Source organism: Pseudothauera nasutitermitis, assembly GCF_004801295.1.
In the GTDB taxonomy this organism is placed as follows: domain Bacteria; phylum Pseudomonadota; class Gammaproteobacteria; order Burkholderiales; family Rhodocyclaceae; genus Pseudothauera; species Pseudothauera nasutitermitis.
In genome coordinates this window covers 1-56,153 of the sequence record NZ_SSOC01000011.1, presented here as the reverse complement: position 1 = coordinate 56,153, position 56,153 = coordinate 1, and the positions used below count along the sequence as shown (strand labels likewise).

General features: G+C 68.1%; 54 protein-coding genes and 1 riboswitch (1 of these 55 running past the window's edge). Of the genes, 29 read left to right on the top strand and 25 right to left on the bottom strand.

Annotation, left to right across the window (positions count from 1 at the left end; all coding sequences use genetic code 11):
* The 3 genes from metH to bamE all read right to left on the bottom strand — a co-directional run.
* On the bottom strand, positions 1-2,538 hold the 5' portion of the coding sequence (gene metH / locus E6C76_RS21680) for a methionine synthase (protein ID WP_136350354.1). Its footprint begins 1,164 nt before the window's first position; the window shows 2,538 of its 3,702 coding nt (coding positions 1-2,538); it begins with the start codon at positions 2,536-2,538; its stop codon lies off the left edge, out of view.
* Between the two features lie 77 nt (positions 2,539-2,615).
* A riboswitch (S-adenosyl-L-homocysteine riboswitch) is annotated at positions 2,616-2,684 on the bottom strand.
* A gap of 50 nt (positions 2,685-2,734) precedes the next feature.
* Complete coding sequence (locus tag E6C76_RS21675) at positions 2,735-3,358, bottom strand: outer membrane protein assembly factor BamE (RefSeq protein WP_136350353.1); 624 nt, start codon at positions 3,356-3,358, stop codon at positions 2,735-2,737.
* A 2-nt stretch (positions 3,359-3,360) separates the two neighbouring features.
* Complete coding sequence (bamE, locus tag E6C76_RS21670) at positions 3,361-3,849, bottom strand: outer membrane protein assembly factor BamE domain-containing protein (RefSeq protein WP_136350352.1); 489 nt, start codon at positions 3,847-3,849, stop codon at positions 3,361-3,363.
* Positions 3,850-3,947: 98 nt separating this feature from the next.
* Here bamE and E6C76_RS21665 point away from each other — a divergent pair, with 98 nt between their 5' ends.
* The 3 genes from E6C76_RS21665 (at position 3,948) to E6C76_RS21655 (ending at position 5,954) form a co-directional block, all read left to right on the top strand.
* Entirely contained in the window at positions 3,948-4,772 is an 825-nt protein-coding gene (locus tag E6C76_RS21665) for an ABC transporter ATP-binding protein (RefSeq protein ID WP_230976362.1), read from the top strand.
* Positions 4,762-5,493 carry an ABC transporter ATP-binding protein gene (locus E6C76_RS21660; protein WP_136350351.1) on the top strand — a complete coding sequence of 244 codons (732 nt, stop codon included), beginning with the start codon at positions 4,762-4,764 and terminating at the stop codon, positions 5,491-5,493. Before E6C76_RS21665 ends, E6C76_RS21660 begins: the two co-directional genes overlap by 11 nt.
* A 68-nt stretch (positions 5,494-5,561) precedes the next feature.
* A complete protein-coding gene (locus E6C76_RS21655; RefSeq protein ID WP_136350350.1) occupies positions 5,562-5,954 on the top strand; it encodes a rhodanese-like domain-containing protein in 393 nt (130 codons plus the stop codon).
* A 19-nt stretch (positions 5,955-5,973) separates the two neighbouring features.
* Here E6C76_RS21655 and E6C76_RS21650 read toward each other — a convergent pair whose 3' ends face one another.
* The 3 genes from E6C76_RS21650 to E6C76_RS21640 form a co-directional block, all read right to left on the bottom strand.
* Positions 5,974-7,164, bottom strand: coding sequence for a multidrug effflux MFS transporter (locus E6C76_RS21650; RefSeq protein ID WP_136350349.1), 1,191 nt, complete (start codon positions 7,162-7,164; stop codon positions 5,974-5,976).
* 75 nt (positions 7,165-7,239) lie between these two features.
* A complete protein-coding gene (locus E6C76_RS21645) occupies positions 7,240-8,742 on the bottom strand; it encodes a YifB family Mg chelatase-like AAA ATPase (protein WP_136350348.1) in 1,503 nt (500 codons plus the stop codon).
* An 80-nt stretch (positions 8,743-8,822) separates the two neighbouring features.
* A complete protein-coding gene (locus tag E6C76_RS21640) occupies positions 8,823-9,077 on the bottom strand; it encodes an accessory factor UbiK family protein (protein ID WP_136350347.1) in 255 nt (84 codons plus the stop codon).
* A gap of 281 nt (positions 9,078-9,358) precedes the next feature.
* Between E6C76_RS21640 and glnK (E6C76_RS21635) the strand changes: the two genes are divergently transcribed.
* The 8 genes from glnK (E6C76_RS21635) (at position 9,359) to E6C76_RS21600 (ending at position 18,259) form a co-directional block, all read left to right on the top strand.
* The gene (glnK, locus tag E6C76_RS21635; RefSeq protein WP_136350346.1) at positions 9,359-9,697 is read left to right on the top strand and encodes a P-II family nitrogen regulator; all 339 of its coding nucleotides are present in this window, start codon (positions 9,359-9,361) and stop codon (positions 9,695-9,697) included.
* Positions 9,698-9,711: 14 nt separating this feature from the next.
* Positions 9,712-11,058 carry an ammonium transporter gene (locus E6C76_RS21630; protein ID WP_136350345.1) on the top strand — a complete coding sequence of 449 codons (1,347 nt, stop codon included), beginning with the start codon at positions 9,712-9,714 and terminating at the stop codon, positions 11,056-11,058.
* A gap of 275 nt (positions 11,059-11,333) precedes the next feature.
* A complete protein-coding gene (locus E6C76_RS21625; protein ID WP_136350344.1) occupies positions 11,334-12,065 on the top strand; it encodes a TorF family putative porin in 732 nt (243 codons plus the stop codon).
* A gap of 53 nt (positions 12,066-12,118) precedes the next feature.
* Positions 12,119-12,457 (top strand): P-II family nitrogen regulator, encoded by a 339-nt coding sequence (gene glnK, locus E6C76_RS21620; protein WP_136350343.1) that lies wholly within the window; start codon positions 12,119-12,121, stop codon positions 12,455-12,457.
* An 18-nt stretch (positions 12,458-12,475) separates the two neighbouring features.
* A complete protein-coding gene (gene amt / locus E6C76_RS21615; RefSeq protein WP_136350342.1) occupies positions 12,476-13,861 on the top strand; it encodes an ammonium transporter in 1,386 nt (461 codons plus the stop codon).
* A 220-nt stretch (positions 13,862-14,081) separates the two neighbouring features.
* The gene (locus tag E6C76_RS21610) at positions 14,082-14,630 is read left to right on the top strand and encodes a sigma-70 family RNA polymerase sigma factor (protein ID WP_136350341.1); all 549 of its coding nucleotides are present in this window, start codon (positions 14,082-14,084) and stop codon (positions 14,628-14,630) included.
* Entirely contained in the window at positions 14,627-15,643 is a 1,017-nt protein-coding gene (locus E6C76_RS21605; protein ID WP_136350340.1) for a FecR domain-containing protein, read from the top strand. Before E6C76_RS21610 ends, E6C76_RS21605 begins: the two co-directional genes overlap by 4 nt.
* Before the next feature lie 135 nt (positions 15,644-15,778).
* Positions 15,779-18,259, top strand: coding sequence for a TonB-dependent siderophore receptor (locus E6C76_RS21600; RefSeq protein ID WP_136350339.1), 2,481 nt, complete (start codon positions 15,779-15,781; stop codon positions 18,257-18,259).
* Between the two features lie 51 nt (positions 18,260-18,310).
* Here E6C76_RS21600 and E6C76_RS21595 read toward each other — a convergent pair whose 3' ends face one another.
* The 8 genes from E6C76_RS21595 to E6C76_RS21560 all read right to left on the bottom strand — a co-directional run bounded on the left by E6C76_RS21595 (position 18,311) and on the right by E6C76_RS21560 (position 24,533).
* A complete protein-coding gene (locus tag E6C76_RS21595) occupies positions 18,311-18,673 on the bottom strand; it encodes a HepT-like ribonuclease domain-containing protein (protein ID WP_136350338.1) in 363 nt (120 codons plus the stop codon).
* The gene (locus tag E6C76_RS21590) at positions 18,666-18,956 is read right to left on the bottom strand and encodes a nucleotidyltransferase family protein (protein WP_136350337.1); all 291 of its coding nucleotides are present in this window, start codon (positions 18,954-18,956) and stop codon (positions 18,666-18,668) included. The genes E6C76_RS21595 and E6C76_RS21590 overlap by 8 nt, the downstream gene beginning before the upstream one ends.
* Before the next feature lie 72 nt (positions 18,957-19,028).
* Positions 19,029-19,904 (bottom strand): formyltetrahydrofolate deformylase, encoded by an 876-nt coding sequence (gene purU, locus E6C76_RS21585; protein WP_136350336.1) that lies wholly within the window; start codon positions 19,902-19,904, stop codon positions 19,029-19,031.
* 68 nt (positions 19,905-19,972) lie between these two features.
* Positions 19,973-20,584, bottom strand: coding sequence for a bifunctional phosphoserine phosphatase/homoserine phosphotransferase ThrH (gene thrH / locus E6C76_RS21580; RefSeq protein ID WP_136350365.1), 612 nt, complete (start codon positions 20,582-20,584; stop codon positions 19,973-19,975).
* Between the two features lie 99 nt (positions 20,585-20,683).
* Positions 20,684-21,352 (bottom strand): DUF799 domain-containing protein, encoded by a 669-nt coding sequence (locus E6C76_RS21575; protein ID WP_136350335.1) that lies wholly within the window; start codon positions 21,350-21,352, stop codon positions 20,684-20,686.
* A gap of 5 nt (positions 21,353-21,357) precedes the next feature.
* Positions 21,358-21,702 (bottom strand): DUF4810 domain-containing protein, encoded by a 345-nt coding sequence (locus E6C76_RS21570; protein WP_136350334.1) that lies wholly within the window; start codon positions 21,700-21,702, stop codon positions 21,358-21,360.
* Between the two features lie 14 nt (positions 21,703-21,716).
* On the bottom strand, positions 21,717-22,397 hold the full coding sequence (locus tag E6C76_RS21565; protein WP_136350333.1) for a CsgG/HfaB family protein: 681 nt from the start codon (positions 22,395-22,397) through the stop codon (positions 21,717-21,719).
* A gap of 180 nt (positions 22,398-22,577) precedes the next feature.
* Entirely contained in the window at positions 22,578-24,533 is a 1,956-nt protein-coding gene (locus E6C76_RS21560) for an ATP-binding cassette domain-containing protein (protein ID WP_136350332.1), read from the bottom strand.
* Positions 24,534-24,596: 63 nt separating this feature from the next.
* On the opposite strand from E6C76_RS21560, the gene E6C76_RS21555 reads away from it, so the two are divergent.
* Positions 24,597-25,196 carry a hypothetical protein gene (locus E6C76_RS21555; RefSeq protein ID WP_136350331.1) on the top strand — a complete coding sequence of 200 codons (600 nt, stop codon included), beginning with the start codon at positions 24,597-24,599 and terminating at the stop codon, positions 25,194-25,196.
* Positions 25,197-25,203: 7 nt separating this feature from the next.
* On the opposite strand, the gene E6C76_RS21550 is transcribed toward E6C76_RS21555, so the two are convergent.
* The gene (locus tag E6C76_RS21550) at positions 25,204-25,860 is read right to left on the bottom strand and encodes a 2-hydroxychromene-2-carboxylate isomerase (RefSeq protein ID WP_136350330.1); all 657 of its coding nucleotides are present in this window, start codon (positions 25,858-25,860) and stop codon (positions 25,204-25,206) included.
* Positions 25,861-25,890: 30 nt separating this feature from the next.
* Positions 25,891-26,247 carry a DUF2917 domain-containing protein gene (locus tag E6C76_RS21545; protein WP_136350329.1) on the bottom strand — a complete coding sequence of 119 codons (357 nt, stop codon included), beginning with the start codon at positions 26,245-26,247 and terminating at the stop codon, positions 25,891-25,893.
* 114 nt (positions 26,248-26,361) lie between these two features.
* Here E6C76_RS21545 and E6C76_RS21540 point away from each other — a divergent pair, with 114 nt between their 5' ends.
* Positions 26,362-27,270: a LysR substrate-binding domain-containing protein gene (locus E6C76_RS21540; RefSeq protein WP_136350328.1), complete on the top strand. Its 909-nt coding sequence runs from the start codon at positions 26,362-26,364 to the stop codon at positions 27,268-27,270.
* Positions 27,271-27,273: 3 nt separating this feature from the next.
* On the opposite strand, the gene E6C76_RS21535 is transcribed toward E6C76_RS21540, so the two are convergent.
* The 4 genes from E6C76_RS21535 to gshA are packed head-to-tail and all read right to left on the bottom strand — an operon-like array spanning position 27,274 to position 31,521.
* Positions 27,274-28,167, bottom strand: a complete 894-nt coding sequence (locus tag E6C76_RS21535; protein ID WP_136350327.1) for a DMT family transporter — start codon at positions 28,165-28,167, stop codon at positions 27,274-27,276.
* 39 nt (positions 28,168-28,206) lie between these two features.
* Positions 28,207-29,256, bottom strand: coding sequence for an FAD:protein FMN transferase (locus E6C76_RS21530; RefSeq protein WP_230976361.1), 1,050 nt, complete (start codon positions 29,254-29,256; stop codon positions 28,207-28,209).
* Positions 29,253-30,209, bottom strand: a complete 957-nt coding sequence (gshB, locus tag E6C76_RS21525; RefSeq protein ID WP_136350326.1) for a glutathione synthase — start codon at positions 30,207-30,209, stop codon at positions 29,253-29,255. The genes E6C76_RS21530 and gshB overlap by 4 nt, the downstream gene beginning before the upstream one ends.
* A 4-nt stretch (positions 30,210-30,213) precedes the next feature.
* On the bottom strand, positions 30,214-31,521 hold the full coding sequence (gene gshA / locus E6C76_RS21520; RefSeq protein WP_136350325.1) for a glutamate--cysteine ligase: 1,308 nt from the start codon (positions 31,519-31,521) through the stop codon (positions 30,214-30,216).
* 188 nt (positions 31,522-31,709) lie between these two features.
* Here gshA and E6C76_RS21515 point away from each other — a divergent pair, with 188 nt between their 5' ends.
* From E6C76_RS21515 to E6C76_RS21485, 7 genes are all read left to right on the top strand, one after another.
* The gene (locus E6C76_RS21515) at positions 31,710-32,285 is read left to right on the top strand and encodes a DUF5610 domain-containing protein (RefSeq protein ID WP_136350324.1); all 576 of its coding nucleotides are present in this window, start codon (positions 31,710-31,712) and stop codon (positions 32,283-32,285) included.
* A 59-nt stretch (positions 32,286-32,344) separates the two neighbouring features.
* Positions 32,345-32,773, top strand: a complete 429-nt coding sequence (locus E6C76_RS21510; RefSeq protein WP_136350323.1) for an acyl-CoA thioesterase — start codon at positions 32,345-32,347, stop codon at positions 32,771-32,773.
* Between the two features lie 72 nt (positions 32,774-32,845).
* Positions 32,846-34,234 (top strand): prephenate-dependent tRNA uridine(34) hydroxylase TrhP, encoded by a 1,389-nt coding sequence (gene trhP / locus E6C76_RS21505; protein ID WP_136350322.1) that lies wholly within the window; start codon positions 32,846-32,848, stop codon positions 34,232-34,234.
* 9 nt (positions 34,235-34,243) lie between these two features.
* Positions 34,244-35,332 (top strand): tRNA (uridine(54)-C5)-methyltransferase TrmA, encoded by a 1,089-nt coding sequence (gene trmA, locus E6C76_RS21500; protein WP_136350321.1) that lies wholly within the window; start codon positions 34,244-34,246, stop codon positions 35,330-35,332.
* Positions 35,333-35,482: 150 nt separating this feature from the next.
* Positions 35,483-36,859, top strand: a complete 1,377-nt coding sequence (locus E6C76_RS21495; RefSeq protein WP_136350320.1) for a diguanylate cyclase — start codon at positions 35,483-35,485, stop codon at positions 36,857-36,859.
* Positions 36,852-37,352 carry a GNAT family N-acetyltransferase gene (locus tag E6C76_RS21490; protein ID WP_136350319.1) on the top strand — a complete coding sequence of 167 codons (501 nt, stop codon included), beginning with the start codon at positions 36,852-36,854 and terminating at the stop codon, positions 37,350-37,352. Before E6C76_RS21495 ends, E6C76_RS21490 begins: the two co-directional genes overlap by 8 nt.
* 102 nt (positions 37,353-37,454) lie before the next feature.
* Positions 37,455-39,080 (top strand): ABC-F family ATPase, encoded by a 1,626-nt coding sequence (locus E6C76_RS21485; RefSeq protein ID WP_136350318.1) that lies wholly within the window; start codon positions 37,455-37,457, stop codon positions 39,078-39,080.
* Between the two features lie 15 nt (positions 39,081-39,095).
* On the opposite strand, the gene E6C76_RS21480 is transcribed toward E6C76_RS21485, so the two are convergent.
* Genes E6C76_RS21480 through E6C76_RS21470 form a run of 3 tightly spaced genes read right to left on the bottom strand, consistent with a single transcriptional unit; the run spans position 39,096 to position 43,441 of the window.
* The gene (locus E6C76_RS21480; RefSeq protein ID WP_136350317.1) at positions 39,096-39,869 is read right to left on the bottom strand and encodes a 3'-5' exonuclease; all 774 of its coding nucleotides are present in this window, start codon (positions 39,867-39,869) and stop codon (positions 39,096-39,098) included.
* A gap of 13 nt (positions 39,870-39,882) precedes the next feature.
* Entirely contained in the window at positions 39,883-41,790 is a 1,908-nt protein-coding gene (locus E6C76_RS21475; RefSeq protein ID WP_136350316.1) for a DUF294 nucleotidyltransferase-like domain-containing protein, read from the bottom strand.
* 19 nt (positions 41,791-41,809) lie between these two features.
* Complete coding sequence (locus E6C76_RS21470; protein WP_136350315.1) at positions 41,810-43,441, bottom strand: BCCT family transporter; 1,632 nt, start codon at positions 43,439-43,441, stop codon at positions 41,810-41,812.
* Between the two features lie 558 nt (positions 43,442-43,999).
* Here E6C76_RS21470 and E6C76_RS21465 point away from each other — a divergent pair.
* The 5 genes from E6C76_RS21465 (at position 44,000) to metW (ending at position 48,289) form a co-directional block, all read left to right on the top strand.
* On the top strand, positions 44,000-44,383 hold the full coding sequence (locus E6C76_RS21465; protein WP_136350314.1) for a PTS sugar transporter subunit IIA: 384 nt from the start codon (positions 44,000-44,002) through the stop codon (positions 44,381-44,383).
* Between the two features lie 11 nt (positions 44,384-44,394).
* A complete protein-coding gene (locus E6C76_RS21460) occupies positions 44,395-44,664 on the top strand; it encodes an HPr family phosphocarrier protein (protein WP_136350313.1) in 270 nt (89 codons plus the stop codon).
* 3 nt (positions 44,665-44,667) lie between these two features.
* Positions 44,668-46,395, top strand: coding sequence for a phosphoenolpyruvate--protein phosphotransferase (ptsP, locus tag E6C76_RS21455; RefSeq protein WP_136350312.1), 1,728 nt, complete (start codon positions 44,668-44,670; stop codon positions 46,393-46,395).
* Positions 46,396-46,574: 179 nt separating this feature from the next.
* Positions 46,575-47,705 carry a homoserine O-succinyltransferase MetX gene (metX, locus tag E6C76_RS21450; protein ID WP_136350311.1) on the top strand — a complete coding sequence of 377 codons (1,131 nt, stop codon included), beginning with the start codon at positions 46,575-46,577 and terminating at the stop codon, positions 47,703-47,705.
* On the top strand, positions 47,702-48,289 hold the full coding sequence (gene metW, locus E6C76_RS21445; RefSeq protein ID WP_136350363.1) for a methionine biosynthesis protein MetW: 588 nt from the start codon (positions 47,702-47,704) through the stop codon (positions 48,287-48,289). The genes metX and metW overlap by 4 nt, the downstream gene beginning before the upstream one ends.
* Positions 48,290-48,321: 32 nt before the next feature.
* Here the strand turns inward: metW and E6C76_RS21440 are convergent, their stop codons facing one another.
* Entirely contained in the window at positions 48,322-48,639 is a 318-nt protein-coding gene (locus E6C76_RS21440) for a hypothetical protein (RefSeq protein ID WP_136350310.1), read from the bottom strand.
* Between the two features lie 209 nt (positions 48,640-48,848).
* Here E6C76_RS21440 and E6C76_RS21435 point away from each other — a divergent pair, with 209 nt between their 5' ends.
* From E6C76_RS21435 to E6C76_RS21420, 4 genes are all read left to right on the top strand, one after another.
* Positions 48,849-51,956, top strand: a complete 3,108-nt coding sequence (locus tag E6C76_RS21435; protein WP_211090313.1) for a putative bifunctional diguanylate cyclase/phosphodiesterase — start codon at positions 48,849-48,851, stop codon at positions 51,954-51,956.
* A 30-nt stretch (positions 51,957-51,986) separates the two neighbouring features.
* Positions 51,987-52,703: a uracil-DNA glycosylase family protein gene (locus tag E6C76_RS21430; protein ID WP_136350309.1), complete on the top strand. Its 717-nt coding sequence runs from the start codon at positions 51,987-51,989 to the stop codon at positions 52,701-52,703.
* A gap of 135 nt (positions 52,704-52,838) precedes the next feature.
* The gene (gene can, locus E6C76_RS21425) at positions 52,839-53,492 is read left to right on the top strand and encodes a carbonate dehydratase (RefSeq protein ID WP_136350308.1); all 654 of its coding nucleotides are present in this window, start codon (positions 52,839-52,841) and stop codon (positions 53,490-53,492) included.
* Between the two features lie 16 nt (positions 53,493-53,508).
* The gene (locus tag E6C76_RS21420; protein WP_136350307.1) at positions 53,509-54,411 is read left to right on the top strand and encodes an ROK family protein; all 903 of its coding nucleotides are present in this window, start codon (positions 53,509-53,511) and stop codon (positions 54,409-54,411) included.
* Between the two features lie 7 nt (positions 54,412-54,418).
* On the opposite strand, the gene E6C76_RS21415 is transcribed toward E6C76_RS21420, so the two are convergent.
* The coding region (locus E6C76_RS21415; RefSeq protein WP_136350306.1) for a primosomal protein N' at positions 54,419-56,153 on the bottom strand (1,735 nt) is incomplete at its 5' end.

Below are 56,153 nucleotides of genomic sequence, written 5' to 3'. Positions count from 1 at the left end.
GGTGGCGCCGCCGATGAGCAGCGGCACGTCGAAGCCCTGGCGCTGCATTTCGGCGGCAACGTGGCTCATTTCCTCCAGCGAGGGCGTAATCAGCCCGGACAGACCGATGGCCTGGGCGCCGTGTTCCTTGGCGGCGTTGAGGATCTTGTCCGCCGGCACCATGACGCCGAGGTCGATCACCTCGTAGCCGTTGCAGCCCAGCACCACGCCGACGATGTTCTTGCCGATGTCGTGCACGTCGCCCTTCACCGTGGCGATGACGATGCGGCCCTTGCTGGCGGCGCCGGTGCGCAGCTTCTCGGCCTCGATGTAGGGAATCAGGTGGGCCACCGCCTGCTTCATGACACGGGCGGATTTCACCACCTGGGGCAGGAACATCTTGCCCGCGCCGAAGAGGTCGCCGACCACGTCCATGCCGGCCATCAGCGGGCCTTCGATGACCGACAGCGGCGGCTTGCCGGCGGCCTCCAGGCTGGCGCGCACCTCCTCGGTGTCGGCGACGACGAATTCGGTGATGCCCTTCACCAGCGCATGCTTGAGGCGCTCTTCCACCGGCCAGGCACGCCAGGCGAGGTCGGGGCCGGTGTCCTTGGCCTTGCCTTCCTTCACCGTCTGCGCCAGTTCCACCAGGGCATCGCCGGCCCCCGGACGGCGATTCAGCACGACGTCTTCCACGGTGGCGCGCAGCACCGGCTCCAGGTCGTCGTAGACGCCCAGCATGCCGGCGTTGACGATGCCCATGGTCATGCCGGCCTTCACCGCGTGGTAGAGGAACACGGTGTGGATGGCCTCGCGCACCGGCTCGTTGCCGCGGAAGCTGAAGCTGACGTTGGAGACGCCGCCGGAGATCTTGGCGTAGGGCAGGTGCTGGCGGATCCAGGCCACGCTCTGGATGAAGTCCACCGCGTAATTGTCGTGTTCCTCGATGCCGGTGGCGATGGCGAAGATGTTGGGGTCGAAGATGATGTCTTCCGGCGGGAAGCCGATGCCGGTGAGCAGCTCGTAGGCGCGGCCGCAGATTTCGATCTTGCGCGCGTAGGTGTCGGCCTGGCCCTTTTCGTCGAAGGCCATGACGATCACCGCCGCGCCGTAGCGCCGGGCCAGCCGCGCCTCGTGCAGGAACTTGGCCTCGCCCTCCTTCATCGAGATGGAGTTGACGATGCCCTTGCCCTGGATGCACTTCAGCCCAGCCTCGATCACCTCCCATTTGGAAGAGTCGATCATGATGGGCACGCGGGAGATGTCGGGCTCGGAGGCGATGAGCTTGAGGAAGCGCTCCATCGCCGCCACGGAGTCCAGCATCGCCTCGTCCATGTTGATGTCGATGATCTGGGCGCCGTTCTCCACCTGCTGGCGGGCGACCGCCAAGGCGTCGTCGAAGCGGCCTTCCAGGATCATGCGGGCGAAGGCGCGCGAGCCGGTGACGTTGGTGCGCTCGCCGACGTTCACATAGAGGCTGTCCGCCCCGATGTTGAAGGGCTCCAGGCCGGACAGGCGCAGCTTCTTGTCGATTTCCGGCACCTGGCGCGGCGGCACCGCAGCCACCGCCTGGGCAATGGCGGCGATGTGGGCCGGCGTGGTACCGCAACAGCCGCCGAGGATGTTCACCAGGCCGGACTGTGCCCACTCCACCACCGCCCCGGCCAGTTGCTCCGGCGTTTCGTCATAGCCGGTGGGCGCCAGCGGGTTGGGCAGACCGGCATTCGGGTGGGCGGAAACATGGGTGTCGCAGACCCGCGCCAGTTCTTCCACGTAGGGCCGCAGTTCCTTGGCGCCCAGGGCGCAGTTGAGGCCGAAGGAAATCGGCCGCGCATGCGACAGGGAGTTCCAGAAGGCGTCGGCAGTCTGGCCCGAGAGCGTGCGGCCGGAGGCGTCGGTGATGGTGCCGGAGATCATCACCGGCAGGCGATGGGCGCCGTTGCGCTCGAAGTCGTCGAACAGCTTCTCGATGGCGAACACCGCTGCCTTGGCGTTCAGGGTGTCGAACACCGTTTCGATCAGCAGCAGGTCGGCGCCGCCTTCCACCAGGCCGCGGGCGGCATCGTAGTAGTCGTCCACCAACGCGTCGAACTCGATGTTGCGGTAGCCGGGGTCGTTCACGTCCGGCGAGATGGACAGGGTGCGCGAGGTCGGCCCCAGCACGCCGGCACAGTAACGCGGCTTGTCCGGGTTCTTCGCGGTGTATTCGTCGCACAGCTCGCGCACCAGACGGGCGCCGGCCACGTTGAGCTCGTAGGCCAGTTCCTCCAGGCCGTACTCGGCCTGCGACACCCGGGTGCCGTTGAAGGTATTGGTCTCGATGATGTCGGCGCCGGCCTCGAGGTAGGCGCGGTGGATCTCGCCGACCACGTCCGGCCGCGTCAGCACCAGCAGGTCATTGTTGCCCTTGAGGTCGCGCGGATGGTTGAGGAAGCGTGTGCCGCGGTAGTCCGCCTCGCCCAGCTTGTACTGCTGGATCATGGTGCCCATGGCGCCATCCAGGATCAGGATGCGGCGGGCGAGGTGCTGGCGGAGTTCGTGGCTGCGGTCAGGCTGCATCGGCAGGGGCTCTCGTGTCGGGTTCACGTCCAACGGCACGGCCGCGCCAAAAGAAAACGGCGCGGCGAAACCGGAAGGGTTCGCGAGCGCCGTTGTTCGGTTGCCGAGCCTGGCCCGTCGTCAGGGTCGCAGCGCTCCTCGGCAAGGCCCGGATTTTACGGCCGGGCACCCCGAACTGTCGAGCCGGTGGTGGTGCCTACCAGCCCCACCACGGGTGCCAGTACGGGTAGCCGCCCCACGGGTAGCCCCACCTGTGCCCCCAGCCCATGCCCCAGTACGGCGAGCCACGCCCCACGCCGACGCCGAACATCCAGCGGTCGCGCGGGTATTCGTAGCTCTGGCTGGTACGCACCACCTTGCTGTCGACGAAATGCACGTTGAAGCGCAGGGCCACCACGTCGTAGTAGTCCTTGGGCACGTTCCAGTCCCACACCTCTTCGCCGGAATTGGCGAAGCGCTGGATGGAGCGGTACTGGCCAAGCAGGCGGCGCACTTCGTCCTGGGTCATGCCCACCTTCACGCGCGCGAGGTTCTCGGCGGCCAGCGCGTCCCACTGGCGCAGCACCACGCCCGTGGCATCCACCTCCACCATCAGGCAGGTGGTGCCGTAGGGCTGGGTGGCGAACTCCAGCACGGTGCTGCCGTCTTCGTTGGGCCAGCGTGCCGTGGGTTCGCCGCGCGCGGCGAGCGCCTCGGCCTCGGTGGTGAACGGCCGGGGCGGCGCAAACGCGGCGCAGCCGCTCAGCGCGGCCACCAGCAGCAGCAAGGCCAGGCGGGCCGGCCAGCGGAACAGGGAGGAGGTGATCGGCAGGGTATTCATGATCAGTTCTTCGGAATCACGTTGCGGCCGGTTCCCGTGACCTGCCCGGCGCGGTCGAAGGAGACGGTGAAGTAGGTCCGGTCGGTGACGACGGTGCTGCGTTCGATCAGCCACGACCACATCGCCTCGCCCTTCAGCTCGAAGAACTGGCGGGTGGCCGGACGGCCGAGCAGGCGCAGCACTTCGTCACCACTCATGCCGGGTTGGACGCGCGCGAAGCCGGCTTCGTTCAATACCTGCTCCACGCCGCGCAGGATGCCGTCAGTACCCAGCGTGATCATGTAGCATTCCACGCCTTCCGGCTGGCGGGAATACTCCCAGGTGACCGAGCCGTCGGCATTCGGCCATTCCACCTGCGGCGGGCCGAGGCGCTCACGCACCTCGGCGGCGGTGCTCACGCCGGGCTGCAATGCGCGCAGATTGTATGCGTCGCAGGCGGGCAGCCCCAGGGCGGTCAGCAGCGCGCACCACAGACTGAGCAATCGGGACATGGACAAAGCTCGTCAAAACGGTACGCTAGAATCGCATCGCGCCCGGCGCCGCGCAATCGCTGCCGGGTGAGCTTTTGCAACATCTCCGGAGCCCTCGTTTGCCGGCCACGCAGCAATCCCTGCCCTTCGAATCCGCACGCACGCCCGACGCCGTTCCACTGCTGCAGGCGCGCGGCGTCAGCAAGTCCTTCGACGGGCTGCGGGCCCTCGACGACGTCGAGCTGGACATCCACCACGGCGAGATCTTCGGGCTGATCGGCCCCAACGGCGCGGGCAAGACCACCTTCTTCGACATTCTTACCGGTTTCTGCACGCCGGACGCCGGGGGCATCGTCTTCGACCGCGTGGTGCTGCCGCGCGGCGAGCCGCGCCGGGTGGCCGAGCGCGGCATCGCGCGCAGCTTCCAGAACGCGCGCCTGTTCGACGACCTGAGCGCGCTGGAAAACGTGCTGATCGGCGCGCACCGCCGCTTCCGCAACGGTCTGTGGCGCACCCTGGCGCGCCTGCCCGGCCTGCGCGTGGCCGAGCGCCTGGCCCACGAGGAAGCCCGCGCCCTGCTCGACTATGTCGGCCTTGGCGGCCACGCCGACACCCTGGCCGGCACGCTGCCGCACGGCGACCGCCGCCGCCTGGAAATCGCCCGCGCGCTGGCCGCCCACCCCACCCTGCTGGCGCTCGACGAACCGGCCGCCGGCATGAACGCCACCGAAACCGACGACCTCGCCCGGCTGCTCCGGCGCATCCGCGCCGACGGCACCACGGTGTTGCTGATCGAGCACGACATGGCGCTGGTGATGGAACTGTGCGACCGCGTGGCGGTGCTCGACGCCGGCCGCAAGATCGCCGAGGACACGCCGGCCGCCGTGCAGGGCGACCCGACGGTCATCGAGGCCTATCTGGGCGGCCCGCGGCATGCCGGCTGAGCGCCTCTCCCGCCTGCTGCGCCTGTCCGGCGTGGCCGTGGATCACGGCTCGCTGCATGCGGTGCGCGGCCTCGACCTGGAGGTGTGCGAAGGCGAGGTGGTCGCGCTGATCGGCGCCAACGGCGCGGGCAAGAGCACCACGCTGAACGCCATCGCCGGCCTGCTGCCGCTGGCGGCCGGCGAGATCCACTACCTCGGCAGTGCGCTGGGCGGCATGCCGGCCCACGAGCGCGTGCGCCAGGGCATCGCCCTGGTCCCCGAGGGACGCGGCCTGTTCACCCGCCTGACGGTCGCCGAAAACCTGCGCCTGGGCGCCTACACGCGCATGGAAGGCCCCATGCTGCGCAACGACCTGGAACGCGTCTGCACCCTGCTGCCGCGCATCCGTGAACGCCTCGACCAGCGCGCCGGCACACTGTCCGGCGGCGAGCAGCAGATGCTCGCACTGGCCCGCGCCCTGCTCGCCCGCCCCCGCCTGCTGCTGCTCGATGAACCCTCCACCGGCCTCGCCCCCCGGCTGGTGGAAACGCTGTTCGACACCATCGCGGCCATCGCGCGCGGCGGAGTGAGCATCCTGCTGGTCGAGCAGAACGCCGCATTGGCGCTGGAACTGGCCTCGCGCGCCTACGCCATGGCCAACGGCCGCGTGGTGCTGGAAGGCGAGGCCGCTGCGCTGCGCGCCGACCCCGCGGTGCGCGCCGCCTATCTGGGCGGACGCTGAGCCGTGCCGGCCGCGCGGATGATGCGCGTATACTCCGCCCTTCCGTCATCCCTCCACCCAGCCCTGCCATGAACGAGCTGACTCCCCGGCAAGCCCACGACTACCTGCGCGAGCATCCCGAGGCCCTGCTGATCGACGTGCGCAGCGAGATCGAACACCTGTTCGTCGGCCGTCCGCCGGGCGCCATCCACGTCGCCTGGAGCGAGCCGCCGGAATGGGAGATCAACCCAAATTTCGCCGAGGAAGTCCGCCGCCTGGCCGAGGACGATCTGCACCGCCCGACGCTGGTGATCTGCCGCAGCGGCAACCGCTCCCAGCCGGCCTGTCAGACGCTTGAACAGGCCGGCTTCACCCGGGTGTTCAACGTGGTGCACGGCTTCGAAGGCGATCTGGACGCCAACCAGCACCGCAACACCCTCAACGGCTGGCGCCACGACGGCCTGCCATGGCAGCAGTGCTGAACACGCCCCGGCAACGCTCCTAGCAACGCCCCTCGCCGCGCGCGCGCCAGCCCAGGAAGCACAGCAGGCCGAGGGTCACGAAGGCGCTCATGCCCAGGCCCAGGGTCAGCGGCGTGGTCCACAGCAGCGGCGCCACGGTACCCGCGCACAGGGCATTCACGCCTACCTGCACGAAGCTCTGGCAGCTCGCCGCCATGCCCCGGCGATCCGGAAAATAGTCCAGCGCCAGCAAGGTGAGGCTGGGCATGGCCAGCGCCATGCCGAAATTGTAGATGCCCACCGGCAGCACCGAGGCCGGCAGGGCGGGCGCGAACAGCGCCGCGTAGGCCACGTTGAGCACCCCGGCGGCGAGCATCACCGCGAAGCCGGCGCCGATGGCGCGCCGCTGGCTCCAGCGCCCGGCCACCCGGCCGGACATCCACGAGCCGCCCATCATGCCGATCACCGCCGGCACGAACAGCCAGGCGAAGCCCAGCTCTCCCAGGCCCAGGTGCTGCATGATGAACACCGGCGCCGACATCACGTACAGGAAGAAGCCGTTGAAGTTGAAGCCCACGGCCACCACCAGCAAGGCGAAACCCACGCAGGAGAACACGCGCACATAGGCGCGCCCCAGGGCCACCGGTTCGAGCGGCTGGCGGGCGGCCTGCGGCAGCGTCTCCGGCAGGAAGCGCCAGGTCATCCACGCCAGCACGCCGCCGAACAGCGCCAGGAAGAAGAACACCGCGCGCCAGCCGGCGAGCGACAGCAGCACCCCGCCGACCAGCGGCGCGACCGCCGGCGCGGCGGCGAAGATCAGCATCACGCGCGCCATCAGGCGCTGCGCCTGGGCGCCGTCGTACAGATCGCGGATCACCGCGCGCCCCACCACCATGCCGGCCCCGGCGGAGGCGCCCTGCAGCGCCCGCCCGGCCCACAGCCATTCGATGGACGGCGCCAGTGCGCACACCAGCGAGGCGAACACGAACAGCAGCGTCGATACGACGATCACCGCGCGCCGGCCGCAGCGGTCCGACAGCGCGCCGTGCCACAGCGCCATGAAGGCGAAGGTGGCCATGTAGGCGGTCAGCGTCTGCTGGATCTGCAGCGAGGTGGCGCCCAGCGCCTGCGCCATGGCAGGAAAGGCGGGCAGGTAGGCATCGATGGAAAACGGGCCGATGGCGGCCAGCGCGGCCAACAGCGCCGGCAGCCGGGAGGAAGAAGCGGGCATGGGTAACCTTGCGGGGCGACGCCCGCTTGGAGAGCGCGGACGCGTGTAAGTTGCCGGGCGGCGGGCGCGGCGCCTTCAGCCTTCGTCGAATCCCCGACGGTACTGGATCGCCTCGGCCAGATGCGCGGCGCCGACGCGCGGCGCTCCGGCCAGGTCGGCCACCGTGCGCGCCACCCTGAGGACGCGATGATACGCCCTGGCGGACAGCCTGAGGCGCTCGGTCGCCGCCGACAGCAGCGCGGCGCCGGCCGGGTCCGGCGTGCAATGCGCGTCCACCCCAGCCGCGTCCAGCCGGGCGTTGACCACCCCCTGGCGGGCCTGCTGGCGTTCGCGCGCGGCCAGCACGCGCTCGCGCACCACGGCCGAGGATTCACCGGCCGGACGGGCCCGCAGGGTGTCTTCTTCCAGCGCGGGCACTTCCACCAGCAGATCGAGCCGGTCCAGCAGCGGGCCGGACAGCCGGCCCCGATAGCGCGCCACCTGATCCGGCGTGCACCGGCAGGCGCGGCGGGGATGCCCGGCATAGCCGCAGGGGCAGGGATTCATCGCCGCCACCAGTTGGAAGGCGGCCGGGTAGCTGACCCGCCGGTTGGCCCGGGCGATGGTCACCGAACCGGTTTCCAGCGGTTCGCGCAGCGCTTCCAGCGTACGGCGGTTGAACTCCGGCAATTCATCGAGGAACAGCGTGCCGAAATGCGCCAGGGAGATTTCGCCGGGCAGGATGTTGCCCGCCCCGCCGCCGATCAGCGCGGCCGTGGAAGCGGAGTGGTGGGGCGCCCGCACGGGCCGGCGCCGCCAGTTTGCCGGATCGAAGCCGCCGTGCAGGGATTGCAACGCGGCGCAGGCCAGCGCCTCCTCCTCGTCGAGCGGCGGCAGCAGGCCGGGCAGGCGCTGGGCGAGCATGGACTTGCCGGTGCCCGGCGGGCCGAACATCAGCAGCGCGTGCCCGCCTGCTGCCGCCACTTCCAGCACGCGGCGGGCCTGCTGCTGGCCCTTGACGTCGGCCAGATCGGGCAGCGCTTCGGCGGGCGGACCGGACAACCCGCCCCGCCAGGGCTCGATGGGCTGGTGGCCGTTGAGATGGGCGCACACGGCGAGCAGATCGTTAGCCGGCAGGACCCGCGTCGCGCGCGCCAGCGCCGCCTCGTCCGCGTTGGCGGCCGGCACCACCAGTGCGCGCCCCATCCGCCCGGCGTGCAGGGCAGCGGCAAGCACGCCGCGCACCGGGCGCAGTTCGCCGCCGAGCGAAAGCTCGCCGAGGAATTCGCAGCCCTCGAGCGCGGCCGCGTCGACCTGGCCGGAGGCGGCGAGCACGCCGATGGCGATGGGCAGGTCGAAACGCCCGCCTTCCTTGGGCAGATCGGCCGGCGCCAGGTTGACGGTGATGCGGCGCTGGGGAAATTCGAATTGTGCGGTGGCGATGGCGGCGCGCACGCGGTCGCGCGCCTCGCGCACTTCGGCGTCGGGCAGGCCGACCAGGTTGAAGGCCGGCAGGCCGTTGGCCAGGTGCACCTCGACGACGACCGGCGGGGCATCCATGCCGTCGACCGCGCGCGCATGAACGAGGGCGAGCGACATGCCCGGACTCCGTGACGGGGAAACCCGCAGTCTAGCGCATTGTCATGAAATCCGCCGCATGCGACGGGCGGATGAAGGGCTCAGTCGTTGCGTTCGCGACCTTCGAGGCGGGCTTCCAGCTCGCCGACGCGCTGCTCCAGCTGGGCGAGGCGCTGGCGGGCCTGGGCGAGCACTTCGCGCTGCACCTCGAATTCCTCGCGGGTGACCAGATCGAGACGGCCGAAGGCGCTGCCGAGCAGCGCGCGCACGTTCTTCTCGATGTCGCGCGCCGGACTGGCGGCGGCGATCTCGGAAAGCTTGGCGCCGATTTCGTCGAGGATGCGTGGAGTGCTCATGGCCGGTTCCGCAGGCAGGTGACAGACGGCCGCGAGTGTAGCACGGCCGCCCGGGGTGGCGCGGAGAGCGCACCAAATCGGTGCATTTGCACCCAAATGGTCCGATTTGTCATTGCTGCGCAGCAACATTCCACCGAATCATCGTCCTGAACCCTCCTTTTGACGGGATTCAGCCGTTCTGGCATGGAATCCGCTAGGGAGCGGCCGCCATGTAGCAAACCGGGAGACCCACCCATGTGCATGCTCGCCATCCCACCCACGCAGGCATAAGGAGCGCCTCAATGAAATTCATCACCGCGATCATCAAGCCGTTCAAGCTGGACGAAGTGCGCGAGGCCCTGTCGGCCATCGGCGTGCAGGGCATCACCGTCACCGAGGTCAAGGGCTTCGGCCGCCAGAAAGGCCACACCGAGCTGTATCGGGGCGCCGAGTACGTCGTCGACTTCCTGCCCAAGGTGAAGGTCGAGGCGGCCATCCGCGCCGACGTCCTCGACCAGGCCATCGAAGCCATCGAGAAAGCCGCCTCCACCGGGAAGATCGGCGACGGCAAGATCTTCGTCTTCGATCTGGAACAGGCCATCCGCATCCGCACCGGCGAGACCGGCGGCGACGCGCTGTGAAGGAGAGCACCCGCATGAAAAAGATCCTCACCCCCCTGCTGGCGGCCGCGGCCGCCGGTTTCACCGCGCCGGCGCTGGCCGATGAGGCCGCCGTGCTGAACAACGTGTATCACCTGCAGTACGCGCTGGATACTTTCTACTTCCTGATCTGCGGCGCGCTGGTGATGTGGATGGCGGCCGGCTTCGCCATGCTGGAATCCGGCCTGGTACGCAGCAAGAGCACGGTCGAGATCCTCACCAAGAACGTCGGCATGTTCGCCATCGCCTGCATCATGTACCTGGTGTGCGGCTATGCCATCATGTACGGCGGCGGCGTGTTCCTGTCGGGCATCGACGGCGGCGAGGGCCTGGTCGATGAGGCGCTGTCGGCCTTCGCCGAGCGCGACGGCTTCGACGGCGATTCGGTGTATTCCGGCGCGTCCGACTTCTACTTCCAGGTAGTGTTCGTGGCCACCGCGGTGTCCATCGTCTCCGGCGCGGTCGCCGAGCGCATGAAGCTGTGGCCGTTCTTCGCCTTCGTGGTGGTGATGACCGGCTTCATCTACCCGATGGAAGGCGCGTGGACCTGGAACGGCGACGACGTGTTCGGCCTGTACAACCTGGGCGACCTGGGCTTCTCCGACTTCGCCGGTTCCGGCATCGTGCATATGGCCGGCGCCGCCGCCGCGCTGGCGGGCGTGATCCTGCTCGGGCCCCGCAAGGGCAAGTACGCCGCGGACGGCTCGATCCACCCGATTCCGGGCGCCAACCTGCCGCTGGCCACGCTGGGCACCTTCATCCTGTGGATGGGCTGGTTCGGCTTCAACGGCGGCTCGGTGCTGAAGCTGGGCGACATCGCCAACGCCAACGCGGTGGCCATGGTGTTCCTCAACACCAATACCGCCGCCGCCGGGGGCGCCATCGCCGCACTGATCGTCTCCCGCCTGCTGTTCGGCAAGGCCGACCTGACCATGCTGCTCAACGGCGCGCTGGCCGGTCTGGTGACCATCACCGCCGAGCCCTCCACCCCCACCCCGCTGCTCGCCACCCTGTTCGGCGCGGCCGGCGGCGTGCTGGTGGTGCTGTCGATCACCTTCCTGGACAAGCTGAAGATCGACGACCCGGTGGGCGCCATCTCGGTGCACGGCACCTGCGGCATCCTCGGCCTGCTGCTGGTGCCGCTGACCAACAGCGATTCCACCTTCCTGGGGCAGATCGTCGGCGGCCTGACCATCTTCGTCTGGGTGTTCGGCCTGAGCCTGATCGTCTGGGCCATCCTGAAGGCGGTGTTCGGCATCCGCATCTCCGAGGAAGAGGAATACGAAGGCGCCGACCTGACCGAATGCGGCCAGGAAGCCTATCCGGAGTTCGTCAGCAAGTAAGCGCGCCGGCACGGCCCGCTGCGCGGCGGGCCGATCGCGCGAAAGGGGGCCCCGGCCCCCTTTTTCATTGTCCAAGCTGCTTTTGGTGCCGGGCCCTGGCCGGCATGCACCATTGTCGTGCATGGCGGTGAGGCGCACACCCCGCACATGCTTGCCGGAAGCATGGAACCAGGCAGGAATGTTGTGCTGCAACAAGCACTTTGGCGGGTTTCCTACAATCTGGCACGGAGAATGCATTGGATGCCGCGCACAGCCCTTTTCCCAAGGAGAAAACCATGCATCAACGCATTCTCGCCCCCATCGCCGTCGCGACGCTGCTCGCCTCCGGCGCCGCCATGGCCGAAGACAGCCCGTTCTCCGCAAACGTGAGCATCGTCTCGGACTACACCTTCCGCGGCATCAGCCAGACCGATCAGCGCCCCGCCCTGCAGGGTGGCTTCGACTACGCGCACGACAGCGGCTTCTACGTCGGTTTCTGGGCTTCCAACGTGTCCTGGCTGCGCGACATGGAGAAGGGCACGGGCGTGAGCTCCAGCAGCAGCCTGGAAACCAACATCTACGCCGGCTACGCCACCGAGATCGGTCCGCTGGGCGTCGATGTGGGCCTGCTGCAGTACTACTATCCCGGTGACTTCGACTCCGCCTGGAAGGCTGCCACCGGCTCGAAGAATCCGAACACCCTGGAAGCCTACGTCGGCCTGTCCTGGGAGTTCCTCTCCTTCACCTATTCGCACACCCTGTCGTCCAACCAGTTCGGTGTCGAAGACGCCAAGAACAGCGGCTACTACGACCTGTCGGTCTCCTACCCGATCTACGACGCCCTGACCCTGGACGCCCACTACGGCTATTCGGATACCCGCAACGCCGACAACTACGAAGACTGGAAGCTCGGTGCCACCTACTCCTACGGCGGCTTCGACTTCGGCCTGCACTACGTCGATACCGACATCAAGAACTCGCGCGTCGCCGACGACCGCGTGGTGCTGTCGGTGAGCCGTTCCTTCTAAGCCTCGCCCGCGCGCCGGGGCAGCCCGCCCCGGCCGGGTGACCGGAGACCACCATGAAGTTCATTACCGCGATCATCAAGCCGTTCAAGCTGGACGAAGTGCGCGAGGCCCTCTCGGCCATCGGCGTGCAGGGCATCACCGTCACCGAGGTCAAGGGTTTCGGCCGCCAGAAGGGCCACACCGAGCTCTACCGCGGCGCCGAATACGTCGTCGACTTCCTGCCCAAGATCAAGATCGAGGCGGCCATTCGCGCCGATCTGCTCGACCAGGCCATCGAGGCCATCGAGAAAGCCGCCTCCACCGGGAAGATCGGCGACGGCAAGATCTTCGTCTTCGATCTGGAGCAGGCCATCCGCATCCGTACCGGCGAAACCGGTGCCGACGCCCTGTAAGCAAGGGAGCCATAGAAAATGAGAAAGCTGATTGCAGTACTGTGGGCGGCCCTGGCCGTCAGTTTTGCGGGCGGCGCGTTCGCCCAGGACACGGCGGCCCCGCTCGTCGAGGCGGCGACCGAGGCGGTCAGCGCCGTCGTGGCCACCGCCGAAGCGGTCGCGGAGGCGGTCACCGAGGCCGAGCCGACGCTCGATAGCGGCGACACCGCGTGGATGCTGACCTCCACCATGCTGGTCATCCTGATGACCATCCCCGGCCTGGCGCTGTTCTACGGCGGCCTGGCGCGCAGCAAGAACATGCTGTCGGTGCTCATGCAGGTGTTCGTGATCTTCTCGACGATCACCGTGCTGTGGGCCATCTACGGCTTCAGCCTGACCTTCGGGGGTGAAGGCACGTTCTACGGCAGCTTCGACTACGTGTTCCTCAAGGGCATCACCCCGGACACGCTGTCCGCCGCGCTGCCGACGATTCCCGAATTCGTCTTCGTGGCCTTCCAGTCCACCTTCGCCGCCATCACTTGCGCGCTGATCGTCGGCGCCTTCGCCGAGCGGGTGAAATTCTCCGCCGTGCTGCTGTTCGCCGTGCTGTGGTTCACCTTCAGCTACATCCCGATGGCCCACATGGTGTGGGGCGGCGGCCTGCTGGCCGAGGACGGCGCGCTGGACTTCGCCGGCGGCACCGTGGTGCACATCAACGCCGGGATCGCCGGCCTGGTGGGCGCCTACCTGGTGGGCAAGCGCATCGGCTACGGCCGTGAGGCCCTCACCCCGCACTCGCTGACCCTGACCATGGTCGGCGCCTCGCTGCTGTGGGTGGGCTGGTTCGGCTTCAACGCCGGCTCCGCCGGCGCGGCCGACGGCATCGCCGGCCTGGCCTTCATCAACACCATCCTGGCCACCGGCACGGCCACTGTGGCGTGGATCGTCGGCGAAGCGCTGTTCAAGGGCAAGCCTTCCATGCTGGGCGCGGCTTCCGGCGCGGTGGGCGGCCTGGTCGCGGTGACCCCGGCGGCCGGCTTCATCGGCCCGATGGGCTCCATCGTCCTCGGCCTGATCGCCGGCTTCGCTTGCCTGTGGGGCGTGAGCGGCCTGAAGCGCCTGCTGGGCGCGGATGACGCGTTCGACGTGTTCGGCGTGCATGGCGTGGGCGGCATCGTCGGCGCCATCCTCACCGGCGTGTTCGCGGCCCCGTGGCTGGGCGGCACCGGTGCGGACGACTTCTCCATCGCTGCCCAGGTGTGGGTACAGGTGAAGAGCGTCATCGTCACCATCGTGTGGTGCGGCGTGGTCTCGTTGATCGCCTACAAGATCGTCGATGTGCTGATCGGCCTGCGCGTCTCCGAGGAAGAAGAGCGCGAAGGGCTGGACATCACTTCGCACGGCGAAACGGCCTACCACCACTGAGCCGATCGATCCTCCCCGGCCGACCGTCCTCTCCTCCGGTCCGGCCTCGACGGCGCCCTTCGGGGCGCCGTTTTTTTTGCACGCGTCCGGCCCCGCCCCGAGCTTGCCTTTGCAGAAATCCAGCCAGGAAATAGAATGAAAACCATTCTTGTTTATTTGCAGCCCAGGCTGGCTTCCAGGAAGGTGCGGAAGATCACCAGCAACAATCCCGGGGCCCGGTATGCCGAAACACCTGCTGCGGCAAAAGCAACTGGAAACGCTCTACCTCGATCACCACCACTGGCTGTTCGGCTGGCTGCGCCGCAAGCTGGACGATGGACATGGCGCGGCCGACTTGATGCACGACACCTTCGTCAAGGTCATGGGCAAGACCGAGCAACTGGATCAGATCCGCGAGCCACGCGCCTGGCTGACCACGATTTCCCGCGGCGTGCTGATCGATCATCTGCGCCGGCGCGAACTGGAACGCGCCTATGCGGATGCCGTTGCCTTGCTGCCGGAAGAACAGGCCCCCAGCCCGGAAGACCAGATGCGGATGATGTCGGTGCTGATGCGCATCGATGCGCTGCTGGCCGAACTGCCATCCAATGCGCGCATCTGCTTCCTGATGTCGCGCCTGGAAGGCCTGCCCTACACCGAAATCGCCCGGCGCCAGGGCATCTCCCTGTCGTCGGTGGAAAAGCACATGGCGCAGGCCATCCGCCACTGCCACCGGATGCGCCTGCAGCTTGCACGCGAAGAACTCCTGCGGGGCGGGCACGCCGGATGAGCACTGCACCGGGGCAGCCCGCGACACTGCATGACGACCTCCCGCCGGCGGTGCTGGAGGCGGCCATCGGCTGGATGGTGAAACTCGAATCCGCTGCCACGGATAGCGGACTGCGGGCCGCCTGTGAACGCTGGCGTGCCGCCGACCCACTGCACGAACAGGCATGGCGGCAGTTGCACTGGGCGGAAGAGGACTTCCATCTGCTTCCCGCCTCCAGCGCGTCGCTGGCAGGTGACACGCTGGCCAGGCTCGAAACGCAGCGCCGCAGCCAGCGGGGCCGCCGCCAGGCACTCAAGGCGCTGGTGCTCGGCGGCACGGCGCTCGGGCTGGGCTGGCAGCTCGGGCGGCAGGGCAACCCGCTGCCCGCGCTCACCGCCGATCTGCGCAGCTCCACCGGAGAGCGCAGGCAAATCACCCTGGAAGACGGCACCCGCCTCGTTCTCAACACCCACACCGCCGTCGATCTGCGCTTCAGCACGCAGGAACGCCTGCTGGTGCTGCTGCGCGGGGAAATCTTCCTCGACAGTGGCGCCGATGCGGCACACGGCGGCAAGCGCCCACTGCGGATACGCACGGCGCAGGGCGTGTTCCAGGCGCTCGGCACACGTTTCCACGTACGGCAGGACGAGGCCGCCACCTGGCTCAGCGTGACCGAGGGCGCCGTGGCCCTGCCCTCGGCCTCCGCCGAGGCAGCACGCATCGCCCATGCGGGCGAGGTCTGGCATGTCGGCGCGGAGGGTGCCTCGCCCGTGCGCGATACCCCGCTCGACCTCACCGCCTGGACCGAAGGCGTGCTGGTGGCCCGCCAGATGCGGCTGGAAGATTTCCTCGCCGAACTGGGCCGCTACCGCAGCGGCTGGCTGCGCTGCGATCCCGCCGTGGCCGAGCTGCGCATTTCCGGCGTGTTCCAGCTGCACGACACCGATCTGGTGCTGACTGCACTGACGCAGACGCTACCGGTCAGGGTGAAGCAGCGCAGCCGCTACTGGATCATGGTGGAAAACGCGCGTTGAGGAAAAGGCCGGGGTATTCGGCACTGCCCCGGCCCTGTGGCGTTGCTCGCGCAAAAAAATGAGCATCCTTTACGGGTTTTGCGTCCCTCGTTCGGCAGGTAGAGGTCGTTCAACATCTACCGAGGAAAAGCCGACATGACGCATCCCCCGCGCCCCCAGCGCAAACCGCTCGCCATGCTGCTGCACGCCGCCTTCGCCGGCAGCCTGCTGCTCGCCGTTCCGCTGCTGACCAGTCCCCTAGCCCATGCCCAGAGCGCCGAACAACGGCACTACGAAGTGCCCGCCGGCCCGCTGGAAGACGCCCTCAACCGCTTCTCCCGCCAGGCCGGCATCACCTTGTCCTTCGACCCCACGCTGACGCACGGCCTGAATTCCCCCGGCCTGCGCGGCCAGTACGATCTGCAGGGCGGCCTCGACACGCTGACCGCGGGACAGGGCGTGCGCGCCGTACAGGGAAGCAGCGGCAACTGGACGCTGATGCAGCTGCCGCGCCCCGCGGGTGGCGACGCCAGGCTGGCGCCGGTGACGGTGACCGCGAAGGCCGAGCGCACTGGCATCACCGAAAACACCGGCAGCTACACCACGCGCAACATGCAGACCGCCACCAAGCTGCCCTTGTCCATCCGGGAAACACCGCAGGCGGTCACCGTGGTCACCCGCCAGCAGATGGACGACCAGAAGGTGGAAATCCTTGAAAACGTGCTGGCGGCCACCCCCGGCATTTCCATGACCAAGGACGGCCCCCACCGTGTGGCCTTCTATTCGCGCGGCTTCGCCGTTGACAGCCTGATGACCGACGGCCTGCCCAGCGAGCTTTCCCACTACATCAGCCGCGAGATGAACGCCACGCCCGACATGGCCATCTACGACCGGGTGGAGATCGTGCGCGGCGCCACCGGCATGATGCAGGGCGCCGGCAACCCCTCGGCCGCCATCAACATGGTGCGCAAGCGCCCGACCGCCACGCCGCAGCTTTCCGTCACCGCCAGTGCCGGCAGCTGGGACAACTACCGGGTCGAGGTCGACGCCGCGAATGCGCTCAACGAGGCCGGCACCCTGCGCGGCCGGGTGGTGGCGACCTATCAGAACAAGAACAGCTTCCAGAACGTGGCCGACACCGAGCGCTCCGTGCTCTACGCCATCGCCGAAGCCGACCTCGGCAAGCAAACCTTGCTGACCGCGGGTTTTTCGCACCAGAACGCCAACCACACCAGCAGTTGGGGCGGGCTGCCGGTCGCCATGGACGGAAGCAACCTGGGGCTGTCGCGCTCCACCTACCTGGGCAATAACTGGGATTACTGGGACCAGGACAACACCACGCTGTTCACCCAGCTTGAACATCGCTTCGGCAACGACTGGAAACTGCACTTGTCGGCCAGCCACACCTGGTCCGATCTGGACATGCTGGGTTCACAACTGGAACGGACCTACTGGGTGGATGCCCGCCAGTTCGGCCAGTACGTCGGCCAGTACAAATACACCGACCGGCAAAGCAGCTATGACGCCTTCGCCTCCGGCCCCTTCCGGCTTCTCGGGCGCAGCCACGAACTGGTGGTCGGCGCCAGCCTGCGCGACCTCGATTTCGACGGCAAAGGGAATTCCCGCAGCGACGAACTCGACCTGGACATCCACAACTGGGACCCGGGCAGCGTCGCACCGCAAGCCATGGACCTGAACTACTGGCACCAGGATCGCACCACGCGCCAGAAGGGTTTCTACACCACCGCGCGCTTCAACGTTTCCGACACGCTGAAGTTCATCGTCGGCGGCCGCTACGACTGGTTCGACTACGACGCGAAAACCCGCAACGGCACCCGCACGACCCGCTCCAGGTACGCCGTCGACCGGCACTTCACCGCTTACGCCGGCGTGATCTACGACCTCGATGCGCGGCATTCCCTCTACGCCAGCTATACCGACATCTTCAAGCCGCAATCGGCGCTGAACGCTTCGGGCAAGACGCTCAAGCCCATCGTCGGCAAGAACTACGAAATCGGCCTCAAGGGCGAATATTTCGGCGGCGGGCTGAATGCCAGCGTGGCGCTCTTCCGCATCGATCAGGAAAACCGCGCCAAGGCCCTCACCCGCGACCAGTGCTCCGACCTGGTGCCGAGTTGCAGCGAAGCGGCCGGTGAAGTCCGCAGCGAAGGGATCGAACTGGAACTCAATGGCCGCCTGACGCCGGGTTGGCAACTGGCGGCCGGCTACACCTTCGCCGAGGCCAAATACCGCAAGGACGCGGACCCGGCCAAGGTCGGCCGGTTGTTCGCCACGGATCTGCCGCGGCACATGTTCAAGCTATTCACGAGCTATCAAATGCCTGGAGAACTGAATCGCTGGAAAATCGGTGGCGGCGTGTCGTGGCAAAGCGATATCTACAACAAGGGCACGAACTTCTACGATGCCGGCACGCCATTCCGCATCGAGCAAAAGGCTTACGCCCTGGCCAACCTGTTCGTCGGATACCGTGCCTCGAAAAATCTCGACGTCCGTCTCAATATCGACAATCTGTTCGACAAGACCTACTGGCGGGCGATCGGGAGCAATACGGCTTACGCGGTCAACCAATATGGCGAACCCCGCAAATTCACCCTGACGGGGCATTATCAATTCTAGGCCAGTGCCGGGCACAACGGCCGAAGGGCGTTGTGCCTCATGCTTCCCGATTCAGGCCCTTCCGTCACCCGTATCCAGAATGGCGCGCAGCTTCGGCAGAAGCGCCGGGACATCGTCCCGCACCATGCTCCACAGCGTATCGTTGTCGATACCCAGATAGCCGTGAATGAGCCGGTTGCGCGCGGCAATGATCATCCGCCATGAAATCTCGGGATGACTGTCCCTGATTTCCGCTGGAATGCGGGTTGCCGCCTCGCCCATCAGTTCCAGCCTGCGGATGGTCGCGTCGAAGTGCAGGTCATTGGCGACGAAGGTTTCGAGCGTCATGCCCTGCGTATAGGCGACCACCTTCTCGCCGAAATCGATCATGTCCTGGATGTAGAAGCGCCACTCCCGTTTTGGCGCTTCAGACATGCAGCGCCTCGCGCTCGATGTACGGACGCAGTTCCTTGCGCAGGGCCTTGTCCGTGACCAGATCTACAGGGGCGCCGAGGAGGTCTTCGAGAAAGAATTGCACACCGAAATAACGCTGCGAACTGGCCGGCCCGTCGAAACGTACCAGCACGTCCACGTCGCTGTCCGGCCGAGCCCTGCCGTGAAGGGTGGAGCCGAAGAGCGCGAGGCCGATGACACCGAAACGTTCGCGCAGCAGGGGTTTGCTCTGCGCCAGCAGGGCCAGTGCGCGCTCGCGGTCCATGCCGTTCTCCCGAAGTCGACTATAGCCCCGATCTTAGGCCTTGCCGTTCGCCGGTCAAGCCCTGCGGGACATTCAGCGGAACACGATGGTCTTGTTGCCGTGCAGCAGCACGCGGTCTTCCAGATGGTAGCGCAGGCCGCGCGCGAGCACGGTCTTCTCGATGTCCTTGCCGTAGCGCACCATGTCCTCGACCGCGTCGGAGTGGTCGATGCGGATCACGTCCTGCTCGATGATCGGCCCCTGGTCCAGGTCCGCGGTGACGTAGTGGCAGGTGGCGCCGATCAGCTTCACGCCCTTGGTCCACGCCTGGTGGTAGGGCTTGGCGCCGACGAAGCTGGGCAGGAAGCTGTGGTGGATGTTGAGGATGCGCCCCGGATAGGCGGCACACAGTTCCGGCGAAAGGATCTGCATGTAGCGCGCCAGCACCATGGTGTCGCCGCGCACTTCCTCGAAGATGCGCTGAACTTCGGCATAGGCGGAGGCCTTGTTGTCCGCGGTGACCGGCACGTGATGGAAGGCGATGCCGTGCCATTCGACGAAGCCACGCAGATCGTCGTGGTTGGAGATCACGCAGGGGATCTCGATGTCCAGTTCCTTCGACTGCCAGCGCGCCAGCAGGTCGTACAGGCAGTGCTCCTGCCTGCTCACCAGCACCACCACGCGCTTCTTCACCGCCGAATCGGTGATCTTCCAGTCCATTTCCAGCTCTTCGGCCAGCGGGCGGAAGCGTTCGCGGAATTCGGCGAGATGGAAAGGCAGGGAATCGGCACGGATTTCCACGCGCATGAAGTAGCGCCCCACCGCCTCGCCGTCGCGCGGCGGCTCGGCGTGCAGCGCGGTCTCCAGAATCCAGCCCTGGTGCTCGGCGATGAAGCCGGAAACCTTGGCGACGATGCCCACGCGGTCGGGGCAGGAGGCGGAAAGCGTGTAGAAGCGGGTGCGATGCATGGCTTGTGCCTGGAAAAACCGCGCCCCCGGATGGGGGCGGCGGGAAAAAACGGTATGAAACTGCGTGATCAGCCGGCGCGGGCGAAAGCCTTGTCGATTTCCACGCGCAGCGCAGCGTAGTCGCGCACCACCGGGTACTGCGGGAATTCGCGCACCACGTTTTCCGGCGGATGGAACAGGATGCCGCCGTGGGCCTCGCCGAGCATCGCGGTGTCGTTGTAGGAATCGCCGGCGGCCACCACCTTGAGCTTGAGTTCCTTGAAACGTTTCACCGCTTCCTGCTTCTGGTTGGGCATGCGTAGATGGTAGTTCACCAGCACGCCGTTGGCGTCCGCTTCCAGGCTGTGGCAGAACAGCGTGGGCCAGCCGAGCTGGCGCATCAGCGGATGGGCGAATTCGTAGAAGGTGTCGGACAGGATGACCACTTGGTAACGCTCGCGCAGGCTGTCGAGGAACTCGCGCGCACCGGCCATCGGCCCCATGTCGGCGATCACTTCCTGGATGTCCGGCAGGCCCAGCTTGTGCCGCGCCAGGATGTCCAGGCGGTACTTCATCAGCGTGTCGTAGTTGGGCTCGTCGCGGGTGGTGCGACGCAGCTCCGCGATGCCGGTGCGCTCGGCGAATTCGATCCAGATTTCCGGAACCAGCACGCCTTCGAGGTCGAGACAGACGATCTGCACGGTAGGGCCTTTCAAGGGTGGCAAACGGCCGGCGATTCTAACATCAGCCCTATGCAGCCACGAGCCGAGATGACCATGCAAGTCACCTCGGCCCGTCAATCAATCGGTGCGATAGCGGGGAGAGCGCGGTCCATACAGAATTCCGTTTGACCAACCTGCGGTCAACAGGCGCATGCTGGTAACGCCCGCAACCGTATGGCTGTGGTCAGTCACCGTCTCGGCGATCTGATGGACAATCGCCTGGACCAGCAATCCGATCAACCCGCCCGAATTGCTGCGCCCCTCGGCGCTGGAGGCCGTGGCAGTCCCTTGCCACAACTGGGCACCCGAATGCAGGTCGACCATGACCGCCTGGGCGGTCACTCGCGATTCGCTGCTGATCACGCTATAGGACGTTCCATACTGTGATATGCGTATGTAAACTGCCGCGTCCGCACCGAAAATTTCCTTCAGCTTGGCCGGTGCAACATCGTGCATTTGTCCAGGATCGGTTACGCCATTCTCCCGGAACATCTCGTCAACCAGGGTGACCGGCAACACGTAATAGCCGGACTCGGCCAACGGCAGCGTAACGTGCGAAAGGAAGCTATAGCTGGCATCCACTTCGGGCGAGTCATTGAGCGGCGGAAGAACCAAGAGGGTACTGGGCCTGCTCTCGCGGAAGGCACTGTAATCGAATGATTTCTGCGGCGTTGCGCAGGCGGTCGCCAACAGTACCAACGTGGATATCAAAATGCTACGGCTGTATGAGAAGAAAGGCTTCTGCATTCCGGTCACCTGAATTTGGCCAACAAACGATCCATGAACATGGCTGATTCCGGAAAGCGCGTCTTTTCCGCCTCGAATGCCTTGCCCATTTCCTCATGCCGGCCAGCCTTGCCATACAGAAGTCCGAGGTGGGCGCTATACCCCGGTGGAAGCGCCTCTCCTTCGGCGGCTGCCTTCTGCGCCCCTTCCTCAAGCTGAACGATCAGTTCATCGGGAGAACTCTGTGCGCGGAAGTATGCGTGGACGCTGGGCTGGTAGTTGCCCCAGTAGTAGAGACTCTTCGACTGTTGTGTTGCGCAGCCTGCAAGCACAGCGCCAAGGAACAAGGCGAGCAATGATCTTGAATACATTCACGCAGTCCCTTTCAATCGGCAGAGGGGTGCCACGCACCGGATTCCATGCCCGCAACGAGTCCGGCAACCGCTTCCTGAATGGCAAGATCCAACACTTTTCCGTTCAGTGTCGAGTCATAGCCGGCGGTACCACCGAAACCGATCACCTCGCGGGCAGCCAGGGTGTACTCACCCGCCCCTTGGGTGGAATACACCACCTCGGACGTCTCGACGTTGACCACGTTGAGGCTCACCTTGGCATAGGCAATCTGGGATTTGCCACGACCTAGGATGCCAAACAGCTGACGGTCACCGACCTCCTTTCGTCCGAATTCGGTCACATCACCCGTCACGACATGATCGGCGCCTTTTAGATTCTGGTTTTTCTGCTTGATCGATGCTTCTTGAGCGATCTCGCTCATGTTGTCACGGTCGAGAACGGTAAACCGGCCTGTTTGCTGAAGATGCGTGATCAGGATCGTCTTGGCTTGCCCACCGAGCCGGTCAACGCCATCCGAAAATACGCCACGCATGAAATTGGAACGATTGTCGAACTTGCCAACGGAAATGGGACTACGAACTCCCTGCCGAATTGGTTCGGAAACCACACTCCGAGGCACTTCTATGACGCGAGACGTTTCGGTGGCACATCCGCCCACGAACATTGTGGAGAGGCCAAGCAAGAGCATGAGGGAGCAATTGAGAACACGCATGATGGTTGTCCGAGGAGTAAAAAGTAGCCAGTAGCTCACATAACCAGATGATTGAATTCAAAATTTCATAGCAGGACTATGCCAAGAGATGCAGAAATCCAGTTATAAATGCGGACAGCATCATGCCTGGACTGTCGTGTTTACACAAGTCCGCCGTCATTCTTTCAAGGTACCGCGGTTTCACTCTTCCCCGACCATCAACGCCTCCAACGCCTCCAACGCCTCGGCCAGTTCCAGCCAGCGCAGTTCGGCTTCCTCGATCAGCCCGGTCAGTTCGGTCTGCCGGCGGGTCAGGGTTTCCAGCTGCGCCAGATCCGGATTGGCGTAGAACGCCGGATCGGCCATGCGGGCGTCGAGCAGTTGCTTTTCGCTGTGCCAGCCGGCCAGCTTGCGGTCGATCTGCTCGCTCTCCTTGACCAGCGGCCGGCGCGCGGCCAGGCGGACCTGGCGGTCGGCGGCGGCCTGCGCGCGGTCGGCCTTGCGCGCGGCCTTGTCGGCGGCGCGGTCGGGGCACTGCGCCGCGGCGGCGGCTTGCGCGCGGCGCGCGGCCAGCCAGTCGCGGTAATCGTCCAGGTCACCGTCGAAGGGCAGCACCTTGCCGCCATCCACCAGCAGGAAGCGGTCGCAGGTGGCGGCCAGCAAGGCACGGTCGTGCGACACCAGCACCATGCCGCCCTGATAGTCCTGCAGGGCCAGGGTGAGGGCGTGGCGCATTTCCAGGTCGAGGTGGTTGGTGGGTTCGTCGAGCAGCAGCAGATTGGGCCGCCGCCAGATCAGCAGGGCCAGCGCCAGGCGCGACTTCTCGCCGCCGGAAAAGCTCGCGCACGGCGCGGTGGCCGGGGTGGCGGTGCCGCCCACACCGTCGCCGCGAAAATCGAAACCGCCCAGGTAGTCGCGCAGATCCTGCTCGCGCGCGGCGGGGTCCAGGCGCTGCATGTGCTGCAGCGGCGATTCGTCCGGGCGCAGGGTTTCCAGCTGGTGCTGGGCGAAGTAGCCGGTGGCCAGCCCCTTGCCGTCCATGCGCCGGCCGTCGGCCAGGGTGAGTCCGCCGGCCAGCAGCTTGATCAGCGTGGACTTGCCCGCGCCGTTGCGCCCCAGCAGGCCGATGCGCTCGCCGGGGCGCAGGGTCAGCTTCAGGCCGTCGAGGATGGTGGCGGCGCCATAACCCACCCGGCCCTCCTCGATGGTGAGCAGCGGATCGGGCGCCGGCGGCGCGTCGCGGAAGCTGAAGCCGAACGGCGTATCCACGTGCGCCGCGGCGATGCGCTCCATGCGCTCCAGCGCCTTGATGCGGCTCTGCGCCTGGCGCGCCTTGGTGGCCTTGGCGCGGAAACGGCGGATGTAGTCCTCGATGTGGGCGATCTCGCGCTGCTGCTTGTCGTGCAGGGCCTGCTGCTGGGCGAGGCGCTCGGCGCGCTGGCGCTCGAAATCCGAATACGCGCCGGAGTACAGCGTCAGGCGCCCGCCTTCCAGGTGGGCGATGTGGCTCACGCAGGCATCGAGGAACTCGCGGTCGTGGGAGATCAGCAGCAGCGTGCCGCGATAGTCGCGCAGCCATTGCTCCAGCCAGATCACCGCGTCCAGGTCGAGGTGGTTGGTGGGTTCGTCCAGCAGCAGCAGGTCGGAACGGCACATCAGCGCCTGCGCCAGGTTCAGGCGCATCCGCCAGCCCCCGGAAAAATCGGCCACCGGACGTTCCAGATCAGTCGGCACGAAGCCCAGGCCATCCAGCAGGGCTGCCGCCCGCGCCCGCGCGCCGTAGCCGCCGATCTCGCCCAGGCGCGCGTGCAGCTCACCGATGCGCCCGCCCTCGGCGGGGTCGTGGCGCGCCTCCAGCATCGCCAGTTCGTCCTCGATGCGGCGCAGTTCGGCGTCGCCATCCAGCACGTACTCCAGCGCCGGGCGCGGGAGCGCCGGGGTTTCCTGTGCCACCTGGGCGATCACCCAGGCCGCCGGCAATTCCAGATCGCCGCGCTCGGCATGCAGTTCACCGCGCAGCAGGGCGAACAGACTGGACTTGCCGCTGCCGTTGGCCCCGGTCAGGCCCACCCGCCAGCCGGGATGGATCTGCAGGCTGGCGCCCTCAATGAGCAGCCGCGCGCCGCGCGCGAGCGACAAATTTCGAAACTGGATCACGTCATCGCCTGAGAGTGCAAAGGCGTTATTCTACGCGTCCAGCCTACTCGCCCGAGTTGCCCCATGCGCCCGCGCCTACGCCTCAGCTCCGCATTCCTGGCCTCCGCCGCACTGCTCCTGTGCGTGGCCCCGGCAACGGCCGAAGAAACCGACGCGGCCCGCGCCGAGCGCCTCAAGGCGGAAGGCAAGGCCATCCGCGAGGCCGCCGACGCCCGCTTCGCCGCCGAAGAACCGGCCTGCTACCAGCGCTTTCAAGTCAACCGCTGCATCAGCGACGCCCGGAACGCCCGCCTGGAAGAAATCCGCCGCGCCCGGGAAGTGGAAGCCGAGGCCCGTCGCCTGGACCTCATCGAACGCCAGCGCCGCGCCGCCGAACTGGGTGTGACCGACAACACCGCGCCCCGCGAGGCGGCCTCGCCTTCCACGCTGGACAGTCAGCTGCCGGCGCCCGATCCGGCCGCCGAGGCTCTGCGCCGGGAACGCGAGGCGGCCTTGAGCGCCAGCGAACGGGCGGCCGCCGCGGAGCGCGCCGCCAAGGATGCCGAACGCGCCGAACGCCGCGCGCGCGCCGAAGCCGACGCGGCGGAACGCGCCGAAAAGGCCGAGCGCGACCGCCAGCGCTACGAGGAACGCATCCGCAAACGCGCAGCCGAGCAGCGCTAGGGCATGCTCACTCGTCCCCAGCGGGGGAAGTGCCACCCATCACCGCCCACTCCAGCGCATCGGCCAGCCGGTCGTTGCCCCAGAACAGCTCCTCTCCAACCCGGAAGCTCGGCGCGCCGAACAGGCCCAGTTCGGCGGCGCGCTCGGTCTGCGCGCGCAGCGCAAGCTTGTTCTCCGGCGCCTGCGCGCGCGCCAGCATCGTATCGACGGGCAGGCCGAGCGCCGCGAGCAGTTCGCCGATCACGACCGGATCGGCGATGTCGCGATCCTCGGCGAAGTTGGCCCGCATCACCGCGCGCGAAAACGGCGCCACCCAGCCCTCCTCCACGCCGACCAGCGCCACCCGCGCGGCCAGCAGACCACTGCGCGGGAACCGGCTGGGCAGGCGGAAGGGCAGGCCATACTTGCCCGCCAGGCGGGCCAGGTCGCGCCACATGTAGCGCCCCTTGGGCGGATAGATGTTGAATGGCGAATCGTTCCAGCCCAGCGCGAGGAACACCGGGCCGAGCAGGAAGGGCCGCCAGACCACCTCGACGCCGGCCTCGCGCGCGGCATCCTCGATGCGCATCGCCGACAGATAGGAATAGGTGCTGGCGAACTCGTACCAGAACTCGACGCGCGGGCGCGTGTCCGCATTGGCGGAGGACGGGGAGGCGGCGGGCATGGGCAACTCGTCTCGATGGCCGTGCTGCCACTATAGAGGACGCGCGCCCGCACTGCCCGGCAGGCGCCCCGCCAGATCCCGGGCAACCGTGCTGCCGCTGCGCGGGTCCAGCCAGCCCGCCAAGCGGCGTAGCCAGCCATGCGGCCGGGGGGCCATGGCGGCGCGCAGCAGGATTTCCGCCCCCAGGTTGGAGCTCATCACCACCACGCTGGAGCATTCCAGCACAAAGGACTGGCCGGCGTGCAGCACGACGTCGCGGCTGTCGCCGTACTGGGTGATCCACGTGCAGCCGCTGCGGCAGATGACCTCGGTGCCGGCCGCGCCGGTGAGCATGTGTACGGCGCGCGGAGCGAGCCGGTGGGTGGCGATTCCAAAGCGGGCATCCATGATGGCCTCCTGTAGCAACGGGCCGCCGCAGACCGGCTACCCTTGCATGCAGTATCGTCATCCACTAGTGTGCGAACAAACGGTGTTTTTGCATGGAACGGATGCGAGAAAGTCATGCATGAAGATCTGCGCCAGTTGCCTCCACTGGACCCGCTGCGCGGCTTTGCCGCCGCCGCGCGCCACTTGTCGTTCACCCGCGCCGCGGCGGAATTGTGCCTGACCCAGTCGGCCGTCAGCCGCCAGGTGCAGACGCTGGAGGCGGCGCTGGGCGTTGCCCTGTTCGTGCGCGGTATCCGCAGCCTGCGACTCACCGCGGAAGGCGCGCGGCTGGCCGCTGCGGCCGACGGTTGGCTGGCCGAGTACGCCCGGCTGGCGGATGCGCTGCGCCGACCGGGCGCGCGTCCAGTCACGGTGACCGCTTCGTTCGGCATGTCGGCGCTGTGGCTGGTGCCGCGCCTGCGCGATTTCCAGCACCTTCATCCGGATACCGAGGTGCACATCGCGGCAGGCAACCGCATGGTGGATTTGGCGCGCGAGGACATCGACCTGGCGCTGCGCTACTGCCCCGACCGCGACACGCCGCCGGAAGCGGTGAAGCTGTTCGGCGATACCGTGCTGGCGGTGGGGCATCCATCCATTGCCGCCGGACTGGAACTGAACGCTGCCACCCTGCCCGGACTTACCCTGCTGGAGTACGACGAACCGAGTTTTCCCTGGCTGGGCTGGGAGCACTGGCTGGCCGCGCTCGGCCTGGAAGGCGTGCGTCCGCGGGCGCGCATCGGCTTCTCCCACTACGATCAGTTGATCCACGCTGCCGGAGCCGGCCAGGGGCTGGCGATCGGCCGCACGGTACTGATCGACCCGCTGATCGAGGACGGCCGCCTGATGCCGGTGGGCGAGCGCCGCATGACCGTGCCGGGGCGCGGCTTCTGGCTGGTGCCGGCGCCCCGCCCGATGCGCCCGGAGGTGCGGCGCTTTGCCGATTGGGTGGTGGAGACGGCGCGCGCCGACGCGGCCGCCTGAAGCTCAGTCCGCGGTGGGCCGGTTGGCCACCCAGATGCCCAGGCCGACCAGGCCGAGCGCAGCGAACACCGCCGGCGTGAGCGGTTCGGACAGCAGCAGGGCGCCGGCCAGCACGCCCATCACCGGGGTCAGGAAGGAGAACGAGGCCAGCCGGGTGGCCGGATAGTGGCGCACCAGCCAGAACCAGCCCACGTAGCTGGCCGAGGCCACCACGACGATCTGGAAGGCCAGGCTGGCCCACACTGCCGCGGATGGCGCGAACACGCCCGGTTCGCCGAAGGCCACGGCCAGCGGCGGCAGCGCCACGGCGGATACCGCAAGCTGGTACAGCAGGGTCTTTTCCGCGCTCGCGCGCACCAGCGTGGTCGCCTTGATGGTGAGCGTGGAGGCGGCCCAGAACATCGCGGCCAGGAAGATCAGCAGATCGCCTTTCCAGGCCTCGCCGGGCGAGCCGACGAGATTCTCGCCGAACAGCGCCAGCACGCCGAGGAAGGCCAGCCCCATGCCGATCCACTGCGCGCGCCGCATGCGCTCCTGCGGCAGCAGCCATACCGCGCCGAGGGCGACGAAGAACGGCGCGGTGTACAGGAAGATCACCCCGCGCGAGGCGCTGGTATACGCCAGGCCGGCGAAGATCAGCGCGAATTCGATGGAGAACAGCAGCCCCGCCAGCAGGCCAGGCACCAGCGTGCCGTCGGCGCGGAATAGCGGCACGCGGCGTACCAGCGTCCAGGCGTACACCAGGACCAGCGCGCCCACGGAGCGCAGGCCCGCCTGCCACAGCGGGGAGATGCCGGCGGCGGCGATCTTGATGGCCGCCTGCTGCACGCCCCATAGCGTGCAGAACAGCACCATCAGCGTGATGGCGAGGCGGTCGAGCTGGGTTTTCGGCGGCATGGCGGGTAAACGGCGCAAAAGCGGAAAAGACGCGGCGGCTCAGTCCACCACCGCGTCCGCACGGCTGTCGCCCACCCATTGCAGGCGGGCGCGCAGCGCGCGGGTGACTTCGACGCGGCCATCGGCGTCCACCCGCAGGGCATGGTCGATGCCGAAGCGGCGGGTGTACTCGCGCCAGCCGTCGCCGGCGATGAAGGCCGGCTTGCTCGGCCCGTCGGACAGCGTGCCCGCCCCTTCGCGCGGGGTGATCAGCACGGTGAGCGCCTGGGTGCCGCGCGCCGGGCGGCCGGTGCGCGGGTCGAGCAGGTGGGTGTAGCGTTCGCCGTCCAGCTCGAAATAGCGCTGGTAGTCGCCCGAGGTGCCGATGGCCTCGCCGTCGTACAGCGGCAAGGTGGCCAGCGGGCGCGGCTCGCGCGGATGCTGGATGCCGATGCGCCAGGGCTGCTCACCCTTGGCCCCGAGCGCCATGACGTTGCCGCCGATGTTGATCAGCGCGTTGGCAATGCCCATGCCGCGCAGGATGGCGGCGGCGCGGTCGAGCGCATAGCCCTTGGCGTAGCCGCCCAGGTCGATCTGCACCAGCGGGTTGGCGCTGGACACCCGCCGGCCGTCGATGCGCAGGTCGGCCATGCGCGGACGGGCGTCGATCAGCGTACGCAGTGCTTCGGCGTCCGGCACCACCGGCACGAACTCGTCGGTATGAAAGCCCCACAGGGCGATCAGGCGACCGAGCGCGGGGTCGAACAGCTCATCGCCGGTGACCGCCATCTGCTGCGCATCGTGCAGCAGCATGGCCAGTTCTTCCGACACCTCCATGCTCTCGCCGCGCGCCAGCGCCTCGTTCAGGCGGGTCAGTTCGGAGGGCTGCCAGGCATGGTAGGCGGCATGCAGGCGGTCGAACTCGCGCAGCACGGCATCCATGGCGCGGCGCGCCTCGGCGGGATCGGTGCCGTACACCGAGACATCCACCCGGGTGCCGAACACATAGGCTTCCTGGCGGAACACCTCGGCACGCGAACAGGCGCCGAGCAACAACGCAAAAGCCAGCAGCGCCACCCAAGGGCGGCGCCACCACAGGACAGGGCTCACGGGCAGGCGGCCTCGACCTGGTCGAGCAGCAGGCCGGGCACGGAAAAGCCAGTTTGCGCGGTGATTTCCACGAAGCAGGTGGGGCTGGTGACGTTGATCTCGGTGAGATGCCCGCCGATCACGTCCAGGCCGACCACCAGCAGGCCGCGCGCCCACAGCACCGGGGCGAGCGTTTCGGCGATTTCGCGTTCGCGTTCGGTGAGCGGCATGGCCACCCCGCGCCCGCCGGCGGCCAGGTTGCCGCGCGTCTCGCCGGCCTTGGGGATGCGCGCCAGGGCGTAGGGCACCACCTGGCCGCCGAGGATCAGCACGCGCTTGTCGCCCTCGCGGATGGCCGGCAGGTAGCGCTGCGCCATGATGGTGCGTGCGCCTTCCTGGGTGAGGGTTTCCAGGATCACGTTGCGGTTGGGGTCGTCCGCGCGCACGCGGAAGATCTGGCTGCCGCCCATGCCGTCGAGCGGCTTGAGCACCACGTCGCCCAGCTCGTCGATGAAGGCGTTGATCTCGTCCGCGTCGCGCGCCACCAGCGTGGTCGCGGTGAACTGCGGGAATTCGGTGATGGCGAGCTTTTCCGAGTGGTCGCGGATCGCGCGCGGGTCGTTGAACACGCGCGCACCGCCGGCCGCCGCGCGTTCGAGCAGCCAGGTGGCGGCGACGTATTCGAAGTCGAAGGGCGGGTCCTGACGCATCAGCACCGCATCGAAGTCCACCAGCGCCACGCTGGCGCACTCGCCGGCCTCGTACCACGGGTGGTCGCCGGCCAGCGGGCGGATGCGCAGCGCGCGCGCATACACGCCGCGCTCCGGATGCCAGGCCAGCGCCTCGCGCTGGAGGGTCCACACCTCGTGGCCGCGCGCGGCGGCCTCGCGCATCATGGCGATGCTGGAATCCTTGTAGGCCTTCAGCCCGTCCAGCGGGTCGAGGATGAAGGCCAGACGCAGCGCGGTGCCCATGGCCTCAGCCCAGCTCGGCGAGTTCGGTGATCTCCGCCGCCGGCGCGGTTTCCTCGATTTCCACCGAGGCGGCCAGCAACGCCAGGCGCGCCACCACGCCGTAGGCGTAGAAGCGGTTGGGCGCGGCGTCCGGGCCCTGGTTGCAGTCGGGCAGCGTGCAGCTGGTCTCAAAGGCCAGCGGCTTGAAGTGCATGCCCGGGGCGTTGAGGTTCTCGTCGCGCCCGCGCTCGGTGTGCACGCGGTAGAAGCCGCCCACCACGTAGTGATCCATCATGTACACCACCGGCTCGGCCACCGCGCCCTCCACGGTCTCGAAGGTGTGCACGCCTTCCTGGACGATCACCTCGTGCACCTCCAGGCCCTCCTTCACCACGGCCATCTTGTTGCGCTGGCGGCGGTTCAGGCCGACCACCTCGGAGGCATCCCTGACCGTCATTACCCCCATGCCGTAGGTGCCGGCGTCGGCCTTGACCACCACGAAGGGCTCGTCGGCCACGCCATATTCCTTGTACTTGGCGCGGATGCGTGCGAGCAGCGCATCCACCTGGGCGGCCAGACACTCCTCGCCGGTGCGCTCCTGGAAGTTGATCTGCCCGCACACGCCGAATTCCGGGTTGATGCGCCAGGGGTCGATGCCGATGGCGGCGGCGAACTCCCGTGCCACGCGGTCGTAGCACGCCGCATGCACCGACTTGCGCCGCGCGTGCCAGCCGGCGTGCAGCGGCGGGATCAGCCACTGGTCCTCGACGCCGCGCAGGATCTCGGGAATGCCGGCCGACAGATCATTGTTGAGCAGCACCGCGCAAGGCTCGAAGCCGGCCACGCCCACCATGCCGCCACGGCGCTCCAGCGGTTCCAGGGTCAGCGTGGCGCCATTGGCCAGTTCCAGCGTGGTGGGTTCGGTGATGTCGGGCAGCAGGCTGCCGATGCGCACGTTGAGCCCGGTCAGGCGCAGGATGGCCACCAGCTTGGCGACGTTCTGCAGGTAGAACTGGTTGCGCGTATGGTTCTCGGGGATCAGCAGCAGCTTGCTGGCGCTCGGACAGATGCGCTCGATGGCCGACTGCGCGGCCTGCACGCACAAGGGCATGAAGGCATCGTTGAGGTTGTTGAAGCCGCCGGGGAACAGGTTGAGGTCCACCGGCGCGAGCTTGAAGCCGCTGTTGCGCAGGTCGGTGGAGCCATAGAAGGGCGGCATGTGGTCCTGCCACTGCGCACGCATCCACTGCTCGATCTCGGGAGCCTTGTCCAGAAAGGTTTTTTCCAGTTCCAGCAGGGGGCCGGTCAGCGCGGTGGTGAGATGGGGAACCATGGTGATCGCTCGTGGAGATCGCGCCGCGGGCAGCTGCCCCACGGCGGTGGATCGGGCGCCAATCTTACACCACGCCCCCAGCCGCTTTCACGCGGGACGCGGCGCGCCGCCATCTCAAGTTTTTGCGCCGGCGGCCGTTAAACCAGCAATGCGGTCGTGTGTCGACCAACCCAAGGAGGAATTTCGCCATGCCTTCGCTTACCCCCGCTTCCAGCCCCGAAACCCGCCCCAGCACCGCCGCCGAGCGCCCGACCAACGTCCGCGTGGCCGCCCGCCAGGAACTCAACGCGCAGATCGTCACCGCGTCGCTCAACGTCTCGATCAAGAGCGGCGACGACTCCCTGGCCCTGCTCTACCGCAGCGCCATCGACAGCATCAACGAAAGGCTGGAAGCCGAACTCGGCCCCAACGCCATCCAGAACGCGGCCGCCAACCAGGACAACACCCCGGAGGCCACCGCCGGGCGCATCCTCGATTTCGCCACCAATTTCTTCGACGCCTACGCCGCCCAGCGCCCGAACGACGACCCGGAGCAGGTCGCCAAGGATTTCGTCGAACTGATCCGCGGCGGTTTCGAAAAGGGCTTCGGCGAGGCACGCGACATCCTGCAGGGCCTGGGCGTATTCAACGGCGAGGTGGAAAGCGGCGTCATGAAAACCTACGAACTGGTGCACAAGGGCCTGGACGACTTCCTCGCCGGCAAGCTGGCGCCACCAACCACCGAAGCCGGCACCGAGGCGGCGGCGGACAAGCCGGCCGCCTGAGCGGCTCCGCGGGCACGGCGCTATCATCGGGGCTTCCCATTCCCCGATGAGGCGCCGACATGGCCCGCGTCCAGATCGAACTCCCCGCATCCTTCGCGTTTTCCACCGACATCCAGCTCTACCTGAGCCACATCAACTACGGCGGCCACCTGGACAACGCGCTGCTGCTCACCGTGGTTTCCGAAGCACGCGCGCGCTGGTTCAAGGCCCTCGGCTATACCGAACTGGACGTGGAAGGGCTGGGCATCATCGTCTCCGACGCCGCCCTGCAGTACAAATCGGAAGCCTTCCACGGCGAAACCATGCAGGTGGACATGAGCGCACAGGAATTCAACAAGTACGGCTGCGACCTGGTGTGGCGCATGCGCGAGCGCGACAGCGGCCGCGAAGTGGCGCGCGGCAAGACCGGCATCGTGTTCTTCGACTACCAGACACGCAAGGTGGCCGGCGTACCGCAGGGCTTCCGCGAGCGCTTCCCGGCGGACTGAACCGCCGGCCGGGGTAGAATCGCGCCCCTTCGGCCACCTCCCCGTCTCGCGCCGCATCGCGCGGCCACCGCCATGACCGCTCCCCGCCACCCTGAACTGCTCGCCCCCGCCGGCTCGCTGGCGATGATGCGCACCGCCTTCGCCTATGGCGCGGACGCGGTGTATGCCGGGCAGCCGCGCTACTCGCTGCGCGTGCGCAACAACGATTTCGGCCGCCTCGACACGCTGGCCGCCGGCATCGCCGAAGCCCACGCCGCCGGCAAGCAGTTCTATCTGGTCAGCAACATCGTTGCGCACAACGCCAAGCTGCGCACCTACCTCGACGACATGGCCGAAGTGGTGGCGCTGCGCCCGGACGCGCTGATCATGGCCGACCCCGGTCTGATCATGCTGGTGCGCGAGCGCTGGCCCGAGCTGCCCGTGCATCTGTCGGTGCAGGCCAACACCACGAACTGGGCGGCGGTGCGCTTCTGGCAGTCGGCGGGCGTGCGGCGCGTGATCCTGTCCCGCGAGCTGTCGCTGGACGAGGTGGCGGAAATCCGCGACGCCTGCCCGAACATGGAACTGGAAGTGTTCGTGCATGGCGCGCTGTGCATCGCCTATTCCGGGCGCTGCCTGCTCTCCGGCTACTTCAACCACCGCGACCCCAACCAGGGCACGTGCACCAACTCCTGCCGCTGGGACTACAAGCTGCACGAGGCCACCGAAGACGGTGCCGGCGATGCCCGCCCCAGCGGCGCCACCCCGCTGGGCAATCCGAAGGGCTCCGGCACCGTGGGCACCGCCGTGCAGGGTCCGCCCGCGCTGGGCGGCGGGCCGCGCCACCTGGGCGGCAGCAAGGTCTGGCTGCTGGAAGAGGGCAGCCGCCCCGGCGAACGGATGCCGGTGGAAGAGGACGAGCACGGCACCTACATCCTCAATTCGCGCGACCTGCGCGCCATCGAGCACGTGCGGCGCCTGGTGGACATCGGCGTGGATTCGCTGAAGATCGAAGGCCGCACCAAGAGCCCTTATTACGTGGCGCGCACCGCCCAGGGCTACCGCCGCGCCATCGACGACGCACTCGCCGGCCGGCCCTTCGACCCGCGCCTGCTCGGCGAGCTGGAGGGCCTGGCCAGCCGGGGCTACACCGACGGTTTCTACCAGCGCCACCACACCCCGGACCAGCAGAACTACCTGCGCGGCCATTCGGAATCCGGACGCAGCCTGTACGTGGCCGACCTGGCCGGCTTCGACGCGGCGCGCGGGCTGGCCGAGCTCAGCGCCAGGAACACCTTCGGCCTCGGCGACCGGCTGGAATTCGTGCAGCCCGGCGGCAACGTCGAGACCGTGGTCGACCGCCTGGAGGATGCCGACGGCCACCCCATCGAACGCGTTCCCGGCAGCGGCCACCGCGCCTGGCTGCCGCTGCCGGCCGGCGTCGATGCGGCCGCGCCCTGTTTCATCGCCCGTTTTCTCTGAAGAGCATCAATGCCCCTGCCCGTCTTCGATCCCGCCCGGTACGACGCCCAACTCGCCGGCAAGCTCGCGCGCTTCAAGGCCGATTTCGCCCCGCTCGGCCTGCCCGAGCCGGCGGTATTCACCTCGCCGCCGCTGCACTACCGCCTGCGCGCCGAGTTCCGCCTGTGGCACCACGGCGGACGGGTGGATTACGCCATGTTCGACGCGGCCGATCCCCGGCAGCCCATCCTGCTCGACGACTTCCCCGCCGCCGCCGAACCCATCGCGCGCGCCATGCCGCGCCTGCGCGAGGCGCTGATCGCCAGCGAGGAACTGAAACGGCGCATCTTCCAGGTGGAATTCCTCGCCACGCTGTCCGGCGAACTGATGATCAGCCTGGTCTATCACCGCAAGCTGGACGCGGCCTGGGAAAGCGCCGCGCGCGCGTTGGCCGCCAGCCTGGGCGCACAGATCCTCGGGCGCAGCCGGGGGCAGAAGATCGTGCTGGAGCGCGACTGGCTGCTGGAGGAATTCGAACTGGACGGCCGCCGGCTGCGCTACCAGCAGTTCGAAGGCAGCTTCACCCAGCCCAACGGCGAGGTGAATCGCAAGATGCTCGGCTGGGCGCGCGCGCAGGCCGCGGGCAGCGGTGGCGATCTGCTGGAACTGTACTGCGGCAACGGCAACTTCACCCTGGCGCTGGCCCCGCTGTTCGACCGGGTGCTGGCCACCGAATTGTCGAAATCCTCGGTGCGTGCCGCGCTGTACAACATCGAGGCCAACGGCGCGGACAACATCGCCATGGTGCGCATGTCCAGCGAGGAACTGTCCGACGCCATGGCCGGCGGGCGCGAATACCGCCGCATGCAGGGCGTGGATCTGGCTGGCTACCGCTTCTCCACGCTGTTCGTGGATCCGCCGCGCAGCGGGCTGGACCCGGCCACGCTGCGGCTGGCCGCCGGCTTCGAGCGCATCCTGTACATCTCCTGCAATCCGGCGACGCTGCGCGAGAATGCCGAGGCACTCGCCGCCACCCACCGCATCGCCGCCGCCGCAGTGTTCGACCAGTTCCCCTACACCCACCACCTGGAGTGCGGCCTGCTGCTTGCGCGCGCCTGAAGAACGGCATTGCCCGCGGGGCGTATGGACGCGCCGGCGCAAAGCCGTGCCCTGCGTCGCACAACGACAACAGGGTCGTCCAATAACCCTTGCCCTGACAGGGACGCATGGCAGAATGTCGGCTCTTTCCACGCGCACGGGGAAACTCCGATGCACAGCGGCGAATCGATCGCGGCGGACTGGGCCAAGTTGTTCGACGACGTATCCACCGGCGTCCGCAACACAGTGTACGACACCGTGCTGACCTATGGCGCGGACATGGCCGACGCGTTCTACGCGCGCATGCTCACCGACCCGGACGCGCGCCCCTTCCTCACCCACGAAGCGGTGGAAAAGCGCCTGCGCTTCTCCATGAAGCACTGGCTGGAAACCCTGTTCTCCTGTTCCGACGTGGAACGCTTCGCCGCCGCGATGGCCATGCAGCGCCACGTCGGCGAAGTGCATGCACGCGTCGAGCTGCCGGTGAACATCGTCGCGCGCGGCGCCCGCGTGCTGAAGGGCGAGATCGCCCACCGCCTGCTCGGCGCCGGGCTGGCCGCCAGCGATCTGGTCGACGCGGTGCTCTACGTCGACAACCTGATCGATCTGGCCTTCGAGGAGATGAGCTCGGCCTACGTCGCCTCGCACGAGCGCGCCGCGCGCACCGATGAAGCCTACCGGGTGTTCTCCTACGGCCAGAACATGTCGCTGGAGCGCGAACGCCAGCGCTCCGCCCTGCTCGACTGGGAAAACCGCTTCCTGCAGGAAATGATGAACGGCGCGCCCGGCGACGAGTTGCAGACCCTGGCCGATTCGTCCTTCGGCCTGTGGCTGCACCACAAGGCCAACACCATCTTCGAGGGCTCGTCGGAGCTGCCCATCGTCCGCCAGACCATGCACACGGTGGACGACAACCTGCTGCCGCTCTGCCAGCAGCAGTTCGGCAACCCCGACCGCGAGGAAGTGCGCCGCCTCAGCAAGATCGTGCAGGCCGAACTGGGCCAGCTCAAGTTCCTCATCGACGGCATGTTCGAGCGCTTCGTCAGCCTGGAGTCCGGCAAGGACGCGCTCACCCAGCTGCTCAACCGCCGCTTCCTGCCCGCCGTGCTCAGCCGCGAGATCGAGCTGAGCCGCAGGCACCGCAAACCCTTTGCCGTGCTGCTCGCCGACATCGACCACTTCAAGCACATCAACGACCGCTACGGCCACGAGGCCGGCGACCGGGTGCTGCAGCAGACCGCCAACCTGCTGCTCAACACCGTGCGCTCGGGCGATTTCGTGTTCCGCTACGGCGGCGAGGAATTCCTCGTGCTGCTGGTCGAGGTGGACGATGCCCACACCCGCCGCGTCGCCGAAAAGCTCCGCGCGCGCATCGAGCAGGAAATCTTCCTGCTGCCCAACGGCCAGAGCCTGCGCGCCACCGCCAGCATCGGCATCGCCCTGCACGACAGCCATCCCGACTACCAGCGCCTGATCAACCGCGCCGACGACGCGCTGTACCGCGCCAAGCACGAAGGCCGCAACCGCTGCATGAGCGCCGATGAATAAGGCCGCCCCATCCGCCCCGTGCGTGGTCGCCACCGATCCGCGCGACCCGGTGCATGCCGCCGCGCTGGTGGCCCTGCTAGACCACTACGCCCACGACCCGATGGGTGGCGGCGAGGGCCTCGAACCCGCCGTGCTCGACGCCTTGCCCGCGCGGCTGGCCGAACGCACGGATTTCATCTCCTTCCTGGCCTACGCCAATAAAACGCCGGTCGGCCTGATCAACTGCTTCGAAGGTTTTTCCACCTTCAAGGCACGCCCGCTGCTCAACGTGCACGACATCGTCGTGCATGCGGACTGGCGCGGATGCGGCGTCGGCCAGGCCCTGCTCGCCGCCGCCGAGCAGGCCGCGCGCACGCGCGGCTGCTGCAAGCTCACGCTGGAAGTGCTGTCCAACAACCAGCGCGCACTGGCCGCCTACGAGCGCGCCGGCTTCGCCCCCTACGTGCTCGATCCGGCCGCCGGACAGGCGCTCTTCCTGCAGAAGTGGCTGTAAACGCCGGCCCGGCGGCGGCCCCGCGCTAGTGTCGCGACATCCGGTGTCGCGACACTAGGCTATAATGCAAGGCTTTGTTTTCACGCAGAAACAGGATTCGCCGTGCTCGTCGCCGCCAACATCACCCAGCAGTTCGGGGCCAAGCCCCTGTTCGAGAATGTCTCCGTCAAGTTCGGCGAGGGCAACCGCTACGGTCTGATCGGCGCCAACGGCGCCGGCAAGTCCACCTTCATGAAGATCCTGTGCGGCATCCTGGAGCCTTCCGCCGGCAACGTCTCCAAGGATCCCAACGAGCGCATGGCCTACCTGCGCCAGGATCAGTTCGCCTATGAAGAGCGCCGCGTACTCGACGTGGTGATGATGGGCCACGAGGAGCTGTGGGCGGCCATCCAGGAACGCGACGCCATCTACGCCAACCCGGAAGCCACCGAGGACGACTACATGCGCGCCGCCGAGCTGGAAGGCAAGGTGGGCGAGTACGACGGCTACACCGCCGAATCGCGCGCCGGTGAACTGCTGCTCGGCGTGGGCATCGGCACCGAACTGCACGACGGGCCGATGAAGAACGTCGCCCCCGGCTGGAAGCTGCGTGTGCTGCTGTGCCAGGCGCTGTTCGCCAACCCGGACATCCTGCTGCTCGACGAACCCACCAACAACCTGGACATCAACACCATCCGCTGGCTGGAAAACGTGCTGAACAACCGTGACTGCACGATGGTGATCATCTCCCACGACCGCCACTTCCTCAACCAGGTGTGTACCCACATGGCCGACCTGGACTACGGCACCATCACCGTGTACGCCGGCAACTACGACGACTACATGGAAGCCTCCACACTGGCGCGCCAGCGCCAGTCGGCCGCCAACGCGCGCGCCAAGGAGAAGATCCAGGACCTGCAGGAATTCGTGCGCCGCTTCTCGGCCAACAAGTCCAAGGCCAAGCAGGCCACCAGCCGCCTCAAGCTGATCGACAAGCTCAAGCCCGAGGACGTCAAGCCCTCCAGCCGCCAGTACCCGTGGATCCGCTTCGACTACGACGAAAAGGACAAGCTGCACCGCCTGGCCTGCGAGATCGACAGCATCAGCTTTGCCTACGAAGGCATGGAAAAGCCGCTGATCAGCAAGTTCAGCATGGCCATCGACGCCGGCGACAAGGTGGCCATCATCGGCGAGAACGGCGTCGGCAAGACCACGCTGATCAAGCTGCTGGTCGGTGAACTGACCCCGCAGAAGGGCCACGTGAAATGGGCCGAGAAGGCCAAGCCGGGCTACTACGCGCAGGACCACTCCGCCGACTTCGCCGAGGACGTCAGCCTGACCGAGTGGATTGCCGAATACTCGCGCATCACCGCCGCCGCCACCGGCGAGGACAACGAGACCCTGCTGCGCGGCACCCTGGGCCGCCTGCTGTTCTCCGGCGACGAGGTGAAGAAGTCGGTGAAGGTGATCTCCGGCGGCGAACAGGGCCGCATGCTGTTCGGCAAGCTGATGCTGTCGCGCCCCAACGTGCTGCTGATGGACGAGCCGACCAACCACCTGGACATGGAATCCATCGAGTCGCTCAACAGCGGCCTGGAGAAATTCCCCGGCACGCTGATTTTCGTCTCGCACGACCGCGAGTTCGTCTCCTCGCTGGCCACCCGCATCGTCGAAATCAGGCTGGACGGGACCATCGTCGACTACCGCGGCACCTACGAGGAATACCTGTCCAGCCAGGGTCTGGAGTAAGAGCGCCCTGCTCGCCTAGCTCCACAGCTCGGCGAGCGATGTGTCCGCCGCGTAGCGGTGGGCCACCTGGGCCTGCAGCAGCTCGGCGGCGGCCAGTGCATCGACCGCCGCGTGGTGCGGGCGGTAGCGCGGCAGGCCGTAACGTGCGCGCGCGGCGGCCAGGCGGATCGACGGCACCGGCGCGCGGCGGCCGAACAGGCCGGCCAGCCATGCCCAGACCGACGGAGGCTGGCGATGCGCGCGCGCTTCCAGTTCCATGGTGTCGATGGCGGGGAATTCCAGCACCTCGCCCAGGCGCTCGCGGCACGCGGCGGCCAGAAAGCCGCGCTCGATCGGTGCGCAATGCGCTACCACCACGCGCCCGGCCAGTTGCTCCAGCAGTTCGCCGAGCACTTCGGTGAAATCCGGCGCATCGGCGACCTGGGAGTGGGTGATGCCGTGTACGGCCACCGACTCGGCATCGAGCGCGCGGCGCGGGCGCACGATCCAGTGGCGCGAGGCGCTGGCGCGGATGCGCGTCAGGTCGAAGGGCACCAGGCCGACGCTGACGATCTCGTCGCGTTCCGGGTCCAGTCCGGTGGTTTCCACGTCCACCGCCACCAGTTCCACCTGCCCCAGCGGCGTGTCGCCAGCCGGCGCACCAGCCGCGTAGAAGGCGCACAGGCGGGGGTCGCGCGCTTCGGCGGCGAGTGCCGCGCAGCGCGCAGTCCAGTCCGGCGCGAGGTCCGCGCGCGCGACGCGCGGGACAGATGGAGCGCCCGGATCACGCGGCGGGCCCAGGTAGAGCATGCTGGTTCGGCCCTCAGTTAGCCCGCCCGGGCTGGTAGCGGAATTTGAGGAATTTCTGCGCGTCAGCGAGGATCTGGAAGGCGTCGCGCAGGCTCTTGCGCTCGAAATCCGAGAGCTTTTCCGGTTCGATGCTGTTGTCCGGCTCGCGCCCGGCGGCCAGATCCTCGGCCTGGTGGCGCACGCGCACGGCGAAGATGAATTCCAGCGCGTCGTGCAGATCCTGCCCGCGCCCGCGCGGCAGGATGTCGGCGGCGATGATGTCGCGCAGGCGCTCGAAGGAGTTGCGCGCGCGCGAGCCCACCGCCAGCGCATGCACGCGCACCAGGTCTGCGAGCGGCGCGGTGCCGCGGCGCTTCATGTTGATGGCGTTGCTGTGGCGGCCGTCGGATTCCATCACGAAATCCTTGAAGAAGCCCAGCGGCGGCGTGCGCAGCAAGGCGTTGCGCGCCATGCAGGCGAGGAAGAGCGAGTTGCCGCGCGCCTTGCGCGCCACCAGTTCGCGCAGGCGGTCGGCCCAGGCGGTCTCTCCCCACACGCCGTCGAGATCGAAGAAGATGCCGCTGTCGAGCAGGCCCTGCGCGCTGGGGCGCTCGATCCATGCGCTGAAATAGCCTTCCCACACATGCAGCGGCTGGCGCCAGCGCGGGTTGGTGGCCATCACCCCGCCGGTGCAGTAGCTGTAGCCGCAGCGCGCCAGACCGTCGCAGACGAAGGTGGCAAGCGCCTTGAAGTAGTCGTCGTGGCGCGCCGGATCGAAGCGCTCGTCGAGGATCAGCGCATTGTCCTGGTCGGTGACGATGAGCTGCTCCTGGCGCGCCATCGAGCCCAGCGCGAGAAAGCAGTACGGCACCGGCGGCGGTCCCAGCTCGGCCTCGGCCAGTTCCAGCAGGCGCTGCTTGAAGCTGCGCCCGATAGCCGACATCACCGCGCCGACCACGCGCGAGCTGGCCTCCTCGCCCACCATGCGGACGAAGCAGGCGCGCACGTCGGCGGTCAGCGCGGCCAGGTCGTCCACGCTCTGCTGGCGGAAGATGTTGCCCACCACGAACAGGCTGTTGCGCGATTCGTGGTGGATGATGTCGGACAGCGCGATCACCCCGATCGGCTGGCTGCCGCGCAGCACCGGCAGGTGATGCACGTTGTTGCGCAGCATGCGCTGCATGGCTTCGAACACCAGCTGGCTGTGCGCCACGGTGACCAGCCCGGTGGACATGATGCGGCTCACCGACGTGTCGTGCGGCAGACCCTCGGCGAGCAGCCGGGTGCGCAGGTCGCGGTCGGTGATGATGCCTACCACGCGCGGCGCCGGGGCGCCCTCCTGACCGTCCTCGCCACCACTCTCTCCGCCGCGCTCGCCGTCGGTGATGAGCAGCGAGGACACGCCTTCCTCGGTCATCCGGCGCGCGGCGTCGAGCGCGCTGGCTTCGTGGCCGAGCATCACCGGCGCGCGCCCGACCAGGCTGTCGACCTTGGCGGTCATCGGCTGGTTGGCGTCCTCGCGGCGCGACACCACCTGGCGCAGACGCGAGCGGTCCTCGATCTCGACGTAGTCGGCGAAGGCTTCGTTGTTCTCGAACAGTTCGGTGAACACCGGTTCGGGAATCTGATAGACCAGCGTGTCTTCCAGCGCCGCCGCCGGGAAACGCACGCGCTTGTTGCGCAGCAGGCCGAACTCGCCGAAGTAGCCGCCCTCGGTCAGCCGGTTGTACAGCGTGCCGTCGCGCCGATATACCTCCACCGCGCCGCTGCGCACCACGAACCACCATTCGGCGGTCTGGCCGAATTCCAGGATGCGCTCGCCGGCCTTGTAGTAGCGTACGTCCACCGCCGCCGCCACGCCGCGCAGGGTGTCCTCCGGCAAGCCGGCGAACGGCGGGTGGGCGCGCAGGAAATCGAGAATCTCGAGCTGTTCGACCTGCATGGCGGGCGGCCCGGCGCGCTCAGCGCGCGCGCGGCTCCGAGAGCAGTCCCTTGACCACCGCCACCGTGGACATCAACAGCACGATGGTGAACGGGAAGCCGGTGGACACCGCCATGGCCTGCAGGGCCACCAGCCCGCCGCCGAGCACCAGGGCGATCGCCACCAGGCCCTCGAAGGTGCACCAGAACACGCGCTGCGGCATCGGTGCGTCGAACTTGCCGCCGGCCGAGATCACGTCGATGACCAGCGAGCCGGAATCCGACGAGGTGACGAAGAACACCACCACCAGGACGATGCCGAAGAACGAGGTGATCTGCGCGAACGGCAGCGCGTCGAGCACGACGAACAGCTGCAGCGGCAGGTCGGCTTCCATGGCCGCCGTGTAGCCGTCGCGCACGAACTGGCCGATGGCGGTGCCGCCGAACACGCTCATCCACAGCGCGCAGGCCAGCGAGGGCACGATGAGCACCGAGATGATGAACTCGCGCACCGTGCGCCCGCGCGACACGCGGGCGATGAACATGCCGACGAAGGGCGACCAGGAAATCCACCATGCCCAGTAGAACGCCGTCCAGCCCTGGGAGAAGTTGGCATCCTCGCGGCCGAACGGGTTGGCCAGCGCGGGCAGGTATTGCGCATAGGCACCCAGGCTGTCGAAGAAGCCGCCGATGATGGCCAGCGTGGGCCCGGCGGCGACGATGAAGGCGAGCAGCACCAGGGCGAGGATCATGTTGAGTTCGGACAGGCGCTTCACCCCGGCATCCAGCCCGGATACCACCGAGGCTGTGGCCACCGCGGTGATGGCGATCACCAGCACGATCTGCGTGGTTTCGCCGGCCGGGATGCCGAACAGGAAATTGAGCCCCGAAGCGGCCTGCGAGGCGCCCAGGCCGAGCGAGGTGGCCAGGCCGAACAGCGTGGCGAAGATCGCCAGGATGTCGACGACGTGCCCCGGCCAGCCCCACACGCGCTCACCGAGCAACGGGTAGAACACCGAACGCACGGTGAGCGGCAGGCCCTTGTTGAAGGAGAACAGCGCGAGGCCGAGCGCCAGCACCGCGTAGATGGCCCACGGGTGCAGCGCCCAATGGTAGATGGTGGCCGCCATGGCCAGGCGCTGGGCGGCGTGCGCATCGCCCGCAGCGCCGGCCAGCGGCGCCCAGTCGGTGCGCACGCCGCCTTCCGCCGCCACGCCGCCGAAGGCGCTGGAGAAGTGCGACAGCGGCTCGGACACGCCGAAGAACATCAGCCCGATGCCCATGCCGGCGGCGAACAGCATGGAGAACCAGCCCAGGTAGGAATAGTCCGGCTTGGCCTCGGTGCCGCCCAGGCGCACCCGCCCCAGCGGCGAGAACGCCAGCCCCAGGCAGACCAGCACGAAGACGTTGCCGGAGGCGATGAAGAACCAGTCCAGGTTGCTGGTGAGCCACTCGCGCAGGCCGCCGAACCACGGCCCGGCCTGATTGCGGAACAGCAGGGTGAAGACCACGAAGGCGATCACCGTGACCCCGGAGATGAGGAACACCCGGTTGTGGATGTCCAGGCCGAACGGGCCGACCTTGAACACGATGTTGTCCTGACCGATCTTGTAATCGGTATCGATGGGATTGACCTTGCCATCGGGCCGCGTGTAATCCCGTTCCTCGCTCATGCGATACCTCACTGTCGTTGTTTTCGGGAACGTGTAAGAGCCTGTCTACGACCTTTTCATAGGCCCCGTTTCCCCGCCAGGCCGGTCGATGCAAGGCACAAAGCGCCGTCGGGCTGGTGGCCCGGCGAGCATTTGTAACGCGGCAGCGGCCCTGCCTGGCGGGGAAACCCGAAGGGCAGCCGCCCAAAGCGCCCCACGCCGCGCGTCTTGAGCGGAACACTTTGGGCGGCTGCGGGGCCTACGAAAAGGTCGTAGACAAGCTCCAAGGGCGCCCACGCGGCGCCCTCGCTTTTTTACTATAAGGACAGCGGCCCCGTGGCACAACGCCGGAAGTCTCACGAAACGCAGCAGCCATGCCTCGTGGAGAGCCCTGGACGCAGCGGCCGCGACAATCGGATCGATGCCATGCGGTTTTCCGTACGGCATCACAGAAATTCCATATGGCATTTCCCGGCAACCCGCCCACGATGCGGCATCGCGTCATGAGCGTCGCGGACGCATCGGCTACAATCACGCGGTTGCGTCTTTTCCGCCCCCTTGCACGGATTTCCCTGGCCCATGATCGGTATCTTCCTCGTTACCCACGCCAGCCTCGGCGAATCGCTCATCCAGTGCGCCTGCCACGTGCTCGGCAAACGCCCGCCGCAACTCGCCCAACTGGGCGTCAGCGTGCAGGACGATCCGCAGGAACTGCTGCCGGTGGCCCGCCAGATGGCCGCGTGGACCGACAGCGGGCGCGGCGTGCTGGTGCTCACCGACATCTTCGGCGCCACGCCGTCCAACATCGCCACCCAGCTGCTCGAACCGGGGCGCATCGAGGGCATCGCGGGCGTCAGCCTGCCGATGCTGCTGCGCGCGCTGACCCACCGCGAGAAGGATTTCCCCGCACTGATCGAACGTACCGTCGCGGGTGCCAGCGACGGTGCCCTGCACATCGTCTGAGTCGATCCACCATGCCCACAGCGGAAGCCCTCATCATCAACAAGCTCGGCCTGCACGCGCGCGCCTCGGCCAAGCTCACCCAGACCGCCAGCAGCTACCAGGCCGAGGTCTGGCTGGAGCGCAACGGCCGGCGGGTCAACGCCAAGAGCATCATGGGGGTGATGATGCTGGCCGCCTCGCGCGGTGCCACGATCACCGTGGAGACGGAGGGCGAGGATGCGCAGGCCGCGCTGGACGCCATCCTCGCGCTGATCGCCGACCGCTTCGGCGAGGAGGAGTAAGCCATGCCGTTCGCGATCCACGGGCTGCCGGTCTCCCAGGGGATCGCCATCGGCCATGTGCATCTGGTCTCGCACGCGCTGCTGGAGGTCAATCACTACCACGTCGCGCAGCGCCACCTCGACGAGGAACTGGAGCGCCTGGACGATGCGGTGGCCACCGTGCAGGGCGAACTGATCGGCCTCAAGGCGGCCGCCACCGCCGGCCATACCCACAGCGAGGTGGGCGCCTTCGTCGATCTGCAGATCATGCTGCTCGCCGATCCGATGCTGATCGGCGCGGCGCGCGAACTGATCGGCGAACGGCGCTGCAACGCCGAATGGGCGCTGGTGCAGCAGATGGAACACCTGGTCGAGCAGTTCCAGCAGATCGAGGACCCCTACCTGCGCGAGCGCCAGGCCGACGTGGTGCAGGTGGTCGAACGCCTGGTGAAGGTGCTGCTCGGCCACCCCGGCCATCTGCCGCCGAAGCGGCGCGACGGCCTGGGCACCATCATCGTCGCCCACGACCTGTCGCCGGCCGACACCATCAGTTTCCGCGACCACAACATCTCCGGCTTCGTCACCGACGTCGGCGGCCCCACCAGCCACACCGCCATCGTCGCGCGCAGCCTGGCGATTCCCGCCGTGGTCGGCCTGCACCACATCCGCGACGTGGTCGAGGACGACGAACTGCTGATCGTCGACGGCACGCGCGGCGTGGTCATCATCGGCCCCGACGAGCGCACCGTCGAGGAATACCGCCTGCGCCGCTCCGAACTGGAACTGGAACGCTCCAAGCTCAAGCGCCTGAAGGACACCCCCGCCACCACGCTGGACGGCGAGGACGTCAGCCTGCTGGTCAACATCGAAGGCCCCAAGGACGTGGCCACCGCGCGCAGCGTCAACGCCGACGGCGTGGGCCTGTACCGCACCGAATTCCTGTTCATCGGCCGCGACACGCTGCCCGACGAGGACGAGCAGTACGAGGCCTACCGCAGCGTGCTGAAGACCATGGGCAAGCGCCCGGTGACCATCCGCACCTTCGACGTGGGCGCCGACAAGGCGCTCAACGGCGCGGCGCGCCCGGAACCCAACCCGGCGCTGGGCCTGCGCGCGGTGCGCTACTCGCTGGCCGAGCCGAAGATGTTCCTCACCCAGCTGCGCGCCCTGCTGCGTGCCTCGGTGCACGGCCGGCTGCGCATCATGGTGCCGATGCTGGCGCACGCCCACGAGATCGACCAGTCGCTCGCGCTGGTGGACAAGGCGCGCGCCGAACTGCGCGCCGAGCGCATCAAATTCGACGAGAGCGTGGAGATCGGCGGCATGATCGAGGTGCCCGCCGCCGCGCTGGCGCTGGGCATGTTCATCCGCCGGCTGTCCTTCCTGTCCATCGGCACCAACGACCTGATCCAGTACACCCTGGCCATCGACCGCGCCAACGAATCCGTCGCCCACCTCTACGACCCGCTGCATCCGGCCGTGCTCAAGCTCATCGGCGGCACCATCCAGGCCGGCGCGCGCTACGGCCTGCCGGTGTCGGTGTGCGGCGAGATGGCCGGCGACCCGGCCTACACCCTGCTGCTGCTCGGCATGGGCCTGCGCAACTTCTCCATGCACCCGGCCAACGTGCTGGAGATCAAGCAGCAGGTGCTGCGCGCCGACGTCGGCGATCTCGCCCCCAAGGTGCAGCGCATCCTCAAGATGGACGAACAGGCGCGCGTGCGCGAGGCCGTCGAGCGCCTCGCGGGCTGAGACGCTTCCTCCTGCATGCTCCCCGCCGGTTTGACATTTCCCCGTACGCGCGCTAATTTCGCAGCCTTAGCGCCGATTTGATCTACAGCTTGCGGGCGCTCAACAAATCCGGCTAAAGCGAGGGCAGCCCAGTCCGCGTTTTCCAGCCGGCTGGGCTTTTCGTTTTCACGCCGCACATCATGACCCAACCCGGATCCGTCGGGATCGTCGCCCCCCAGCGGGCGCGCTTCACCGAACCGCTGCCGCTGCGAAGCGGCGGCCGGCTGGACGAGTACGAACTCGTCTATGAAACCTACGGCCAGCTCAACGCCGCACGCGACAACGCGGTGCTGGTCTGCCACGCGCTGTCCGGCTCGCACCACGTCGCCGGCACCTACGCCGACCAGCCCGACAACCTCGGCTGGTGGGACAACCTGATCGGCCCCGGCAAGCCGCTGGACACGCGCAAGTTCTTCGTCATCGGGGTGAACAACCTCGGCGGCTGCCACGGCAGCAGCGGCCCCAGTGCGCTCAACCCGGCCACCGGGCGGCGCTGGGGGGCGGATTTCCCCTTCGTCACCGTCGAGGACTGGGTCGACGCCCAGGCCCGCCTGATGGACCAGCTCGGCATCGAGCGCCTGGCGGCGGTGGTCGGCGGCAGCCTGGGCGGCATGCAGGCGCTGTCCTGGACGCTGCAGTACCCGGAACGCGTGCGCCATGCCGCAGTGATCGCCTCGGCCCCCAAGCTGTCGGCACAGAACATCGCCTTCAACGAGGTGGCGCGCCAGGCCATCCTCACCGATCCGGATTTCCACAGCGGCCATTACTACGACCACGGCGTGGTGCCCGCGCGCGGGCTCAAGCTGGCGCGCATGGTGGGCCACATTACCTACCTGTCCGACGACTCGATGGGCGAGAAATTCGGCCGCAGCCTGCGCCACGGCAAGGCGGTGTACAGCTACGACGTCGAATTCGAGATCGAGTCCTACCTGCGCTACCAGGGCGACAAGTTCGCCGGCTTCTTCGACGCCAACACCTATCTGCTGACCACCAAGGCGCTCGACTACTACGATCCGGCCTTCGCCCACGGCGGCGACCTCGCCCAGGCGCTGGCCGTGGCCAGCGCGCGCTTCCTGGTGGTGTCCTTCACCACCGACTGGCGCTTCGCCCCGGAACGCTCGCGCGAGATCGTGTACGCCCTGCTGCACAACCAGCGCGCGGTGAGCTACGCGGAGATCGACTGCCCGGCCGGGCACGACTCCTTCCTGCTCGACGACCCGCGCTACCACGGCGTGCTGGGCGCCTGGTTCGACCGCATCGAGGTGCGCTGATGATCTACCGCTACGATTTCGACGTGATCGCCCAGTGGATCGCCCCGGGCGAACGAGTGCTCGACCTGGGCTGCGGCGACGGCAGCCTGCTGCGCCATCTGATGGACGCGCGCCAGGTGCATGGCTACGGCGTGGAGAACGCCCCGGAAAACCTGCTGGCCTGCGTGAAGAACGGTGTCAACGTGATCCAGATCGACATGGAGAAGGGCCTGGCCGGCTTCGAGGACGGCTTCTTCGACCACGTCATCATGAGCCTGTCGCTGCAGGCCATCCACAACACCGTGGGCATCCTCGCGGAAATGCTGCGGGTGGGCCGCGAGGCGGTGGTCAGCTTCCCCAATTTCGGCTACTGGCGCCACCGCCAGAGCATCCTCAACGGCCGCATGCCGGTGTCGGAAAGCCTGCCGCACCAGTGGTTCAACACGCCCAACGTGCGCTTCTTCACCATCGCCGACTTCGATGCGCTGTGCGCGGACAACGGCATCGCGGTACGCGAACGGCTCGCCTTCGACGAAGGTACGCTGATCCTGGAAGAACCCAACTTCCTCGCCAGCGTGGCCGTATACCGCCTCGGGCGGAACTGAGCGGGGCCCGCGCCCCGCTCCGCACGGACGGATCAGCCGACCAGGAAGCCGGCCACGTCCACCCGGATGGCCGGCCGCGCAAGCGCCACGGCCACCGCCGCGGCGAACTGGCGCGCCCAGTCGCCCGGCTGCCTGAAGCGTTCCTCGCCGCCGTACTTGGCCACGTTGAGGATCATGTCGAGCACCAGGATCTTGCCCATCGGATTCGACGGCGAGCATTCCAGCACTTCGAACTCGCGCGCCAGCCAGGCGCGCGCCTTGTCCTTGTCCAGGTTGGCCGTGTCGCCGTCATGCACCACCAGTTCGTACTCCCGGTTCGAACCGAAGGACACGGTAATATGCTGGCTCATCTTGGTCTCCTCTTTTTGGCTGTGGTTATGGTGAAGCCGCATTGTCTGCCCGGCGGTCCGCACAGGCAAGCCCATACGCCGGCGTATCGCTGCGGCGCACGATTGTAAGCCCCGGAGCGGACTGTCAGAATCGTCCGCCGGGACGCCCTCCGCCGAACACCGGCATCCCGGCATGGCACGCCCCTCCGACCCCAACCCGGTGGCCTCGCATGTCCAGAACGAGATTGGACCCATTCACCGTCCAGTTCGGCGCGGTGTTCCTGATCGTTGCCAGTGCCATCGCGCTGGCCTTCCTGGCCTATTACCAGCAGCAGATCGTCAGCGTGCGCGAACGCGCCCACGCCGAACTGCAGTCCACCGCCGATCTTCTCGCCCAGGACGTCGCACGCTGGCGCGGCGAGCGTCTCGGCGACGGCGAGGTCCTGCGCCGCAACCGCGCCGGGCTGAACGGCCTGGAGCACGCGCTGGCGCGCCCCGGCGGCACCCCGGACGCCGAACTGCGCCACTGGCTGCAGGGCTATCTGGATGCGTTCGATTACGAAAGCGTGCTGGTGCTCGGCCGCGACGGCACCCCGCTGTTCACCCTCGGCCAGACGCACCGTCTCTCGGCGGAAAGCGCCGTGCTGGCGGCCCACGCGCGCCAGCACGGCTTCGTCGAACTGACGACCCTGCAGCACGATGAAGCCGGACGCGCCTATCTCGATCTGGTCATCCCCGTGCCCCTCGCCGACGCGCAATGGCGCATCGGCGCGGTGGTCCTGCGTGTCTCGCCAGAACGCTATCTGGTCCCCTTGCTGCGCGGCTGGCCGCGCAGCCGCCGCTCCGGCGAAACCCTGCTGCTCGACGAACGCGACGGCCACGTCCGTCCCATCCTCCCCGAACACGCCCGCCTCGACGATCCGCCCCAGGGCGGCACGGTGCTCGACGATCCGGAAGCGCTCGCCGCCGCCGTGCTGCGCGTGCAGGCCGCCGACCCGCAGCGCGTCCCCCAGCTGTTCGCCGCCGGTGCGCGGGTGGCCGACTCCAACTGGCTGCTGGTCAGCAAGGTGGATCGCAACGAACTGCTCGCCGGCGCACGCACGCAGATCATCACCGCGGCCACCGCCAGCCTGCTCTTGCTGATCGCCACCGCCTTCGCGCTGGGACGCATCTGGCGCAACCAGCGCCGCATCACGCGCAGCCGCCTGCACGAGGAACTGCGCTACCGCCGCGAACTGGAGCGCCTGCGCAACGATCTGATGGCCACCATGGAGGTCGCCCGCCTGGGCGGCTGGGAACGCGACCTGGAAAGCGGCGAGCTGTGGTGGTCCGAACGCGCGCGGGAGCTGCTCGGCATCGGCCCCGACGTGGCGCCCTCGCGCGCGGCCTTCCTCGAACGCGTGCATCCCGACGACCGCGAACACGTGCGCAAGGTACTCGCCGAGGCCGACCGTGCGGGCAGCGGCGGCGAATTCGGCTACCGCGTGCTCACCCACGACGGCGAAACACGCTACCTGCACAACCGCTTCCACCCGGAAACCGACGCCAACGGCCGCATGCGCTGGGTGGGCACGATCCAGGACGTGACCGGACGCGAGCGCATCGCACGCGAACTGGAACGCAAGTCCGCCTATCTGCTGGCCATCGTCAACCATCTGCCGCAAGGCATCAGCGTGTTCGACGAGACCCTGCACCTGCAGTACTGGAACGCCGGCTTCGCCGACGTTCTCGGCCTGCCGCCCGACGTCCTGCGCCGCGACACCCCGTTCGACGAACTCATCAGGGTGCCCGCGCAGCGCGGGGAGTACGGACCGGGCGATCCGGCCGAGCACGTGCGCCACCGCCGCGAGCTGGCGCTGCGCTTCCAGGCCCACCGCTTCGAGCGCACCCGGCCCAACGGGCGCACCCATCTGGTGGCCGGCGAGCCGCTGTTCATCGACGGCAAGGTGGCCGGCTTCATCACCACCTATACCGACATCACCGAACGCAAACACGCCGAGGCGGAGATCGAGCACCTCGCCCACCACGACATGCTCACCGGGCTGGCCAACCGCTTCGCGCTCGACGCCCGCCTGCAGCAATCGCTCGCCGACGCGCGGCGCAACGGCTACGGGCTGGCCGTGCTGTTCCTCGATCTCGACCGCTTCAAGCACATCAACGACTCGCTCGGCCACCCGGTGGGCGACGAACTGCTCAAGCAGGTCGCCGAGCGCCTGCGCGCCACCGTGCGCGAGGCCGACATCGTCGCGCGCCAGGGCGGCGACGAATTCGTCGTGGTCGCCCAGGGCGCCGGCGAGGGCATGGATGCCGCGCACGTCGCCGAAAAGATCCTCGCCCGCCTGTCCACGCCCTACCACGTCGACGGCAGCGAACTGCACACCACGCCGTCGATCGGCATCGCCATGTTCCCCGAGGACGGCGAGGATGCCGCCGAACTGCTGCGCAACGCCGACACCGCGATGTACCACGCCAAGACACTCGGGCGCGCCAACTATCAGTTCTACACCGAGTCGATGAACCGCAAGGCCACCGAGCGCCTGAACCTCGAACGCAAGCTGCGCCAGGCCCTGCGGCACGGCGAGTTCGAACTGTGGTACCAGCCCCAGCTGTCTGCCGCCGGCGGACGCATCACCGGCGTCGAGGCGCTGGCGCGCTGGCACCACCCGGAGGACGGCCCCATTCCCCCCGCGCGCTTCATCCCGCTCGCCGAGGAAACCGGGTTGATCGTCCCCCTGGGGCACTGGGTGCTGCACGAGGCCTGCCGCCAGGCACGCGCATGGATGGACGAAGGGCTGGCGCCGCTGCGCATCTCGGTGAACCTCTCCGCCCGCCAGCTGATGCACGCCGGGCTGGCCGACGCCATCGCCGAGGCGCTCGCCGACAGCCGGCTGCCCGCCGGACTGCTGGAGCTGGAAATCACCGAAAGCGCGGTGATGGAGCGCCCGGACGACGCCACCGAGGTACTCCAGGGCCTCAAGCGCCTGGGCGTGCGGCTGGCCATCGACGACTTCGGCACCGGCTATTCCTCGCTGTCCTACCTCAAGCTGTTCCCGCTCGACCACCTGAAGATCGACCGCTCCTTCGTCTCCGACATCGAGCACGACGCCAACGACGCGGCCATCGTCGCCGCCGCCGTGTCGCTGGCGCACAGCCTCGGCCTGTCGGTGATCGCCGAGGGTGTGGAAAGCGCCGAACAGGTGGCCCGCCTCGCCGGGCTCGGCTGCGACGAACTGCAGGGCTACCACTTCAGCCGCCCCCTGCCGGCCGGCCTGCTGGTCGACTGGCTGCGTGTGCGCCAGGACGCGGCACCCCGCGAATGGCCGCCGTCCGGGGGATAATGGCGGCTTTCTCCGCTCCGCTTCCCACCGATGTCCGCTTCCGCCCTGATCGACGCCGCCGCCCACCTGTCCCACCGCCTCGCCGGCCTGCGCTTCGCCGCCCCGGTCAGCCATGTCTACAACCCGCTGGAGTACGCTTGGGACATCCACCGCGCGTATCTGCAACGCTACGGCGCCGGCCGCAAGCGCGTGGTCTTCCTGGGCATGAACCCCGGCCCCTTCGGCATGGTGCAGACCGGCGTGCCCTTCGGCGAGGTCGGCATCGCGCGCGACTGGCTGGGACTGGCCGGCCCGGTGGGTCAGCCCGCCGTGGTCAATCCCAAGCGTCCGGTGGAAGGCTTCGCGTGCACGCGCTCGGAAGTCAGCGGACGCCGCCTGTGGGGCCTGTTCCAGGAACGCTTCGACACGCCGGAAGCCTTCTTCGCTGAACACTTCGTCGCCAACTACTGTCCGCTGGCCTTCTTCGACCACGGCCGCAACCTCACCCCGGACAAGCTGCCCGCCGCCGAGCAGCGCCCGCTGCTGGAAGCCTGCGACGAACACCTGCGCGCGCTGGTCGCCGCGCTGCGCCCGGACTGGCTGATCGGCGTGGGCGCCTGGGCCGAGAAGCGCGCCGCCGAAGCACTCGGCGCCGACGCCCCGCGCCTCGGCCGCATCCTGCACCCCAGCCCGGCCAGCCCGGCGGCCAACCGCGGCTGGGCCGAGGCCGCCAGCGAGCAGTTGCGCGTTCTGGGCATCTGGGACTGAGCCGCTCCTGCCGCACCCACGCACGACTGCAATCGGCGCGCCCTCGGCGATTTTCCGCGCGCTGGCTCCGAGGCGGCCGCTCACTCATAATTACGACCGTTTCCACCGGGCCACGCCCGTCAAGGACCCTCATTCATGCCCTTGCCCATCGAGCACCTGTTCACCAACAACATGGCCTGGTCCGAACGCATGCGTACGGAAGACCCGGAATACTTCACCCGCCTGGTCAACCAGCAATCGCCCGAGTATCTGTGGATCGGGTGCTCCGACAGCCGCGTGCCGGCCAACCAGATCATCGGCCTGGCGCCGGGCGAGGTCTTCGTGCATCGCAATGTCGCCAACGTGGTGGTGCATACCGACCTGAACGCCCTGTCGGTGATCCAGTACGCCGTGGATGTGCTGCGCGTGAAGCACGTTCTGGTGGTCGGCCACTACGGCTGCGGCGGCGTGAAGGCGGCGCTCAACAACAACCGTCTGGGCCTCATCGACAACTGGCTGCGCCACGTGCAGGACGTGCGCGACCGCTTCCAGGGCGCGCTGGCCGACCTGGACGATCCGGAAGCGCGCGTCGACCGCCTGTGCGAACTCAACGTGATGCAGCAGGTGGTGAACATCGGCCAGACTTCGGTGCTGCGCGAGGCCTGGGCGCGCGGCCAGAACGTCACCGTGCATGGCTGGTGCTACGGCCTGTCCGACGGGCTGGTGCGCGACCTGAAGGTCAGCGCGCACAGCGTGGAAGAGGCCCAGGACGTCTATCGCACGGCACTCGAACAGGCCACGCGGCGCTGAACGCGCACGGCCGGCCATGCGCATCGGCATCGACCTGGGCGGCAGCAAGATCGAGATCGTCGCGCTCGATGCCGAGGGCCGCGAACGCCTGCGCCACCGCATATCCACCCCGGCCGGCGACTATCCGGCCACCGTCGCCGCCCTGTGCGCGCTGGTCGCCGAGGCCGAACGCGAACTGGGCGTGCAAGGCTGCAGCGTGGGCATCGGCACGCCGGGCTCGCCCTCGCCCATCGACGGGCGCATGCGCAACGCCAACTCCACCTGCCTGAACGGCCGGCCGCTGCTCGACGACCTGCGCGCGGGCCTCGGCCGGGAAGTGCGCATCGCCAACGATGCCAACTGTCTGGCGGTTTCCGAGGCCGTGGACGGCGCGGCGGCTGGCGCGGACGTGGTGTTCGGCGCGATCCTCGGCACCGGGGTGGGCGGCGGCATCGTCGCCCACGGCCGCCTGCTGGTGGGCGCCAACGCCATCGGCGGCGAATGGGGGCATTCCCCGCTGCCGCTGCCCGGGGCCGACGACCTGCCGCTGCCGCCGTGCTACTGCGGGCGGCATGGCTGCGTGGAAACCTACCTGTCCGGCCCCGCGCTGGCCGCCGACCACCTGCGGCACAGCGGCGAGACGCTCGACGCCGCGCGCATCGCCGAACGCGCAGCGGCCGGCGATGCGGTCTGCGGCGCCAGCGTGGCACGCTACGCGGAACGTCTCGCGCGCGCCCTGGCGCCGGTGATCAACCTGCTCGACCCGGACGTGATCGTGCTGGGCGGCGGCCTGTCGCGCATCGATGCGCTGTACCGCGACGTGCCGCGCCTGTGGCGGCCCTACGTGTTCTCCGACTCCATCGTCACCCGCCTGCTGCCCGCCCGCCACGGCGATTCCTCCGGCGTGCGCGGCGCGGTCCGGCTGTGGCAGGCCGCCTGAGCGGAACTCACACTTCCAGCGGATCGACGTCCACGTTCCAGCGCAGTTCGCGCGGCGTGCGCAGCGCACGCAAGGCCGCCAGCCACTCGCCCAGAAAGGCCTGCAGCGGCGCGCGCGCATCGGCCTCGACCAGCAGTTGGGCGCGCTCGCGGCGCGCCAGGCGGGTCATGCGCATCGGCACCGGGTCGTACACGCGCAGGCCGGCCGGCGCGCGTTCGGCGGCCAGGCGCGCCGCCGCGCGCAGGAATTCCACTGCGGCATCGAGCGCCGGCGCATCGGCGCGCAGCATGGCCTGGTGGGTCAGCGGCGGAAAGCCGGCCTGCCGGCGTTCTTCCAGTTCCAGCGCGGCGAAGGCGTCGAAATCGTGGCGCGCCAGACACTGGTAGAGCGGATGCGCGGGGTATTCGGTCTGGATCAGCACCTCGCCGGCCAGATGCGCCCGCCCGGCGCGCCCGCCGACCTGCATCAACTGCTGGAACAGGCGCTCCGGCGCACGGAAGTCGGCGGCGTGCAGCGAGGCGTCCGCGCCCACCACGCCGACCAGGGTAAGGCGCGGAAAGTCGTGGCCCTTGGCCATCATCTGCGTACCCACCAGGATGTCCGCCTCACCGCCGGCAATGGCCGCCAGCAGGTTTTCCCACTGCGCGCGGGTGCGCGCCGAATCGCGGTCCACGCGCAGGATGCGGGCCTGCGGAAAGCGTTCGCCCAGGCGCGCCTCGATGCGCTGGGTGCCGCGCCCGAAGGGCTGGATGTCCTGGTTGCCGCAGGACGGGCAGGCGTGCGGAATCGGCCCGTCGCAGCCGCAGTGGTGGCAGCGCAGGCGGCGGTCGGCCAGATGCACCACCAGATTCGCCGTGCAGTGCGGGCAGGTGCTCACCCAGCCGCAGGCCGGGCAGGACAGCACCGGCGCGTAGCCGCGCCGGTTGAGGAACACCAGGCTCTGCTCGCCGCGCTCCAGGCGCGCTTCGATGGCCTTGCACAAGGCCGGGCTGAGGCCTTCGTCCAGCTTCAGGCGGCGCGTGTCCACGCAGCGCACCGTGGGCAGTTCACTGGCCAGCGCACGGCGTTCCAGGCGCAGGTGGCGATAGCGCCCGCCGCGCGCATGCTGCCAGCTTTCCAGCGAAGGCGTGGCCGAACCCAATACCACCGGCACGCCGCGCTGGCGCGCGCGCCACACCGCCAGATCGCGCGCGGAGTAGCGCACCCCCTCCTGCTGCTTGTAGGAGGCGTCATGCTCCTCGTCCACCAGGATCAGCCCCAGGCGCGGCAGCGCGGCGAACACCGCCAGCCGGGTGCCGAGGACGAGGTCGGCATGGCCTTCCAGCGCGCGCACGAAACCGCGCGAGCGCGCGCCCTCGGCCAGCCCGGAATGCAGGCTGACCACCTCGGCGGCGGGAAAGCGCGCCGCCACGCGTGCTTCCAGCTGCGGCGTGAGGGCGATCTCCGGCACCAGCATCAGCACCTGCCTGCCGGCACGCAGGGTGCGCTCGGCCAGGCGCAGATAGACCTCGGTCTTGCCGCTGCCGGTCACGCCCTGCAGCAGCCAGGCGGCGAAACCGGGCGGCGCGCGCTCGAATTCGGCGAGCACGCCGGCCTGTTCATCGGTCAACGCCGGCAGCACGCCGCCCGTGCCGTCCGCGCCGCCGCGCGTCTCGGCCAGCCAGCCGCGGCGCAGCAGGTCGCCCACCGCCTCGCCCTCCGGCAGGGCGCGGATGACGCTGCGCCGGCGCGCCGCGCCGTCC

Coding starts and splice junctions, on each gene's coding strand:
- E6C76_RS21675 (WP_136350353.1), bottom strand. CDS start 3,358: ATGAATACCCTGCCGATCACCTCCTCCCTGTTCCGCTGGCCGGCCCGC.
- bamE (WP_136350352.1), bottom strand. CDS start 3,849: ATGTCCCGATTGCTCAGTCTGTGGTGCGCGCTGCTGACCGCCCTGGGG.
- E6C76_RS21660 (WP_136350351.1), top strand. CDS start 4,762: ATGCCGGCTGAGCGCCTCTCCCGCCTGCTGCGCCTGTCCGGCGTGGCC.
- E6C76_RS21655 (WP_136350350.1), top strand. CDS start 5,562: ATGAACGAGCTGACTCCCCGGCAAGCCCACGACTACCTGCGCGAGCAT.
- E6C76_RS21650 (WP_136350349.1), bottom strand. CDS start 7,164: ATGCCCGCTTCTTCCTCCCGGCTGCCGGCGCTGTTGGCCGCGCTGGCC.
- E6C76_RS21645 (WP_136350348.1), bottom strand. CDS start 8,742: ATGTCGCTCGCCCTCGTTCATGCGCGCGCGGTCGACGGCATGGATGCC.
- E6C76_RS21640 (WP_136350347.1), bottom strand. CDS start 9,077: ATGAGCACTCCACGCATCCTCGACGAAATCGGCGCCAAGCTTTCCGAG.
- glnK (WP_136350346.1), top strand. CDS start 9,359: ATGAAATTCATCACCGCGATCATCAAGCCGTTCAAGCTGGACGAAGTG.
- E6C76_RS21630 (WP_136350345.1), top strand. CDS start 9,712: ATGAAAAAGATCCTCACCCCCCTGCTGGCGGCCGCGGCCGCCGGTTTC.
- E6C76_RS21625 (WP_136350344.1), top strand. CDS start 11,334: ATGCATCAACGCATTCTCGCCCCCATCGCCGTCGCGACGCTGCTCGCC.
- glnK (WP_136350343.1), top strand. CDS start 12,119: ATGAAGTTCATTACCGCGATCATCAAGCCGTTCAAGCTGGACGAAGTG.
- amt (WP_136350342.1), top strand. CDS start 12,476: ATGAGAAAGCTGATTGCAGTACTGTGGGCGGCCCTGGCCGTCAGTTTT.
- E6C76_RS21610 (WP_136350341.1), top strand. CDS start 14,082: ATGCCGAAACACCTGCTGCGGCAAAAGCAACTGGAAACGCTCTACCTC.
- E6C76_RS21605 (WP_136350340.1), top strand. CDS start 14,627: ATGAGCACTGCACCGGGGCAGCCCGCGACACTGCATGACGACCTCCCG.
- E6C76_RS21600 (WP_136350339.1), top strand. CDS start 15,779: ATGACGCATCCCCCGCGCCCCCAGCGCAAACCGCTCGCCATGCTGCTG.
- E6C76_RS21595 (WP_136350338.1), bottom strand. CDS start 18,673: ATGTCTGAAGCGCCAAAACGGGAGTGGCGCTTCTACATCCAGGACATG.
- E6C76_RS21590 (WP_136350337.1), bottom strand. CDS start 18,956: ATGGACCGCGAGCGCGCACTGGCCCTGCTGGCGCAGAGCAAACCCCTG.
- purU (WP_136350336.1), bottom strand. CDS start 19,904: ATGCATCGCACCCGCTTCTACACGCTTTCCGCCTCCTGCCCCGACCGC.
- E6C76_RS21575 (WP_136350335.1), bottom strand. CDS start 21,352: ATGCAGAAGCCTTTCTTCTCATACAGCCGTAGCATTTTGATATCCACG.
- E6C76_RS21570 (WP_136350334.1), bottom strand. CDS start 21,702: ATGTATTCAAGATCATTGCTCGCCTTGTTCCTTGGCGCTGTGCTTGCA.
- E6C76_RS21565 (WP_136350333.1), bottom strand. CDS start 22,397: ATGCGTGTTCTCAATTGCTCCCTCATGCTCTTGCTTGGCCTCTCCACA.
- E6C76_RS21555 (WP_136350331.1), top strand. CDS start 24,597: ATGCGCCCGCGCCTACGCCTCAGCTCCGCATTCCTGGCCTCCGCCGCA.
- E6C76_RS21550 (WP_136350330.1), bottom strand. CDS start 25,860: ATGCCCGCCGCCTCCCCGTCCTCCGCCAATGCGGACACGCGCCCGCGC.
- E6C76_RS21545 (WP_136350329.1), bottom strand. CDS start 26,247: ATGGATGCCCGCTTTGGAATCGCCACCCACCGGCTCGCTCCGCGCGCC.
- E6C76_RS21540 (WP_136350328.1), top strand. CDS start 26,362: ATGCATGAAGATCTGCGCCAGTTGCCTCCACTGGACCCGCTGCGCGGC.
- E6C76_RS21535 (WP_136350327.1), bottom strand. CDS start 28,167: ATGCCGCCGAAAACCCAGCTCGACCGCCTCGCCATCACGCTGATGGTG.
- gshB (WP_136350326.1), bottom strand. CDS start 30,209: ATGGGCACCGCGCTGCGTCTGGCCTTCATCCTCGACCCGCTGGACGGG.
- gshA (WP_136350325.1), bottom strand. CDS start 31,521: ATGGTTCCCCATCTCACCACCGCGCTGACCGGCCCCCTGCTGGAACTG.
- E6C76_RS21515 (WP_136350324.1), top strand. CDS start 31,710: ATGCCTTCGCTTACCCCCGCTTCCAGCCCCGAAACCCGCCCCAGCACC.
- E6C76_RS21510 (WP_136350323.1), top strand. CDS start 32,345: ATGGCCCGCGTCCAGATCGAACTCCCCGCATCCTTCGCGTTTTCCACC.
- trhP (WP_136350322.1), top strand. CDS start 32,846: ATGACCGCTCCCCGCCACCCTGAACTGCTCGCCCCCGCCGGCTCGCTG.
- trmA (WP_136350321.1), top strand. CDS start 34,244: ATGCCCCTGCCCGTCTTCGATCCCGCCCGGTACGACGCCCAACTCGCC.
- E6C76_RS21495 (WP_136350320.1), top strand. CDS start 35,483: ATGCACAGCGGCGAATCGATCGCGGCGGACTGGGCCAAGTTGTTCGAC.
- E6C76_RS21490 (WP_136350319.1), top strand. CDS start 36,852: ATGAATAAGGCCGCCCCATCCGCCCCGTGCGTGGTCGCCACCGATCCG.
- E6C76_RS21480 (WP_136350317.1), bottom strand. CDS start 39,869: ATGCTCTACCTGGGCCCGCCGCGTGATCCGGGCGCTCCATCTGTCCCG.
- E6C76_RS21475 (WP_136350316.1), bottom strand. CDS start 41,790: ATGCAGGTCGAACAGCTCGAGATTCTCGATTTCCTGCGCGCCCACCCG.
- E6C76_RS21470 (WP_136350315.1), bottom strand. CDS start 43,441: ATGAGCGAGGAACGGGATTACACGCGGCCCGATGGCAAGGTCAATCCC.
- E6C76_RS21465 (WP_136350314.1), top strand. CDS start 44,000: ATGATCGGTATCTTCCTCGTTACCCACGCCAGCCTCGGCGAATCGCTC.
- E6C76_RS21460 (WP_136350313.1), top strand. CDS start 44,395: ATGCCCACAGCGGAAGCCCTCATCATCAACAAGCTCGGCCTGCACGCG.
- ptsP (WP_136350312.1), top strand. CDS start 44,668: ATGCCGTTCGCGATCCACGGGCTGCCGGTCTCCCAGGGGATCGCCATC.
- metX (WP_136350311.1), top strand. CDS start 46,575: ATGACCCAACCCGGATCCGTCGGGATCGTCGCCCCCCAGCGGGCGCGC.
- E6C76_RS21440 (WP_136350310.1), bottom strand. CDS start 48,639: ATGAGCCAGCATATTACCGTGTCCTTCGGTTCGAACCGGGAGTACGAA.
- E6C76_RS21435 (WP_211090313.1), top strand. CDS start 48,849: ATGTCCAGAACGAGATTGGACCCATTCACCGTCCAGTTCGGCGCGGTG.
- E6C76_RS21430 (WP_136350309.1), top strand. CDS start 51,987: ATGTCCGCTTCCGCCCTGATCGACGCCGCCGCCCACCTGTCCCACCGC.
- can (WP_136350308.1), top strand. CDS start 52,839: ATGCCCTTGCCCATCGAGCACCTGTTCACCAACAACATGGCCTGGTCC.
- E6C76_RS21420 (WP_136350307.1), top strand. CDS start 53,509: ATGCGCATCGGCATCGACCTGGGCGGCAGCAAGATCGAGATCGTCGCG.